Here is a 56,334-nt window from a genome sequence, read left to right as displayed (position 1 = left end):
CGGTCACAATGCTGATTGCCGTTTTAAGCACCAGATAGTGGGAGACGCTGTCGATGGCGCGTTGAATCGCCGCCATACCTTCAATGGGGCGACTCATCATTTGTTTGAGTTTGTTGGGCAGTTGCGGTACTTCCAGCAGCATAAAAACTACCGTCAGTAGCAGTAAAAATATCGATGACATAGCATTTGAAAGCTGCGCCAGTAAATTGGTCACCAGCGTCATTGCCGCATTCGGATCGATATATTTGACGATCTCGTCCACGGAAACGCCGATCCCTGCGCGTTGTAACCATGGTTCAAGATTTTTCAGTGGGATAACCAGTGAAGAGCGATATTGCGGTAGCGTTCGAGCAAGTTCATTTAAGGATGTACCTAAATACGCCAACAGCAGCACCATTAACATTACAATAATAACGATAAGCAATGACACCGCAATTACGCGCGGTATGCGAAGCTTGACCATCCGCTGCACCACGGGATTGAGCACAACGGCTATAAATAACGCCAGAATAAAGGGGACGATGATATCTGCGGCAAAGCGAATACCGCTCAGGATGATAACCAGCATGCCCAGCATAATGACTATTTTTAGACCGTTAAGCGTGATGATCGGTTTCGCCATGTGTATTCCCGCATTTTTCATTTTTGAATCTGCATAATAATGTGATTTGCGTCGAGCCGTTATAACAAAAATCAAACGGGGCAGGTAAAGAAGTGAAAAGACTTTGAGTTCGTCTTGAAGCTATGATACAAATCATCTGTGTTTAACTACCGAGGACAATTATCATCCGCGATGATGAGAAGCAACACTGCGGATAATTGTAATATTATGGACAATATGTTCAGGATGTTTTTGCGTTTACCTACACTTCTTCGTACCTCCTCCACTTTCTTGCTTGCGGGTGAGCAACACTGGCGCAACGCGCTTTAGTCCCTTCTTCTGCCTGAGCTGGCGCTGTGCGCTGAGCTAACTAATTTTTTTTTTTGGTTTACTGCATGCAGTAGGCCTAAAGGACAATATTCTCAAGCAGGAGAAGCATCATGTTTTACTGGATATTATTAGGTCTGGCCATCGCGGCTGAAATTACTGGTACGCTGTCAATGAAATGGGCAAGCGTTGGCCATGGTAATTCAGGCTTTATTTTAATGCTGGTAATGATCGCCTTATCATATATTTTTCTTAGTTTCGCTGTTAAAAAAATTGCCCTTGGTGTGGCCTATGCCTTGTGGGAAGGTATCGGTATTTTATTTATTACGCTGTTTAGTGTGTTGTTATTTGACGAAACCTTGTCCACGATGAAAGTGGCTGGACTGGTCTCGCTGGTATTAGGCATTGTGCTGATTAAGTCTGGTACTCGAAAACCTGCCAAAACGAGCAAAGAGGTGACCCATGCAGCAGTTTGAGTGGGTTCATGGTGCCTGGCTTGGCATGGCCATCGTGCTGGAAATAGTCGCTAACGTCTTTTTGAAATTTTCTGATGGATTTCGCCGCAAAATTTATGGCGTGTTGTCGCTGGCTGCCGTGTTAGCGGCCTTTAGCGCGCTGTCGCAGGCGGTAAAAGGTATTGACCTTTCTGTTGCCTACGCTTTGTGGGGCGGGTTTGGGATTGCCGCGACGTTAGCGGCTGGTTGGGTGTTGTTTGGTCAGCGCCTGAATAATAAAGGCTGGATCGGCGTGGCGCTGCTGCTGGCCGGAATGGTGATGATTAAACTTGCCTGATATCCGTGCTGCCCGTTAATGCGGGCAGCATATGTTACTCCTGCGCCAACTCTTCCAGCTTATCGCGAAAACCGGTCACGGATATGGCGCGATTATCGGCTCGCCAGCGATCTTTCGCCGCCGGAGCGGAGCTTTGTACGCCAATCAACTGCCAGCCTGAATCTGTCTTCAGCATCAACGGTGAACCGCTGTCGCCCGGGAGCGTGTCGCACTGGTGCGACAAGACGGTATTCTGCGCCCAGCCGGTCACCACACAATCCTGATGGGTGTACAAATCGTCCAGATGATCTTCCGGATAGCCCGACTGTGTGACTTTGCGATCGGCGGTTTTCAGCGCCGCGGTTAACGCCGCTTTATCACCTTCAAATAATGGTAGGGGCGTGATTCCGGAAGGCGGGTAACGCAGCACCACCAGACCAAAATCCCACGGGGCTGCTGATGGCGGCACAATCCAGCCATCGCCATCGGCTTTCAAACGCTTACCTAGTGAGGGATCAACCCGCCCTTCGATTCCATGGATTTCATAGCGCCAGACACCCTTTTTCGACACAAAGCGTAACGCGACGGCCTTATCCGGTTTGCCTTTCGGTGGAGCGAGCAAGCAGTGTCCGGCAGTCAGGGCCAGATGCGGTGAAATGAGCGTGGCGGTACACAGATTACCACTGGCGGTTTCCAGTTGTCCGATAGCGTCCCACGGTGATTGCGTTGGGTCCGTTACTTTCGTGCGATCGTCATGACCAAAAAACAGCGTTTTTATGCTTTCTGCTTCAGCGGTGGTCGTTGCTGGCTGATCCGCATGCGCAACAACAGGAAAAAAACAAATTGAGCCCAGTAATACAGCAATGGTTTTATGCATATCACACTCTGGTGGGGAATTATGATTATAAACAGCAAACCCTCAGTTAATACTATAGACGGGACGGCGAGAAAGTGGGAGTAAAATCAGATAACTACACTTAGGAAAGATAAAAATGCATGGCAATGAGGGCGCAAATTATCAGAGTAATAAGAATGAACTCAAAGCGGTAATGTGACACCATTTTACCCTCCGAAAGGCGGCGCTACATCAGGTTGATCTAGCGCCGTATGCTATGGCGTGGGGGACGCCATAGTGACTACAAATGCGTTATGCTGCAGGTTGAGCTGCTGGTTTAGCGGTGTCGTGTTTTACGGCTTTTTTGGTGTGTTTTTTAGCGGCCTGAGCTTTCTGCTCTGGTGCTTTTTGTTCTGCTGCTGGCTTGGTTGCTGCTTTTTTGGTGTGTTTTTTAGCAGCCTGAGCTTTCTGCTCTGGCGCTTTTTGTTCTACAGCCGGTTTAGTGGTGGATTTTTTAGCGTGTTTCTTGGCAGCCTGCGCTTTCTGCGGCGCTGCTTTGTGCTGTTTTTTATGATGCGTGGTTTTTGCCGGCGCTGCTTTGGTGGTTGCAGCAGCAGTCGGAGCGGTAGTAGCAGTTGTTTCAGCAGCAAAAGCAGCAGAAGACAGACCCATAGCAGCGGCAACAACCAGAGCTAATACTTTTTTCATTCTCATACCCTCGATTTGGTTTTTCATTCAACCCCACTGCGGGGCCGTTGAAATAACTATATCGCTGTAAACACAGGGCTTCCGTGAGTCATTGGTTTCGGCGTGTAACGATATGTACAATGACTCACGGTATGAGATTACAAATAGCGGGCTTCCAGATGAGAACGGAAATAACGGCTGCTGAGCGGCTCTCCGGTTGCCTGGGTAATAAGCTGTTCAGTAGTAAAGCGGCTGCCATGCTGCCAGATGTTCTGACGTAACCAGTCAAACAGGGCACCAAACTCACCTTGGGCAATAGACTGATTCAAATCAGGCAATGCGCGGTTAGCGGCACTGAACAACTGCGCTGCATACATGGCGCCTAAGGTATAGGAAGGGAAGTAGCCAAAGCCGCCGTCAGTCCAGTGAATATCCTGCATACAACCGTTACGGTAGTTTCCGATCGTTGACAGCCCCAGCCAGGCCTGCATTTTCTCGTTCCACAATGCCGGGATATCATCCACTTCAATATCGCCATTAATAAGCGCACGTTCGATTTCATAACGCAGGATCACGTGAGCGGGATAGCTTACCTCGTCGGCATCAACACGGATAAACCCGGGTTTGACCTGCTGGTTCCAGGCGATGAAATTGCTTTCTTCAAACGCTGCCTGATCGCCAAAGTGGCGCGTTACAGCCGGAATCAACCGCATCAGAAAGGCTTTACTGCGTCCCAGTTGCATCTCAAAGAACAGACTCTGGGACTCATGAATGGCGGTTGAGCGTGCCAGAGCAATAGGTTGCCCAGACCAGCTGCGTGGCAGGTTTTGCTCATAGCGCGCATGACCGGTTTCATGGATCACGCCAAACAGCGCGCTGAGTAATTCGTTTTCATCATAGCGGGTGGTAATGCGAACATCTTCTGGTACGCCGCCACAGAAAGGATGTGCACTGATATCCAGCCGACCAGCGGTAAAGTCGAAACCTAGCTGTGCCATTGTTTCAAGACCCAGCTCTCGCTGTACAGCTGTTGGGAAGGGACCTACCGGGGCGATGAGCGACTGCTGAGACTGCTTTGCCACCACCTTGTTTAACAGATCGGGCAGCCAGCTTTTAACGTCTGCGAAAAGGACATCCAACTGAGCGCTGGTCATTCCTGGTTCAAAGATGTCCAGTAGCGCGTCATACGGCGAACAACCTTTAGCTTCTGCGCGCAGTCGGGCTTCTTCGCGGCTGTACTTCACAACTTCTTTCAGGTTATCGGAAAATCCTTCCCAGTCATTAGCTGGTCGCTGGCTACGCCAGGCATGCTCACAGCGGCTTCCCGCAAGAGATTTTGCTTCTACCAACGATTCGGGCAACAAGGATGCCTGGTGATGCAATCGCGACATTTCGCGCAGGTTCGCCTGTTCTACATCGTTGAGAGCTTCCTGTTGCGCTGCGGCGATCCACATTGCCACTTTCGGATCGGTTAACAGTTGGTGCTCAAGCACGCTCAGCTCGGCCAGCGCTTCGCCTCGGGCTTTACTGCCTCCTGGCGGCATCATGGTAAACATGTCCCAACTGGCGATTGCCGAGAGGTGGGAGAAGCGAGAGAGCCGCTGGAACGTGCGGGTGAGCTGATGGTAATTATCATTGTTACTCATTTTTTGTTCTCGTTCTGTTTAGGTGTGGTTAAGAAGTTTACCGTGATTCACTCACTTTTCATAAACACACCTTTGTACCCAGTTTTCCGTAACAGCTTTTTATAGCGAAAAGCCAGCAGAACTACAAAACAGATGGCGTAGATAATAGGGAGTGGTGATAGCACTTTTACCGACCACAGATAATGCAGCGGTAGCAAAATGGCGGCCAGGTAGACGTAGTTGTGCAATGTTTGCCAGCGTTTGCCCATTTTACGCTGAGCGGCTTGTGTCGAGGTCAACGTCAACAGGAATAAGATAATCCAACCGGCCATACCCAGCATTAGCCATGGGCGTGAAACCAGTTCACGACCCAACAATTCCAGGTTTTGTATACCCAGTTCCAGCAGAGCATAGCTGGTTATATGCAGTGTGGCCCATGCAAAGCACCATAAACCTAACAACCGCCGGGTACGAAACAACAAAGGCTGCTTTGCATAGCGCGCAAGCGGCGATACCAGCAGGGTAGCCAGCAAAAACTTCAGCGCGGTAATGCCCGTAAAGTGCTGGATATCTTTTCCCGGGTCGGCACCCAACCCGCCATGCTGTGCGGCCCAGAAGAGCCATAGCAGGGGTATAAAACCGGCGAGATGCAGCAGCACTTTCAGACCGGTTATCTGTTTTGCAGTCAACCTCACTTAAAAATACTCCCGAAGATCCATGCCCTGATATAACGATGCCACCTCATCGGCATAACCATTAAAAGGTAACGTGGGCTGTCGCTGTACATCGAGAATGCCACCCGAACCGATAAAACGCTCAGTAGCCTGAGACCAGCGAGGGTGATCGACCTGCGGATTTACGTTGGCGTAAAATCCGTATTCATTCGGTGCTGACATATTCCAGGTCGTCGGTGGCTGTTCACGCGTCAGCTTGATACTGACTATCGATTTAATGCCCTTGAAGCCGTATTTCCAGGGTACGGTCAGGCGTATCGGCGCCCCGTTTTGCGGCGGCAATGCTTTGCCATATACTCCTACGGTGAGAAGTGTGAGCGGGTGCATAGCCTCATCCAACCGAAGACCTTCGACATAGGGATATTTCAACCCACCGCCAATAAAGCGGTCTTTCTGACCCGGCATTTCATCAGGGGCGTAGCGTGTTTCAAAAGCGACGTATTTGGCGTGACTGGTTGGCTCAACCAGTGCCAGTAATTTATGCAACGGAAAACCCACCCACGGCACAACCATCGACCAGGCCTCAACGCAACGCATCCGATAAATACATTCTTCTAATGGAAAGCGTGTGGTCAGCGCATCATGATCCAAGGTTAAAGGTTTGTTGACCTCACCGCTGATGGTTAACGTCCAGGGATCGGTTTTCAGGCTACCGGCATTGGCGGCAGGATCGGCTTTATCCAGACCAAATTCGTAGAAATTGTTGTAGCCCGTCACCTTGTCTTCTGGCGTCAGAGACAGGCTGTTTTGCCAGCGTTCGGGCTTTGTGAACTCAAGCGCTTTGCCTGCGGGGGCGGGTGGACGATCGTTGCCTTTAAACCAATCCAGCAAATTAGCCTGTGTAGGAGAGGACAGCGTGGCCGCAGCAGCACCTATCCCAAGTGCTTTGAGGATCTGTCGTCGTTGCATAAAAAATACTGACTCGGCTGTAACATCTGCTTCCCGAAGTGGACGTTTTTTTAGCATGACTTTTCCTTCTTATTTTCATATTAAGGAAAACAAGCGACGTTTCCCTGTTGATGTCTGACGTGTCTATAACGACATACTGCTCGCATGCGTATCCCTGGATCCTCACGAAAAGTTAAAAATTTTGTGATAACTTCCGCCCCTTGCCTGAGGTAAGCTTTCAGCACGACGAGAGGGGGATGACACTGATGGCAGGCGCGAAAAAGATATTTTTGGTGGAAGATGACAGCGATATTGCCTCACTTTTGCAGCTTAGCCTGAAGGATGAGGGTTACGAGATTGTTCATGAGGCAGACGGAGCTCGTGCGCTTGAACAACTGGAGAAACACGTCTGGGATGCCGTTATCCTCGATCTGATGCTGCCGGGTGTCGACGGGCTGGAGATTTGTCGTCGCATTCGCCAAATGAGTTTTTATTTGCCCGTCATTATCATCAGCGCCCGCACCAGTGAAACGCACCGTGTATTGGGGCTGGAAATGGGTGCCGATGATTATCTGGCCAAACCTTTCTCGGTGCTGGAGTTGATGGCCCGGGTAAAGGCATTGTTTCGTCGTCAGGAAGCGATGAGTCAGAACCTACGTATGGAGGCGGGGATTATCGCCGTTCATGGCGTAGAGATTGACCCATTAGCCCGGGAAGTCCGGCTGCATGGTAAATCCCTCGATTTAACGCCGCGCGAATTCGATCTGCTCTATTTTTTCGCCCGTCATCCAGGCGAGGTCTTTTCGCGTCAGGCGCTGTTAGATCAGGTGTGGGGCTACCAGCATGAAGGGTATGAGCATACGGTGAACAGTCATATTAATCGCCTGCGGACCAAAATTGAAAAGGATGCTGCCGAGCCGGAAATTATTCTCACGGTTTGGGGACGAGGCTATAAGCTTGCTGCGGTTAACGCGGAGCATCAGCCATGATTTATCGCCTGTCGCTGAGCCAGCGTCTGACCCTCGTCTTTACCGCCATTATGCTGATTTGTGCGGTTACCGTCAGCGCTGTCCAGATCCGCAGCAGTAAACAGTATGGCGACGCCATGGTGCAAAGGCTCTCGCTGGAGCTGGCGAGCAAGATTGTCAAAAGTGAGTCGCTTATTGATACCAGCGGGCAGATAAATCGCCAGACCTTAAAAGGATTATTTAATCACCTGATGACGCTCAACCCCAGCGTGGAGCTGTATCTGATTTCACCGTCAGGTGACATACTTGCTGATGCCGCACCGCCGGGGCATATCCAGCGGCAGAAAATTAGCGTACAGCCGATACAGGATTTCCTTAACTCAGATGCGTTGCCCGTCTATGGCAACGATCCGCGTAGCAGCCAGCAAAAGGTATTCAGCGCCGCGCCAGTTTTATATAACGGTGAGCTACATGGCTATTTGTACATTATTCTGCAGGGCGAAGATCTGAATATGCTGGCGAATACCGCCTGGCAAAAAACGCTTTGGAATACCGTGGCCTGGACGTTAATACTGGTTTTATTAGCCGGTGGAATTGCAGGTTTTCTGGTGTGGCGATGGGTGACGAATCCAGTAAAAAGGCTAACCGGACAGGTGGTAAAACTGGAGAAGGACAGCATTACCGTCATCAAACAATTGGCACAAAAAAATCCCGAACCGGCACCGGAGAATGAAATAGCGCTGCTGAACAATGCGTTTATCGAGTTGGCGCAGAAAATTGCCCAGCAGTGGGATTTATTAGCAGACAGCGATCGTCAGCGCAGAGAGTTTATTGCCAATATTTCGCACGATTTACGCACGCCGTTGACTTCACTGTTGGGGTATCTGGAAATGCTGTCGCTGAAAGCCGATACGATGACGCCGGAGGAAAACCGGCATTATCTTAGCATCGCGCTGCGCCAGGGGCATAAAGTTCGCCATCTGTCACAACAGCTGTTTGAGCTGGCAAGGCTGGAGCATGGCGGTATAAAACCGCAGCGTGAACGTTTTGCTATTGGTGAATTGATCCAGGATGTGGCACAGAAATTTGATCTCCCTGTTGCCACGCGTCATTTGCAGTTGCACCTTGACGTAACGGGGCCGTTACCGCTGGTGAATGCCGATTTATCGATGATAGAAAGAGTCGTGACGAATTTGCTGGATAACGCTATCCGTCATACGCCTGACGGAGGCGAAGTGCGGCTAAAAGTCTGGCGTGATGAAGACCGTTTATTCGCCGAAGTGCAGGACAGTGGGCCAGGGGTAGAAGACGCTGTGCGAGAAGTATTGTTTCAGCGCCCGACCGCGTTAATTCCCCGTGAGCAGCGGGCCGAGCGCGGCGGCCTGGGCTTACTGATCGTGCGTAGAATGCTCGAACTGCATGGAGGAGATATACATCTGGTTAACTCAACGGCAGGGGCCTGCTTCCGTTTCTCGTTGCCGTTGGCGGATTCTCCTCTGAGTAGTTGACGGTGAAGTTCCGGAGTAAAGAGGGTTTTGGCATTGTACTCATGGGCATTGCGTAAAAGTTGGTAGGTTGTCAGTGATAATGAGAATTTTTATCATGCATAGGTAATTCATCAACTTATCTTCGATGAGCGCAAGGAGATCGTATGTCACAGGATGCCGACAACCTGTATATCGCCAGGACTAAAGCAGTTGCTGGCTGCTTTTCAATGTTTTTACTGATGTTTGGCCTCACGTTTACCCCGTTGTTTTTCCCCGCGAGTCAGGACCTGCTTCCCAAAGGGTTACTTTTTCCGCTGCTGTTTGCGCTGGAATTTGTTGTGCTGGTTCCGCTGTATTATTTCTTCTTTAGAAAAAGAGAGGGACTGGGCAAAGGCATTTTCAACGCCAGGTGGTTTGCCATTTTGTTCGCGGCGCTGCTGTTTATTCAGCTTATCCTGCCATTGATTTTGGGTCTCAGACAAACTGAAGCGTGGGTGACCAGCCAAATATCCTTAAGTAGTTATGCGTTGTGGTTATCTACGTTGACCCTGATATTTATCGCGCCAGTTTATGAAGAAATTGTTTTTAGAGGCTGTTTATTCAACGCGTTCCAGTACTGGTTCAATAATAAAACCTGGCTGTCGTCAGTGGTGGTATCGGTCATTTTTGCCATCATGCATACGCAGTATGTGGATCTACGCACGTTGCTGATGTTGTTTCTTGTGTCGCAGGTGTTGATCCTGGCCAGACTGAAAAGCAACGGTCTGTTGATGCCAATTTTGCTGCATATAGTGATGAACGGGACGGTTGTTGCTCTGCAGATGGCGGCTCAGACGTTACAGTCAGGGTGATGAAGGTGATGCCCGGAACCCGGGCATCGTGGATTATACGTGCAGACGATGGTGCAAACGCGCACCGACCAGCAACGCCAACACCAGCATCAGGGCGATAAATCCGCCCACGCCGTTCCAGCCATAGCTGTGCCAGAACACACCGCCCAGCGTACCGGCAATACTGGATCCCAGATAATAGCTGAACAGATACAGGGAAGAAGCCTGGCCTTTAGCGCGTTTTGCTCGTGGTCCAATCCAACTGCTTGCTACGGAGTGCGCGGCAAAGAACCCGGCTGAAAAGAGCAGCATCCCGGCGAAGATCAGCCATAGCGATGTGAACAGGGTCATCAAAAGTCCAACCAGCATCACGCCTGTTGAAAAGAGCATTACTGGGCCACGACCATAACGAGTGGTCATAGAACCCGCCTTTGGCGAACTCCATGTCCCGGTCAGATACGCCACAGATAACAAACCTACAACCGCCTGGCTGAGCTCCCACGGGGAGAGCATCAGGCGGTAGCCGATATAATTAAACAGCGTGACAAACGATCCCATCAGTAAAAAACCTTCCGCAAACAGCAGCGGCAAACCTTTGTCGCGCCAGTGCAAACGGAAGTTGATAAACAACGTTTTCGGGCGCAGCGATGTGGGTCTGAAATGACGGGATTCCGGTAAGATTTTCCAGAACATCAGCGCAGAGGCAAGGGCAAAACAGCCGATCGCCGCCAGCGCGATACGCCAGTTAAAAAAGTCGGTAAACACGCCGCTGATCAAGCGACCACTCATTCCGCCAATTGAGTTACCGCTGATATACAGGCCCATTGAGAAGGCGACGAAACTGGGATGAATTTCTTCACTCAGATAGGTCATCCCTACCGCTGCGACGCCGCTCAGTGAAAGTCCTATCAGAGCACGCATGATTAAAATACCGTGCCAGCTGGTCATCATCGTTGAAAGCAGCGTACAACAAGAGGCGAGCAGCAGCGCGGTAACCATCACCGGCTTGCGGCCAATAGCATCTGAAAGTGGGCCGGTAAACAGTAACCCTATCGCCAGCATCGCCGTCGAGATGGAAAGCGAGATACTGCTGCTTGCGGGAGAAACCCCAAACTCGTGCGAGAGCACTGGCAGTATGGGTTGTACGCAATAGAGGAGGGCAAAAGTCGCCAGTCCGGCGGAAAACAGCGCCAGCGTGACGCGCATAAATGGGGATGTTCCGCGTTTGATAAATCCATCCGGCGGGGTAACTATCTGTTCATCAACATCGCTTGTTGGCGCGGTATCGACAGTTGTTGTACGGCTCACTTGAAATCCTTGCTCATTCAATTACGTCTACAGGACCAGCCTTAAGAGTATGAAAATCACAATATTCTGTCTAATATATTAATAATCTCAAATAATATTTTAAAAATATGAATATCGAACTGCGTCATTTACGTTACTTTGTGGCCGTTGCCGAAGAGTTGCATTTTGGTCGGGCGGCGGCGCGGTTAAACATTTCGCAACCGCCGCTAAGTCAGCAGATCCAGATCCTTGAACAGCAGGTTGGCGCCCGGTTACTTGCCCGAACTAACCGTAGCGTGGCACTGACCTCTGCCGGAAAGCAGTTTCTGGCGGACAGTCGGCAGATCCTCGGGCTGGTTAATGAAGCCGCCGCCAGGGCTGAGCGTTTGCATCTGGGAGAAGCAGGGGAATTACGTATCGGCTTTACGTCGTCCGCGCCGTTTATCAAAGCGGTTTCAGATACGTTATCTCTGTTTCGCCAAAGCTACCCGGCAGTGCATATGCAAACCCGTGAAATGAACACGCGTGAGCAAATTGCCCCGCTCAATGAAGGAACGCTGGATTTGGGACTTCTGCGTAATACGCAGCTTCCGGAAACGCTGGAGCGTGAAATCATTCTGCATGAACCACTGATGGCGATGATCCCACGCGCGCATCCGTTGGCGCAAAAACCCGTGGTCACGTTGGCCGAGCTGGCGAATGAGCCATTTGTCTTTTTTGACCCCCATGTGGGGACAGGGTTGTATGACGATATTCTGGGCCTGATGCGTCGCTATGGACTGAAGCCGACGATTGCACAGGAGGTTGGCGAGGCGATGACTATCATTGGGCTGGTGGCCGCAGGATTAGGGGTTTCTATACTTCCTGCTTCTTTTAAACGGGTGCAACTGTATGAAATGTGTTGGATCCCGATAGCGGAAGAAGATGCTGTCTCGGAAATGTGGTTAGTGTGGCCAAAGCATCATGAGCAAAGTCACGCCGCGCAACGCTTTCGCGAGCAGCTTCTGGCGGCCGTTAAGAGCGGTTAATTTAGTTTAAAAATGGGCGAAAATGTGCAGTAAATCACAAGGCTAAGTAAAAAGTTGACGGAAGCCATTGAAGTGCTTCACCATAGCCCGCAGATTATTTCGGAGCGCGAAAATAAAGGGAGTAAGTGGTGGTTGCTGATAGTCAGCCTGGGCATATCGATCAAATTAAGCAGACCAATGCGGGTGCGGTTTATCGCCTGATTGATCAGCTGGGTCCGGTATCGCGTATTGATCTCTCCCGCCTGGCACAATTGGCGCCTGCCAGCATTACCAAAATTGTCCGCGAAATGCTCGAAGCGCATCTGGTGCAAGAGCTGGAAATCAAGGAAGCGGGTAGCCGTGGTCGTCCGGCCGTTGGGCTGGTTGTCGAAACGGAGGCCTGGCACTACTTATCCATTCGTATCAGTCGTGGCGAGATTTTTCTGGCGCTACGCGATCTGAGCAGCAAGCTGGTGGTTGAAGATTGTCTGGAAATGGCGCTGGTCAGTGAAACGCCTCTGCTGGAACGCGTTATTACCCAGGTCGATCAGTTTTTCATCCGCCACCAGCAAAAGCTGGAGCGCTTAACCTCCATCGCCATCACCTTACCCGGTATTATCGATACTGAAAACGGTATCGTTCATCGCATGCCATTTTACGAAGATGTCAAAGAGATGCCGTTGGGCGAAGCGCTTGAGAACCATACCGGCGTGCCGGTGTATATTCAGCACGATATCAGCGCCTGGACGATGGCCGAGGCGCTTTTTGGCGCATCGCGCGGTGCGCGCGACGTCATTCAGGTGGTGATCGATCATAACGTGGGTGCAGGGGTGATCACTGACGGCCATTTGCTGCATGCAGGCAGCAGTAGCCTGGTGGAGATTGGTCATACGCAGGTCGATCCCTACGGTAAACGCTGCTATTGCGGCAACCATGGTTGTCTGGAAACAATCGCCAGCGTCGATAGCGTGCTCGAATTGGCGCAGGTGCGCCTGAAGCAGTCAATGAGTTCTTCTCTACATGGGCAACCGTTAACGGTAGACGCGCTGTGTCTGGCGGCCATGCAGGGTGATTTATTGGCGAAAGATATCATTAGCGGCGTTGGGACCCACGTCGGTCGAATTCTTGCCATCATGGTGAATTTGTTCAACCCGCAAAAGATATTGATTGGCTCTCCGCTCAGTAAAGCGGCAGATATCTTGTTCCCAACCATCGCTGACAGCATTCGCCAGCAGGCGCTTCCGGCTTACAGTCAGCATATAGTCGTTGAAAGTACGCAGTTTACCAATCAGGGGACGATGGCGGGTGCGGCACTCGTGAAGGACGCGATGTATAACGGTTCTTTGTTGATTCGTCTATTACAGGGTTAACATTTTTTAACTGTTGTACGAAAAATTGCGCTATCTCAAGCTGATCCTGGTCGTCATACCTTAGACTTTCTCCACTGTTTTATTTTCCTGACTTATATTTTCAAAGCATAACGGTGGAGTTAGTGATGCTGAAGCGTTTCTTTATTACAGGTACAGACACTTCTGTTGGGAAGACCGTGGTTTCCCGCGCATTACTACAAGCGTTAGCGTCAGGGGGTAAAAGCGTTGCGGGTTACAAACCTGTAGCCAAAGGCAGCAAAGAGACGCCTGAAGGTCTGCGCAACAAAGATGCACTGGTACTGCAAAGTGTGTCATCTATCGAGCTGCCCTATGAGGCGATTAACCCAATTGCGTTGAGCGAAGATGAAAGTAGCGTGGCGCATAGTGGTCCGGTCAATTACACCCTGTTATCCAACGGTCTCGCAAGCCTCAGCGAAAAAGTCGATCACGTTGTCGTGGAAGGCACCGGAGGCTGGCGGAGCTTGATGAACGATCTGCGTCCGTTATCGGAGTGGGTGGTGCAGGAACAACTGCCGGTGCTGATGGTAGTGGGTATCCAGGAAGGCTGTATTAATCATGCGATCCTCACCGCGCAGGCGATAGCCAGCGACGGACTGCCGTTGATTGGCTGGGTTGCGAATCGCATTAACCCGGGGCTGGCGCATTATGCGGAAATCATTGATGTGCTGGGTAAAAAATTACCTGCACCGCTGATCGGTGAACTGCCTTATCTGCCTCGTGCAGAGCAGCGTGAGTTGTCGCAGTACATCCGCCTGTCAATGCTCGGCAGCGTGCTGTCGGTAGATAGAGTCGTGGCGTAACGTACGCGAGAGCACCGACGCCAGGACACAGGCGATCAGTAATCCGGGGAGCAGGCGATACTCCCCGGTCATTTCACAAACCATCAACGTCGACATTATTGGTGCATGCGTGGTAGCCGCCAGCAGCGTGGCCATCCCCGTTAATCCCAGCAAAATGGCAATTTCATCCGAGCCCGGAAGCCATAATCCCCATACCTGACCCAGCAACATGCCCACCGACAAGCCGACAAACAGCGTTGGCGTAAACACGCCACCCGGGGCACCGGATCCACTGCTGGCAAGCACCGCCAGTAATTTGCAGATAAAAATCCCGCTAACCACGGCCAGCAGCGGTGGTGAAAGTAAATATGACTGCACCACGCTGTAGCCATTACCCCAGACCGTAGGCGTGAGCAATGAAAGCAGGCCAACGATCAACCCGCCAAGCGCCAGTTGCCACGGTGGCGAGAGTTTTAAGCGCAAAAATACATTATGGCTGGCGGTCATCAACCACATGAAGAGCGGTCCGCAGATGCCAGCAGCCAGACCGGTGCTGACAATCATAACGTATTCCAGAGCATGTAATTCCCGCGACAGGTGCACGGTATACAGCAGCGCATTGCTGTCGCTAAGCAGATTGGTGGTGAGTAATGCGACTACGGCGGACACCACTACCGGTCCCAGTGAGGCGAGGATCAGCGTGCCAAACAATACTTCGGCAATAAATAAACTGCCCGCCAGCGGGGCATGATAGGCTCCAGCCATACCTGCAGCGGCGCCGCAGGCAATCCATAACTTCCATTCTGTACGCGGGGTAAAGCGTTGAGCAAAGCAGGAGGCCGCCAGCGCCGCCAGTAAAATCATGGCACCTTCACGTCCGATGGCGCTCCCGCTGGCAACCACCAGTAACGATGCCAGCGATTTCACCAGGCTTGCACTGACGTCAAATTGTCCGTCGGTTTGCAGGGCTTCCATATAATCAGTGGGAGCCTGCGGACGTAAACGGTTAAATTTTTGCCAGCCCCACAGTAGTAATCCAGCCGCCAGACCGCCGAGTGCAGGTGTCAGCATACGCCTTAAGGGCGAAAGGTTTGTCGCTGCGTTGACCAGACTCCCTGTGTTGTTGCTCAGAAACAACCATTCGAGAAGTAGCATGGCATGACGAAATCCTGCGACGGCCAGCGCAGCAAGGACGCCAATCAACGCGGCGATCAGCAGGCGGCGGAACATGGCACGCAGGTCAGGGTAAGCATGTAAATGATGCATGAGTGGCCAGACTGGAAAATTCAGACGCTCTATTTTGCGGCTATTAGGTAACAGAAGCAAAAGCTCAGCGTGCGCAACAGGATGCACCACAGGCAGGACGCATCCTACCTGTGACGAAACTAACGGAACAAAGGCTTATCGGCTACCGGGATCAGTAACTGTGATTGCCACTGTGCCAGCGTCAGACGCGCCAGCTCACCCAGCGCCTGGTAGAACGGATGGTCGGCTTTTTCGATAAACACATTAAGGAAGCGCGATGACCATGGGAACAGATGCCAGGCCAGCAGTTGCTCGCACTCGGTGTGGCGTTCGTTCTCGGCAAGCCAGGCCGTCAGCAACAGCAGGGAACCAAAATGATCTTCTGGCTCATTTTGCTGCATGGCAAACTGGATGCCGTTGTCCCGCATCCACTGACGTAATGCCAGCGTGGAGTCGCCAAACAACACGTTTTCACGATCCAGCCAGACGGATCCCCATGGCGGAGAAGGGAGCGCATAAGGTCCAACAAACAGACGTTGCCAGGCCTGCGGGAGAGACTCATCGGCCTCAGCCTGAAACTGAGCGACTAACGGCGAAAGCGTTGTCTTTTCAAGCGGCCACTGCGCCTGCCAGCCATCGGTTCTTAACGCACTGACCAGTGCCGAAGCTTCCGCACTGTCTGGGGCATAGTAAAATAGCGCGCCGAGCACGCGCGCTGCGGTAGAAAAGTTGTCACGTTGTGAAAAATGGGTCATGCAAACAATCCTGAACAGTGCGGGTTGCCCCGCACCCGAAAGTTAACCTGCGACAGCCATTCCGACTGTCATATGTAAACCGTAAAACAAACCGCGGCCAATGATTTCACCGACAAGCACCAGAATTAACCCGAGCGCCAACCCACCAACGGACGGTCGTTTGCGACGGATCAACGGACATATCCAGCAACCCAGACCCGCAGCCAACAGCAGCACACGCCAGACCTGTAAACTGCCGTAGTCGGGAACCAGCGCGCTGGCGGATTGTACCGAACTGTGGATCTCGCCGAGTGACAGTCCCTGCAGCACAATAACGGCCACCGTAACCAGCAGAGCCAATACGCTGATACCGGCGAATCTGACGACGTTAAAAGAAACACCTGCAGAACGCAGCAGCAGAGCGGCAAATAGCGGTCCACTGAGCAGCATCGTCATGAAAAACGCCAGTGTAGTATAGCCGTTATACCAGGTTGGGACGGTGTCTATCTGGTAGACGTTGGTCATCGCAAAGACAAATACCAGGCCCAGCAACATGCTCAACAGCAGCCAGATTTTACCTAACGCTGCGGGCATTTTACCGAGAAACGCCACCAGCCACCACAGGCCACCGACGGCGAAAAACAGCGAACCGCTGGCGATTTCGTTACTTAGCGCCGATGCGCCAATTCTGTTCAGCGAGTTAAACGCGCGCAGCGGCGAACCTAAATGCATAACCGAGGCGAGAAAGGCGATGCCCATTACCAGCCAGAGAAAAAACATACTGCGAACGATACGTTGTTTTACCAGCTCGTCTTTAGCGGTCAGCCAGCCGTAACCACTGACGATCAGCGCCCCGGCTACGCACTGGCCCAGCACCGTGAACAGTACCAGCGGCCATTCATGCCATCCATTTCCCATTTTACACCTCCTTTGGATTAGCCAGAAAACCCGTGGTATCCCCGGTCGGGCGGCAATTGGCGTTTGGTTTGATCACAATATTTGGTTTGGTGAAGTGCGCACCCGGCAGCGGGGCGACGGCAGCCAGTTCACCATGTTTTTTGCGCAGTTCGTCGATGGGGCCAAAATCCAGCGCACGCAGCGGACAGGACTCGACGCAGATGGGCTTTTTGCCGTCTGCAACACGATCATGGCAGCCATCACACTTGGTCATATGTCCTTTTGCAGCATTGTACTGTGGCGCACCGTACGGACAGGCCATATGACAGTAGCGACAGCCAATGCATACGTCTTCATCGACCACCACAAAACCATCCTCACGCTTATGCATCGCACCACTTGGACAAACCTTGGTGCAGGCCGGATCCTCGCAGTGGTTACAGGAGATGGAGAGATAGTAGGCAAAAACGTTCTGGTGCCAGACGCCGTTGTCTTCCTGCCAGTCACCACCTGCGTATTCGTAAATCCGCCGGAAACTGACGTCAGGAGTGAGGTCTTTGTAGTCTTTGCAGGCCAGTTCGCAGGTTTTGCACCCGGTGCAACGACTGGAATCAATAAAAAATCCATACTGAGTTGTCATGGGTTAGTCCTTAAACCTTCTCGATTTCGACCAGATTAGTGTGCTGTGGGTTGCCTTTTGCCAGCGGTGAAGGGCGCTGTGTTGTCAGCGTATTGACGCAGGCGCCATGGTCAATTTTGTCGCCGGCCATATCAGCATCGTGCCATGCACCCTGGCCCATTGCGCTGACGCCAGGCAGGATCCGTGGCGTCACTTTGGCCGGAATACGTACTTCCCCGCGGTCGTTAAAGACCCGCACCATATCGCCATTTGCAATACCACGTTTTTGGGCATCGACGGGATTGATCCACACTTCCTGACGACAGGACGCCTGCAGAACATCGATATTGCCGTAGCTGGAGTGCGTACGGGATTTGTAATGGAAGCCAAACAACTGCAGCGGAAATGCGCTGCGTTTGGGATCGTCCCACCCTTCAAACGTGGAGGCGTAGACGGGAAGTGGGCTAATTACTTCATCCTTCTGCAACTCCCATGTGTTGGCAATTTTCGCCAGCCGGCTGGAGTAAATTTCAATCTTTCCAGACGGTGTTTTGAGCGGATTGGCCTGCGGATCGTCGCGGAATTTTTTATAAGCGACAAAATGCCCGTTAGGATCTTTGCGTTTATAGATCCCCATTTTTTTCAGTTCGTCATAAGAAGGGAGCGCGGGGTCCTTGGCCAGCATTTTTGCATACAGATACTGGAGCCACTGTTCCTGAGTACGGCCTTCCGTAAACCGTTGATAGATATCATTGCCAAGGCGTTTGGCGACTTCGCTCATTATCCAGTAGATCGGTTTGCGTTCGAACTTCGGTGACGTCGCGGGTTGAATAAAAATGAGGTATCCCATGTTGCCCGCATAGTCGTTAGGAATGATGTCTTCCTGTTCGACGGTCATTAGGTCCGGCAGCAGAATATCGGCATATTTCGCCGAGGAGGTCATGAAGTTTTCGATGACCACTATCATTTCGCATTTCGTATCATCCTGAAGGATCTCATGCGTTTTATTGATATCTGAGTGCTGATTAGTAATGGTGTTACCCGCGTAGTTCCAGATAAATTTAATCGGTACATCGAGCTTATCTTTACCGCGCACGCCATCGCGGGTTGCGGTCATTTCCGGACCCCGGGCGATGGCGTCGGTCCAGCTAAAGCAGGATATTTGGGTTTTGATGGGATTATCCGGCAGCGGCATGCGTTCAATCGTGATGGTGTAGGTTGATTCTCGTGCACCGCTATTGCCGCCGTTGATGCCAACGTTGCCAGTCAGGATTGGCAGCATTGCGATCGCGCGCGAAGTCAGTTCGCCGTTAGCCTGACGTTGTGGACCCCAACCCTGACAAATATACGCCGGTTTTGTACTACCGATTTCTCGTGCCAGTTTAATGATGCGCTCGGCCGGGATCCCTGTGACATGCGAGGCCCATTGGGGCGTTTTAGCGACACCGTCATCGCCATTGCCAAGTATATAGGCCTTGTAATGTCCGTTAGCGGGGGCGTCAGCGGGTAGGGTTTTCTCGTCATAACCGACGCAATATGTGTCAAGGAATGCCTGGTCGACGAGATCTTCGTTAATCAGGACCCAGGCGATTCCCGCCACCAGTGCGGCATCGGTTCCCGGACGGATAGGGATCCACTCATCTTCACGACCCGCAGCGGTATCGGTATAACGCGGGTCGATGACGATCATGCGGGCGTTAGAACGCTCCCGGGCCTGCTCAAGGAAGTATGTTATGCCACCGCCGCTCATGCGCGTTTCGGCAGGGTTATTGCCGAACATCACCACCAGCTTCGTGTTTTCAATGTCGGAGGTACTGTTGCCGTCATTTGAGCCGTAGGTGTAAGGCATTGCCGCCGCGATTTGTGCGGTACTGTATGTGCCGTAATGGCTCAGGAATCCGCCATAGCAGTTCATCAATCGAGCGACCAGCGAGGCATAAGGGGAGGAGCGAGTAATATTGCCGCCGACAATGCCAGAGGTGTAGTTGATGTACACGGCCTCATTACCGTATTTTTGTACGGTATTTTTTAAACTGGTGCTGATGGTATCCAGCGCTTCCTGCCAGGTTATGCGTTCGAATTTACCCTCACCGCGTTTGCCCACGCGCTTCATAGGATAATTGAGACGATCCGGATGATTGATCCGTCGACGGATTGAGCGTCCACGTAAACAGGCACGCACCTGGTGCTGACCATAAATATCGTCTCCGGTCGTATCAGACTCCACCCATACGACCTCGTCATCTTTGACGTGGAGTTGCAGGGCACAACGACTGCCGCAGTTCACGGAACAAGCGCCCCAAACCACTTTCTCTTCAGCCGGTTGTATCGCCTGTTGTACCGCAGCAGCTGCGGTGCGCATCCCAAAAGGTAACGATAACCCGCCAGCGGCAAGCGCCAACGAACCTATAGCCGAGGATTTCACTAACATCCTGCGGCTAATGCCTCCATATTGCTCAGTATCAGACATAACTCACTCCATTATAGTTATCGCTATATATTAATCTCTACAGCGAAATTAATAGCATGCTAATAATAGAGTGAGTTTACCCATTTATGAGTATGACATCTTAATGCATATCAAACTGGAGTAACCCTCCGCGTACGGAGGGTATGATTTATTGCGGTTCGGCGACGTGCCCGTCCTGTGCAGGCGAGCTGTTGGCAGGGGCGTTTCCACTGTTAGTCCGGGTGTAGAGAATTTTGTGCGTATCGTTTGCACAATGTCCTACCACCAGTGAATCAGGTTGATCGGCCTGATCGTTGGGGACAATGTTCAGCGTAAAACTGGACTCTGCGACGCCATTATTGATGATGCGCTGCTCGATATCGCTTTTCACGCGTTCACATGACGCAGGTGCGGCCAGAACCTGTGGGGATGCAACTGCCAGTAAGATCGCGGCAATTCCTGTTACGTATTTCATCATCAGCTCCTTTATGATCGACATAGACTAAGATTAGCATTTCTGGTGTAAATAACTGTATTTGCTAATATGATTGAGAATTATCTTCTTATCCCGGTGAAAAATGTGAAGAAACAGACCCTGTTAGGTTTCCTGTGTGTCGTGCTGGTCGGGTGTGATAACGCCAAAGGGCTGGTTTCCTTTACGCCGGAAATGGCCAGTTTTTCCAATGAGTTTGATTTCGATCCGCTGCGCGGGCCGGTGAAAGATTTCAGTCAAACGCTGCTCAACGACAAAGGTGAGGTCACCAAGCGCGTCGCTGGTACCCTGTCACAGGAAGGGTGTTTCGATACACTTGAACTGCACGATATCGAAAACAATACCGGTATGGCGCTGGTCCTGGATGCTAATTACTATCGGGATGCCGAAACGCTGGAAAAACGGATCCGTTTACAGGGCAAATGCCAACTGGCGGAACTGCCTGCTGCAGGTGTGGTGTGGGATACCGACGATAACGGTTTTGTCGTTTCCGCCACGGGGAAAGAGATGACGGTGCAGTATCGATATGATGCCGAAGGCTACCCGCTGGGCAAAACAACCGTCAGTAAGGACAGCACTTTGCAGGTTGATGCTAAACCGTCGGTTGACCCATTGAAGAAGTTAGATTACACCGCGGTGAGTCTGCTCAACAATCATCCGTTAGGCAATGTCAAACAAACGTGCAAATACGATGAATACGCAAATCCGATCAACTGCCAGCTTGTTATCGTTGATGAGAGCGTGAAGCCGGCAGTTGAACATCATTACTCGATTGAAAACACAATCGACTACTACTAGTCGTGTTTACTGAGCGGTAGGCGGCAGCAGATTAGGGCCTGCCGTTTTGTGCTCTGCCAGATACTGCTGCTGGAAGATACACATACGAATCGTGTTGCGGTATTGGCCGTTGATAAAGAACTCATGGATCAGCTCGCCTTCCACCATAAAACCGAGTTTACGGTAAATGTGGATAGCCTTTTCGTTCTCTTTATCGACGATCAGATACAGCTTATAGAGGTTGAGCACGGTAAAGCCATAGTCCATTGCCAGCTTTGCTGCCCGTGAGGCCAGACCCTTCCCCTGATATTCCGGCGAAATAATAATCTGGAATTCGGCCCGGCGGTGTACATGGTTAATTTCAACCAATTCCACCAGTCCGGCTTTTTCACCGTCGCACTCCACCACGAAGCGGCGTTCGCTTTGGTCGTGGATGTGTTTGTCATACAGGTCTGACAGCTCAACAAACGCTTCGTAAGGCTCTTCGAACCAGTAGCGCATTACGCTGGCATTATTATCAAGCTGATGGACGAATCGTAAATCTTCACGCTCCAGCGGGCGCAACTTAACACTGAGGGCGCTAGTCATATCGTATCCTTTCAATATCCTTCAAAGTGCAATGATTATGGGGCAACGGTGCGGCCAGTACGGCGGTCGAGGCAGCGCAGGGTGTTAGGTTCCCAGTACGCATTAATATTAGCGCTCTGCTCGCACTTATCACGGCTATCAAAGGCCGTATCGGCTTTGTCCCACTCTTTCTCTGCACGTTTATTGACTTTCTGGCGAAGCTGACGCGTATCGTTCCATTGTTCCTTTTCCATTGCGGCTTGTTGACGACTTTGCGCACTGTCTCCGGATTCAATGACCAGTTTACTGGTTTCAGCAAATACGGAAGAGGTGTACACAGCCGCAGCCAGCGTCAGCATAGCCGTCAGGCACAGGCGTTTGGTCAGTGTAATTTTCATGGTGAATTCCTTTTATGGGAAAGGGTAAAAACGATAAAACAGGGTTAAATTCTACACTATTCCAGTTTGCGGGCATACCCACCCGGTGGATATGGATACGCTAACGAGATTCTGTCGTATCATGGTTAAACCGAAGGTAACTGAATAACATCAATGCTTAAGACCACATTTCTTTTTTTCATCACCGCGTTATGCGAAATCATTGGCTGCTTTTTACCTTGGCTTTGGCTTAAGAGAGGAGCTACAGCCTGGTTGCTGATACCCGCCGGGGTGTCACTGGCTTTATTCGTCTGGTTGCTGACACTGCATCCGGCAGCCAGCGGGCGTGTATACGCAGCCTATGGCGGTGTTTACGTGGTGACCGCGCTGCTATGGCTACGTATTGTCGATGGTGTAAAACTCAGTTTATATGACTGGTCTGGCGCGCTGGTGGCGTTGTGCGGCATGCTGATCATTGTGGCTGGATGGGGGCGCGCATAGCGCCTTTTTTGTGATCAAACAGCGTTTTTTTGATCTTCATACTTGTATGGTAGTAGCTCAGTTGAGTAAATTTCCTGCATCACAAGAACAGATGTAGGGAATAAGAAATGAAGATTGTTGGGGCTGAAGTGTTTGTCACCTGTCCTGGGCGTAATTTTGTAACGTTGAAAATTACGACAGAAGATGGGATCACCGGGCTGGGAGATGCCACGTTAAATGGACGCGAGCTGTCCGTGGCGTCCTATCTGAAAGATCACGTGTGTCCGCAGCTTATTGGTCGCGATGCGCATCGTATTGAGGACATCTGGCAGTTTTTCTACAAAGGCGCTTACTGGCGTCGTGGTCCGGTCACCATGTCGGCGATTTCTGCGGTGGATATGGCTCTCTGGGATATCAAAGCGAAAGCGGCGAATATGCCGTTGTACCAGTTGCTCGGCGGTGCTTCTCGTGAAGGGGTTATGGTCTACTGCCACACCACAGGCCATACCGTTGATGACGTACTCGAAGATTATGCGCGTCATAAAGAAATGGGCTTTAAAGCGATTCGCGTACAGTGCGGCGTGCCGGGTATGAAAACCACTTACGGTATGTCTAAAGGCAAAGGACAGGCCTACGAACCCGCCACCAAAGGGCAATGGCCGGAAGAGCAGTTGTGGTCAACGGAGAAATACCTGGATTTCACACCAAAATTGTTTGCTGCCGTGCGTGACAAGTTTGGTTTTAACGAACATCTCCTGCACGACATGCACCACCGTCTGACGCCAATTGAAGCGGCCCGTTTTGGCAAAAGCATTGAACAGTACCGTTTGTTCTGGATGGAAGACCCAACGCCAGCTGAAAACCAGGAGTGCTTCCGCCTGATCCGCCAGCATACGGTCACGCCGATTGCGGTAGGGGAAGTGTTCAACAGCATCTGGGACTGTAAACAGCTTATTGAAGAACAACTGATCGACTATATCCGCACCACCATCACCCATGCGGGTGGTATCACCGGTATGCGCCGGATTGCCGATTTCGCGTCGCTGTATCAGGTTCGTACCGGTTCACATGGACCTTCCGATCTGTCGCCTGTGTGCATGGCCGCCGCGCTGCATTTTGATCTGTGGGTGCCGAACTTCGGCGTACAGGAATATATGGGCTATTCCGAGCAAATGCTGGAAGTGTTCCCACATAACTGGACCTTTGATAACGGCTATATGCACCCAGGAGACAAACCTGGTCTTGGGATCGAGTTTGACGAAAAACTGGCAGCGAAATATCCGTATGACCCGGCATATCTGCCCGTTGCTCGCCTGGAAGATGGCACGCTGTGGAACTGGTAAATATAAATTTTACGTACGAAAGATGTTGATTAACCCAATACCCTACAGAAGGTTAAACTTATGGTTAGTTCAGTCGATATTAAAAATAACGTAGATAATAAGCCTATTATTCGTCGAGTGGCTTCAGCATCCGCAATTGGTACTGCTGCTGAGTATTATGATTTTTTTGCATACGGGACTGCAGCTGTACTCTTTTTTGGTCATCTATTTTTCCCGAGTGACGATCCGTTAATAAGTACTCTCGCTGCTTTTGCAACCTATGCTGTTGGTTTCCTTGCAAGACCATTAGGAGGAATCGTCTTTGGGCATATTGGCGATAAGGTTGGGCGTAAAAAAGCACTGGTTATTACTATATTAATTGTTGGTTTGGGGACGTTCTGTATAGGGTTATTACCTACATATGAGAAAATAGGTGTCTGGGCTCCAGCTTTACTTATTTTTATTCGTGTATTACAGGGATTTGGCGTTGGAGGTGAGCAAGCTGGTGCAGTACTGATGACGGCTGAATATTCTGAACCCAAACATCGTGGATTTTTTTCCAGTTGGGTTCAAATCGGTGCGCCGGTTGGTTTCCTCCTGCCGTTAGCGCTCTTTGCGCTGTTAAATGCCACACTTTCTCCAGAGGCAATGATGGATTACGGGTGGCGTATACCGTTTCTGTTGAGTCTGTTGCTGGTTATTGTTGGACTGTTTATCCGCTTAAAAATTGATGAATCACCTGTCTTTGCTCAGATTAGGGAGACAAAAGCAGAAGAATCACGTCCATTAGTTGAAGTTATCCGCGATTTTCCTGGCATTGTTGCCAAGGGGGTCTGCGCGAAACTGATTGAAGCTTGCACATTTGCAATGTTCACAGTGATTGTTTTGGCTTACGGAAAGGCAAACAATCTTGATGCTAATATTTTGATGGAGACAATGATCGTTGCGGTCATAATAGAAATAATTGCAATACCGTTGATGGGGTCGCTATGCGATAAAATTGGACGTAAACCAGTCTATATTATCGGTGCGCTGCTGCAGGTCGTTATGATTATTCCTTTCTTTCTTGCGATTAATCAGGATAGTTTTTGGCTTACACAAATAGTAATGATCCTGGTACTGAGTGTTGGGCATAGTATGTGTTATGCACCTCAGGCTTCTTATTTTCCGGAGCTTTTCCCAACTCATATTCGCTGTAGCGGAATAGCTTTAATTTGGCAACTGGGGTCGCTAATAGGCAGTGGCATTCTTGGACTGGTAGCAGTAAAAATTCTGCAAGTAACAGGTGGACATTACTATGGACTTGCAACCTATGTGATTGTACTTGGAGTTATCTCAATTATTGGTTTGTTGATGATGCCGGAAACCGCTCCGCAAAGACTTAAGCGTGAATACCAGCAGTGGCAGAAACATTAATATCCTTTGGCGGCAGTATGCCGCCAAATTCACTGACTTTGGTATATAACTCAACAAATGATGTCATACCAATCATAAAAAGCTTAATGCAAATCAAAACATACAACCATACAGGCGTTACTCTGGAACAGTCCTGATTTCATTTATAAGTAGGCCATACCATGCAAAACAAGCTCTTAGCGGCTAAGGCTGCACTTCCTGACTACGATCGTACAAAACTGGTTACGCGTATTGTTCATCTGGGATTTGGCGCGTTTCATCGCGCACATCAAGGTGTTTACGCTGACATTCTGGCCGCCGATCACGGCAGTGACTGGGGCTACTGCGAAGTGAACCTGATTGGCGGCGAGCAGCAGATTTTCGATCTGAAACAGCAAGATAATCTGTATACCGTTGCAGAGATGTCTGCTGATGCCTGGACTGCGAGAGTCGTGGGCGTGGTGAAAAATGCATTGCATGCGCAGGTTGATGGTCTGGAAAGCGTACTGGCAGCGATGTGTGAACCGCAGGTCGCGATCGTTTCCCTGACCATCACCGAGAAAGGATACTGCCATTCTCCGGCGACCGGCCAACTGATGTTAGACAACCCGATGATTGCAGCCGATCTGCAAAACCCTAAACAGCCTAAAACTGCGCCGGGCGTGGTGGTTGAAGCCCTGGCGCGTCGCAAAGCTGCGGGTTTAGCCGCCTTTACCGTGATGTCCTGCGATAACATGCCAGAAAACGGTCATGTGATGCGCAATGTTGTCATTGCATATGCCCGAGCGGTAGATATGGAACTGGCCGCGTGGATCGAACAACATGTGACATTCCCATCAACAATGGTTGACCGCATTGTCCCTGCAGTTACGCAGGAGACGCTGGACAAAATTGAACATATCACCGGTGTACGCGACCCGGCAGGCGTGGCATGCGAACCGTTCCGCCAGTGGGTAATTGAAGATAACTTTGTTGCCGGCCGTCCTGAATGGGAAAAGGCCGGGGCGGAACTGGTAGCTGATGTCATTCCGTTTGAAGAGATGAAACTGCGTATGCTCAACGGCAGCCACTCTTTCCTTGCGTATCTTGGGTATCTGGCGGGATATCAACATATTAACGATTGCATGGGCGATGAAAACTATCGTCTTGCTGCACGTGCGCTGATGTTGCAGGAACAAGCACCTACGCTGAAAGTAAAAGGTGTTGACCTACAGCGCTACGCCGATCTGTTAATTGAACGCTACAGCAATCCGGCGCTGCGTCATCGTACCTGGCAGATCGCCATGGACGGTAGCCAAAAACTGCCGCAGCGTATGCTTGATTCCATTCGTTGGCACATTGTGCACGGTAGTGACTTTGCGCTGCTGGCACTGGGTGTCGCTGGTTGGATGCGTTACGTAGGTGGTGTGGATGAACAGGGCCAGGCGATTGAAATTAGCGATCCACTGTTGCCGGTGATCCAGAATGCGGTGCGTAGCAGCAGCGAAGGCGAAGAGCGCGTTCAGGCGCTACTGGCAATCGATGCTATTTTTGGCCGTGAACTGCCACAGGTTGAACTGTTCAACCGTCAGGTCACACAAGCGTATCTTACTTTACTGGCTGAAGGGGCGAAGGCGACGGTTGCGAAGTATGCAGCAAAACTGAAGTAACGAAGATTATGCTTTATGTCGCCATCTGGCTTGCAACGGCCAGATGGCGCTGTGTTTTCTGGCATTCACACCAATTAGTTCATGCCTAAACGAATCAGCTCGAGGGGGGCGTATTTGCCTTCACATCCTTCGATTTCCACTGTTTTCCCGCGGCGAATCTGCTCAGCGGTCAGGCCATCGGTATCTATTGCTGTAATGCGGCCTGTGAGTCCGGTGTCGCTGATCATGACGCGGCTGCCAGTGGTGATTGCGTTACGGTTACGATCGTATGTTTTCATGGTGTTTTCTCCTTTCCAACTTACCGTCAAAGCCCGTGGGCTTTTAGTCCCACGTAACGGGCGCAATATAAATACGCTTCTCGTTAATGATTTTTTTTGTTTTCGATCAAAATCACAGCTTTTTTTATGCAGTTATGCGGGAGAGGGGAAAACGCAGGAGAAACTCACCCCGGTGTGAGGTGAGCGTAGTATTAATCTTCGCTGAACCAGTCGCTATTTTCCTGACGAATAAGCTGAACGGACTCACCAATTTCCTGAAGATGGAGCATCATTGCGCGCTCGACCGCATCGCCGTCATGCTTCTCAAGGGCGGCAAAGATATCGTGATGCTGGCGTAGCAGCATTTCAGGCGGGGAAATATGATCCAGGCTCATATAACGAACGCGGTCAATTGTAGCCTTTATATTCTCAACGGTATCCCAGGCGAGTTGGCACTCGGCGATTAAAGCCAGTTTCTGATGAAACTCATCATCAAGCTGGAAGAAATCATTAATCTGTTTTCGGTCAATTGCGATGCGCTGCTGATGCAAATTCTGTTCAAGCTGATAGCACTGTTGATCGTTGATCAGCGATGCGGCGCGGCGTACCACGGCACATTCAATTGCCTGGCGAACAAAACAGCCGTTTTGCACCTGCGACAGCGAAATTTTATTCACGTAGCTGCCACGCTGCGGGCGGATCTGAATCAGACCGTTCTCAGCCAGTTTGATGAATGCTTCTCGTACCGGCTGGCGTGACACATTAAAGCGTACAGAAACCTCTTTCTCCGACAGCGGTGTACCGGGTGCGATCAGACAATGCACGATATCACGGCGAAGAATACGGTAAATCTGTTGATTTACTGGCTGTGTAGGGTTGAGCTGCGTTTCTACGGTCATTCATTCTTACTTTTTAGAGAGTTAACCCGGATATTTTATCACTTCTTTCTGGCTATCTATACCCGGCACAAGGCCGGGCAGAGAAATTAGCCCCGGTGGATACTCAGCCCGGCAAAAGACTGTGTGACAGGCATCATTTCAAGGGTGTTGATATTGACATGAGCCGGTAAAGAAGCCACCCACCATACCGCTTCTGTAACATCTTGCGGAGTCAGCGCCGTGGTATTTTCGTAGGCTTTTTCAGCTTTGGCGTCATCACCTTTAAAACGGACATTAGAGAACTCCGTACCGCCAACCAGACCCGGCTCGATGTCGGTAACGCGAATTGCAGTGCCGTGTAAATCAGTACGTAAATTCAGGCTAAACTGGCGAACAAACGCTTTGGTCGCACCGTAGACGTTACCGCCAGCGTATGGCCAGCTGCCCGCGGTAGAACCGATATTGATAATATGACCGCGGTTGCGTTCAACCATGCCTGGCAGAACGGCACGGGTCATATAAACCAGCCCCTTGTTGTTGGTGTCGATCATATTTTCCCAGTCTTCAATGCTGGCCTTGTGAGCAGGCTCAAGGCCCAGCGCCAGACCCGCGTTGTTGACCAGAACATCAATATTGCGCCATTCAGCAGGAAGGGCGTCCAGCATCTCTTCAATCGATGCACGATTACGTACGTCCAGTTGCGCGGTATAGAGGCGGTCACCCAATTCCTCTTTCAGTTCCTGCAGGCGCTCCTGGCGGCGTCCGGTGGCAATAACTTTATGCCCATTCTCAATAAAACGACGCGTAATGCACTCACCAAAACCTGCGGTTGCTCCGGTTACTAAAACGATCATCTCACTGTTCCTCAACGCTTTTTATGTCGTACTACCATAGCACGTCATTTCCGTTCAGAGCTATTCCTGCGTAACGCGATTGCGGTTGATTCCTGGGAAGTCTACTCTGGTAAACAAATCGTTTTCAGGAGTGAAAGATGTCGTTAACGAATCCTTTTTTACGTCACAGCACGTTGCCGTACCAGGCACCGCAGTTTGATCAGATAGAGGTGCAGCACTATCGCCCAGCGTTCGATGAAGGCGTGCGGCAAAAACGTGCAGAGATCGAGGCGATTGTGCAAAACCCGCAGGCCCCTGATTTTGCCAATACGTTGCTGGCGCTTGAACAAAGCGGCACGCTGCTCACACGTGTAACCAGCGTTTTCTTCGCGATGACGGCGGCGCACACCAACGATGAACTACAGCGCCTTGACGAAGAATTTTCCGCAGAACTGGCGAACCTTGCCAATGATATTTATCTCAATGGCGCGCTTTTTTCGCGCGTTGAAGCGGTCTGGCAACAGCGAGGTTCGCTGGGGCTGGATAGCGAATCATTACGCTTGCTGGAGGTCATCCACCAGCGTTTTGTATTAGCCGGCGCGCGTCTGAATGAGGTCGATAAAGCGAACCTTAAAGCGCTCAATACAGAGTCCGCCACGTTGACCAGCCAGTTTAATCAACGTCTGCTGGCGGCGAACAAGTCCGGTGCTCTGGTGGTGGATGATGCACGTTACCTGGACGGACTCAGCGCAGAGGAAATTGCTGTTGCCGCCGAAGCTGCAAAGGAGAAAGGGCTTGAAGCGCGTTGGGTTATCCCGCTATTGAACACGACTCAGCAACCGGCGCTTGCGGCGTTACGCGATCGCCAGACCCGTGAGAATCTGTTCAACCGCGCATGGACGAGAGCAGAAAACAATGACGCTAACGATACTCGGGCGATTATTCAGCGACTGGTCGAGATCCGGATGCAGCAGGCGAAACTACTCGGTTTTGCCAATTACGCCGCCTGGAAAATTGCCGATCAGATGGCAAAAACACCGGAAGCTGCACTCAATTTCATGCGGGCGATTGTTCCCGCTGCGCGAGCCAGGGCATTGGATGAACAGGCCGAAATCCAGAATGTTATCAATCACGAACAGGGGAAATTTAACGTCGAGGCCTGGGACTGGGCATTTTATGCCGAGCAGGTTCGTCGTGAGAAATATGCACTTGATGAGGCGCAGCTCAAACCTTACTTTGCCCTTGATACGGTGCTGAACGAGGGCGTTTTCTGGACAGCTAATCAACTCTTTGGCATAAAATTTATAGAACGGTTCGACATTCCTGTTTATCACCCGGATGTTCGGGTATGGGAAATATTCGATCACGATGGCGTAGGGCTGGCGTTATTTTACGGCGATTTCTTTGCCCGGGAATCGAAAAGCGGTGGTGCCTGGATGGGCAATTTTGTTGAGCAATCGCAACTCAATGAAACCCGGCCGGTTATTTACAACGTGTGTAATTATCAAAAACCGGCAAAAGGTCAGCCTGCATTATTATTGTGGGATGATGTTATTACGTTATTTCATGAGTTTGGGCACACGTTGCATGGCCTGTTCGCCACACAGCGCTATGCCACGCTTTCAGGGACCAACACTCCGCGTGATTTTGTTGAGTTTCCTTCTCAGATCAACGAACACTGGGCGAGTCATCCGCAGGTCTTTGCTCGTTTTGCTCGTCATGTTGATACCGGGGAGCAAATGCCGCAGGCGTTGCGGAATAAGATGCAGCGGGCCAGCCTGTTTAACAAAGGTTACGACATGACCGAACTGCTCAGTGCCGCATTGTTGGATATGCGTTGGCACAGTCTGGAAAAGAGCGCGTTATCTCTTTCGGTCGATCAATTTGAACAGCAGGCGCTGGCGGCTGAAGGTTTGGATCTCAAGGCTGTGCCGCCTCGTTATCGCAGCAGCTATTTTGCCCATATCTTCGGCGGCGGCTATGCCGCAGGGTATTACGCCTATTTGTGGACGCAAATGCTGGCCGATGACGGCTATCAGTGGTTTGTAGAGCAGGGCGGATTAACTCGCGAAAACGGGCAGAAATTCCGCGAAGCGATTTTGTCCCGCGGTAACGGTACTGATTTAACTGAACTTTATCGCCAATGGAGCGGGCGTGATCCAAAAATGGAGCCAATGCTGGAACATCGTGGTTTGAGCGTCTAAGAGATTATTAGCCAGAATATTGAGCCGGGCGTGATGCCCGGTTTTTTACTATTTTAAAAGATGGCAATTTTTAGGGTTTTATATGAAAGTTGACAATAATAGTTATCAACAAATGATGATGAAATATATTCAGGAATGCTAGTTTAATAATGATGATGCCTTTGGATGTTTGATAAGATTAGCGTTCATGTACGGGCAGGTTTCTCAGGTAATTGTTAATGAAAATAGGGGTTCTAATAGCTGTGCTTGTTATGTCCGGATGTGCAGATAGTACAATTGTGCAATCCAGCGTCACTCCGTTTACGCCACATGTTTCACGCTCAAATGCTGAAATCATCGCACGGTATAAGGAAGCGCGTGAATCCGGGTTTTCCCATGGTTCTGCGTATCAATATGCCAGAGGCGACAAAACCTACACATCCGATCAATTAGAGGTGATTGGGCTTAATGAAATGCTGAATGAACCGTTATTGGTTTGACCGCTTTAGTGACAACGCTATGCCACACCAGATGGTATAGCGTAATATCCTGTTAATTATGATTTATTAATTACTATTAAAAAATTTACATAAATTTTCTTTTTTATCGTTAAGATAATTCCATCAGAAACGCTCGAACAGGGAGGGAGAACGTGATGATGAGAAATATGAAGGAAATAGATGCAATTTTGATTGAGTTGAACAAGTCCATTGATGCCCACTACAAATGGTTAGTGACAATGTTCCGCTGCGTGGTGTCTTCAGATGTTACGCAGCCAGATATTATGGGTGAAAACTCGCATTTTGCTTGTCGATTTGGACAGTGGCTTAATAATCAATCACGGTACAATGAGGATGATTGTAGTTACGTAAGCAAGATAAGCGCCACCCACGAAAAGATGCATTTATCAGGCAAGAAATTGCTAATGGCTATCGTGGAGAATCGTAGCCATTCATGGCATTTCGACAGTTTCCAGGACGCGCTGCTGGCATTTACCTCATCTGTAATGGACTACAAAATATATTTATTGAGTATCCGCAGTAATATCGACGCATTAACAGGTTTACCTGGCAGAAGAATGCTCGATGAGTCTTTTGATCGGCAGTTGCTCGATGCCGAACCGCTTAATCTTTATATATTGTTGTTAGATATCGATCGTTTTAAATACGTTAACGATACCTACGGCCATTTGGTGGGTGACGTGGTATTGCGGGCTCTGGCATCAAATTTATTGTCATGGACGCGATATGATGAGGCGGCGTACCGCTACGGTGGAGAAGAGTTCATTATCATCATCAGAACAAAAACGGACGAGCAGGCATGCCAGGCGGGTTTGCGACTTTGTCGTCTGATTGGTCAGAAAAAAATTCCCTACACTGAGGGAGAGATCGGTATCACGGTGACGGCAGGCATAACCCGGGTTCAACAGGGTGAAACGCTGGATACCGCGCTTGGTCGGGCCGACAGGGCGATGTATCAGGGGAAACAGACCGGCAGGAATCGCTGCATGTTTATAGATGAAAATGAGCAAATTGCGTTGGTGGACACCAATGACGGAACCTCGTATCCCCTCAGTGCGTGAGTTTTCGAAAAACGCTTTGAGGTAGTTGCGTTTCGTTTAACTTTCATTGGGGTTGTCGGTGATAGGTTAGCTGACTATCCGTTATCTTCGCAGGGAATTGCCTGATAGCGTATAAAAGCAAAACACAAATCTATCCATGCAAGCATTTACCGCTGGTTTATCCGGCGGTTTTTTTTATCTGTAAATCAGGAAAAAGGCACAGCGAGTGCGATTCAGGTAAAAAAATGGCCCCTTGTGCAGTTACGCTACAAGGGGCCGGGTCGGTGCAGGAGTATCTCCGTTCATCAATCATCCCATCTGTGGCTAAAATACGCGGCCAGGAAACCGGAAAATAAAATAATTCCCAGAACAGCCATAAAAATATTCATATTACCCAGCATAGTAAATGCTCCTTTATCTGTGAGTTTCCTCTCTTACCTTAAGTTCACCTCGCTTATGACTATAGTAGCAATTCAATCTTAAACAAAGGCTGAACTGTGTGATTATTTCGACTGAAAAGTAAATTTTTGACATGATCACGTCGAATAAAATAAATAATAGTGACGAGACACATTTATCTGCGCACAAATAACCCTGTTTTTAAACCCTGAGACGCTGTTATGACGGTGTGCTGCTGATACAGATTGTTGCACGTTTATAATGCAGAGTTGTCTCATGGTGGTTCAATTTCTCGTTTGATTAATCCTTTTGGCGGGGAAATGTAATACTGATTTATGTGCGTTAGATGCTAATTTATTGATTTTATATGAGGTTTTAATATCTGGCATCGTTTTTGCCTTATCACTTCTGAACACCCTTAATTTGCACCGTTTTGTCTGCCCGGCTGCACCGGAGCTTTCAGCAAGTCTAATTTCAGGAGTGAAACTATGCAGCGTCGTACATTTTTAAAAGCTTTTGCACTTTCTGCCTCTGTTGTCGCAATGGGCGTGAGTTTTAGCGTTCAGGCAGCCGACACCATTAAGGTTGGCATCATGCATTCGTTATCCGGCACGATGGCTATATCCGAAACGCCGCTAAAAGATGTGGCGTTGATGACCATCGATGAAATAAATGCTCAGGGCGGTGTGTTGGGTAAAAAGCTGGAACCGGTGGTGGTTGACCCGGCCTCGAACTGGCCGTTATTTGCTGAAAAAGCAAGACAACTGCTGAGTCAGGACAAGGTGGCGGCAGTTTTCGGCTGCTGGACATCGGTTTCGCGTAAATCGGTTCTACCGGTATTTGAAGAGTTAAACGGTCTGCTGTTTTACCCGGTGCAATATGAAGGAGAGGAGATGTCGCCTAACGTCTTCTATACCGGCGCAGCCCCCAATCAGCAGGCGATCCCTGCGGTTGAGTATCTGATGAGTGAGGACGGCGGTAGCGCGAAACGCTTCTTCCTGCTGGGCACGGATTATGTTTATCCGCGCACGACCAACAAAATTTTACGCGCCTTTTTGCACTCAAAAGGGGTCGCCGATAAAGACATCGAAGAGGTGTACACCCCATTCGGACACAGCGATTACCAGACCATTGTCGCCAGCATTAAAAAATTCGCCGCAGGGGGAAAAACGGCGGTGGTATCAACCATCAATGGGGATTCTAACGTACCGTTCTATAAAGAGTTAGCGAATCAGGGGCTGAAAGCCACCGATGTACCGGTGGTGGCTTTTTCCGTGGGTGAGGAGGAGCTACGCGGTATTGATACCAAACCGCTGGTGGGCAACCTTGCCGCCTGGAACTACTTTGAGTCCGTCGATAATGCGGCCAACAAAAAGTTTGTCGCTGATTACCGGGCGTATGCCAAAGCGCACAAATTACCGAATGCTGATTCGGTGGTGACGAACGACCCAATGGAAGCCACATATGTTGGCCTGCATATGTGGGCGCAGGCGGTAGAAAAAGCCGGAACTACCGATGTGGATAAAGTTCGTGCAGCTATGGCGGGGCAATCCTTCGCTGCGCCATCAGGTTTTACCCTGACCATGGATGCGACCAACCATCACCTGCATAAACCCGTCATGATTGGCGAGATTGAAGGCAACGGCCAGTTTAACGTGGTGTGGCAAACCGATGAGCCGGTCCGCGCCCAGCCGTGGAGTCCGTACATCGCTGGTAATGATAAAAAATCTGAACAGCCTGTGAAAACCGCCAGCAACTGATCTAACGCCCTCCTGCGGGAGGGTAATGCTTTGGAGAACGCTCATGAAAGCTATGCGCTTTATTCGTGGTGTGTTGTTGCTGATGTGGTTTTTGCCGTGGATAGCCCAGGCCGCAGATGCTGATACCTTTACCGCCGCCAACCGTGCTCAGCAGGCCGCCTTGCTTGAACAATGGGCGGTGAATCCTGACGTTCAGCGCATCCCGCTGCTCAGCGCACTGCGAGATGAGAACCTGCTGACCGATAACACGAAAAATGCCTTCATCATGAACGGCTCGCACGTACAGCCGTTAGGAACAGCGATAGCCCCAAACGGCGAGCTAAAAAAAATTCGCCTGACTAACCGCCTGCGTAATCTGGTAGCCGGAGCGTTGGCTGTCCATCAGCTTTTAAGTGACAGTGTCATGGTAAGGGAGGAGGCAGCTCGTACATTACAGCGTGAGGCGCAGCCGGACATGCTGCCGTTTTTACAACAACGACTGGCTCAGGAGTCAGATGGTGATGTGAAATCCGCACTCGCTATTGTACTGGCAAATCTGCAATTGGGTAGCACCTCGCCGGAAGTCAGGCTTCAGGCAATCGAACTATTAGGGGCGTCAAATGATCCTGAAACTCAGGCGCGCCTGCAGCCATTCACCAGGGCTGAACATGAACCCAATGCCCGAGTGCGTGCTGCCGCTGACGAAAGTCTGAATTCCATCTCGCATCGCATGAAGGTTGGGGATCTTCTTGGGCAGGCTTTCATGGGACTGTCACTGGGTTCTATTTTGCTGCTTGCAGCATTGGGTCTGGCGATAACCTATGGATTACTCGGCGTCATCAATATGGCGCATGGCGAGATGTTGATGCTCGGGGCGTACTGTACCTGGATGGTGCAACAGTTGATGGGGCAGTTTTTCCCGCACGGGTTAGCCTGGTATCCGGTTATTGCACTTCCGGTCGCCTTTTTGCTGACTGCGGCAGTAGGAATGCTGCTCGAGCGTGGGGTGATACGCCATTTATATGGCCGTCCGCTTGAAACGCTACTGGCGACCTGGGGTATCAGCCTGATGCTCATCCAGTTGGTGCGTATGACTTTCGGCGCGCAAAACCTGGAAGTCGCCAATCCGGCATGGCTTTCCGGCGGCATTCAGGTTTATGCCAATCTGATATTGCCGTGGAACCGAATAGTGGTGCTTGGCTTTGCCATGCTGGTGCTGTTCTTCACCTGGCTGCTGTTGAATAAAACGCGCCTCGGGCTGCGCGTGCGTGCCGTGACGCAAAATCGCAATATGGCGGCCTGCTGCGGCGTACCTACCGGACGAGTCGATATGCTGGCCTTTGGCCTTGGTTCAGGAATTGCCGGACTGGGAGGTGTGGCGCTCTCGCAACTAGGTAATGTAGGGCCGGAGCTGGGGCAAAGCTACATTATCGATTCGTTTTTGGTGGTGGTACTGGGCGGCGTTGGACAGCTTGCCGGGAGCGTGGCTGCGGCATTTGGGCTGGGGATCTTCAATAAAATTCTGGAGCCTCAGGTGGGGGCGGTTCTCGGCAAAATCATAATCCTGGTGTTGATCATTCTGTTTATTCAGAAACGACCTCAGGGACTGTTCGCGCTGAAAGGGAGGGTTATTGACTGATGACGATGCCAATGACAATAACGCTGTCGCGTAAAGCGCCGCGTGCAACACGCGTGCTGGGTCTAAGTTTGCTGCTGGCGTTGATTATTCTGCCGTTTCTTGCACTGTTACCTGCGGAGCATCCGCTGGCCATATCGGTGTGGACGTTGACGCTGGCCGGGAAAATTCTCTGCTATGCCATTGTGGCCGTTGCGCTGGATCTGGTGTGGGGTTATGCCGGAATGCTCTCGCTGGGACACGGTATCTTCTTCGCGCTGGGGGGCTATGCGATGGGAATGTACCTGATGCGCCAGGCTTCCGGCGAAGGATTACCGGCCTTTATGTCGTTCCTGTCGTGGAGCGAGCTGCCCTGGTTTTGGTGGGGGACGCAACATTTTCTCTGGGCGATGCTGCTGGTTGTTCTGGTGCCGGGCCTGCTGGCGCTGGTATTTGGTTGGTTTGCCTTCCGTTCAAAAATCAAAGGTGTCTATTTCTCCATCATGACCCAGGCCCTGACTTTCGCAGGAATGCTGCTGTTTTTCCGCAATGAAACCGGCTTTGGTGGAAATAACGGTTTTACTGGTTTTACCACCATTCTGGGGTTTCCGGTGACCGCGACGTCCACCAGGATCGCGCTGTTTCTGGCGACGGTAATGCTGCTGGTGCTGGCAATATGGCTGGGACTTGCGCTGGCCCGCAGTAAGTTTGGTCGTATTCTGACCGCCGTGCGCGATGCCGAGAACCGTCTGATGTTCTGTGGTTACGATCCGAAAGGTTTCAAGTTACTGGTGTGGACGCTTTCCGCTGTACTGTGCGGCCTGGCCGGGGCGCTTTATGTCCCGCAGGTAGGGATTATCAACCCCAGCGAAATGTCGCCGACCAACTCGATTGAAGCGGCGATTTGGGTTGCTCTCGGCGGACGTGGAACCCTGATCGGCCCGGTATTTGGCGCTGTACTGGTGAACGGTGCTAAAAGCCTGTTTACCGTCATTATGCCGGAATACTGGCAGCTGTTTCTTGGCCTGATCTTTATTGGCGTTACGCTTTTTTTACCCCGTGGTGTGATTGGCCTGTTTCGCAAAGGAGACAAATAATGCAGCCGGATGAAGGACTTTTTACTCGCCAGATGCCGGGCGATCGGTTTCGCGAACAAACGGACCCGGTACTCCAACTGGAAAAAATTAACGTTAATTTCGACGGATTCCAGGCATTAACGGATCTCTCGCTCAATATTGGCGTCGGGGAGCTGCGCTGTATTATTGGCCCCAACGGCGCCGGGAAGACGACGTTAATGGATGTCATAACCGGTAAAACCAGACCGCAAAGTGGTCGTGCGATATACGATCAGTCGACCGATTTAACAACGCTGGATCCCATAGCCATCGCGCGTCAGGGGATTGGACGGAAATTTCAAAAGCCCACGGTATTTGAAGCATTAACGGTGGAAGAGAACCTGGAGCTGGCGCTGAAAAATGATAAATCTGTCTGGGGGGCTCTACGGGCACGACTCTCAGGCGAACAACGGGATCGTATTGATGAAGTACTGGCGCTGTTGCGGCTGGGTAATGAGCGGGCCCGCCGCGCCGGTCTGCTTTCGCATGGGCAAAAACAGTTTCTCGAAATTGGCATGCTGCTGGTACAGGAGCCGCATTTACTGCTACTGGATGAACCCGCGGCGGGGATGACGGATGCGGAAACGGAATACACGGCGGAGCTGTTTCGCCAGCTTGCCGGAAAGCACTCTCTGATGGTTGTTGAGCACGATATGGGATTTGTTGAAACCATTGCCGATCGCGTCACAGTATTACATCAGGGACGTGTCCTCGCTCAAGGGAGTCTTCGCGATGTGCAGGCCAACGAGCAGGTTATTGAAGTCTATCTCGGGCGTTAAGGAGTTCATATGCTGCAGGTGAAAGAACTGAATCAATATTATGGTGGCAGCCATATTCTGCGCGGGGTGAGCTTTGAAGCGCGTATCGGTGAGGTGACATGCCTGCTGGGGCGTAACGGCGTGGGGAAAACAACACTACTAAAGTGTCTGATGGGACTTATTCCGGCCCGTAGCGGAAGCGTGCTCTGGCAGGATAAAAATGTCACTCACTGGAAGCCGCATCAGCGGGTCAGGGCCGGTGTGGCGTATGTCCCACAGGGGCGTGATATTTTTCCGCGTTTGACGGTCGAAGAGAATCTGCTGCTCGGTCTTTCCCGTTTTTCAGCTCCGGAGGCCCGGCATGTGCCGGATGATATTTACGCGCTCTTTCCGGTTTTACAGGAGATGAAGCATCGGCGTGGCGGAGATTTGTCCGGCGGGCAACAGCAGCAACTGGCCATTGGACGAGCGCTGGCAAGTCGCCCACAGTTGTTGATTCTTGATGAGCCAACTGAAGGGATCCAGCCGTCGGTGATTAAAGAGATTGGTCAGGTGATTTCTCAACTGGCGCACCGGGGGGATATGGCTATATTGCTGGTGGAGCAATTCTACGATTTTGCGCAGCAGTTGGCCGACAAATACCTGCTCATGTCGCGGGGCAGCATTATTCAAAGCGGCGATGGTAAAAATATGGAGGCCGAGGGCGTTCGGGGACTGGTTGCAATCTGAGGTATGCGACAGAGCGGCTTCGGCTCTGTCGCTATACTCATCAGCAGACCACCGTCTGCCCCCAGGGCTTGGCGCGCATGCCTTTTATCATGAGCGCCCAGGCAAGAACGATCGCCACTATCAGCGCGACAAACAGCGACCATGGCGGCAATGTGGTTAAAATGACGCCGCTGACTAATGGGTTAACCGCTGCGCCAAGCCAGCCCAACGACTGGGCGGAAAAATAGCTGGCTTTCATGCCTGCTGGCGCGATGTTGTCGATAAGCATGTATTCACCCGGCGCGTAAATGACTTCGCCGATAGTGAAAAACGCAGCAGAAATTCCCCATAACAACAGACTGTTGCCGGAGAAAGCGAAACCGACCAGGCCAACGACAAAGAAGACTGTACCCACTGTCATCAACGGGCGGATATTCGTGGCGGTGAGCCTGCGGCCAAGTGCGTATTGCAGTGATACTACGATGGCGGCGTTAACGGGCAGGACGACTGCTACCACTTTCTCGGCAAAATCGCCATCCGCTACCACCATAACGTATTGCGAAATACAGGACGCAAAAGCACCGCCAACAAACGATGCCAGAAAGGCCGATAACGTAAACCAAAATAATGCCCGGTCGCGCAGGAGTACCGAAGGGGACCACACCGCGGCGTTTAAACCTTCTGATGGTGCTGTCGAACGTTTTACCCAGGTCTGGATAAACACCAGTGGCAATGCTGAACAGGCGGCAGCCAGCCAGAATGGCAGGTTAATGCTTTGCATCACCAGTAGAGTGCCCAGCGGTGGACCAACGGTCCAGCCAATATTCAGCACGGTATAGTTAAGCGAGAAAATTTTAGTCTTGTTGGTGGCTGACAGATTATCGGCAAACCAGGCCTTCAGCACCGTGGCGAAGACGGAGTAGGCACAGTTGATCAGGGCAAAGAGTAAAACCACTACCACCACGTTATGCACCAGCGGGATTGCAATAAAGCCAGAGGCAAAGCCACAAATTGCCAGCAGCATATAGCGTTTTTTATCGAACTTGTCGGCCAGAATACCAAAGCCAAGGCTGAACACCACGCCAATGGTCAGCGCGACCGTCATCGCATAGCCGATCAGGTCAACGCTCAGATGATACTGCCGACTGAGGTAAATCGTCATAAATGGCAGAGTGGCGCCACGGCCAATTGTTAATAATAATGATGACGCGAGTAACGCGAGAGTGGACCTTCTCAAGGAGATATTCATTTGCCTGCCCGACAATGCTGTTGTTATGTTTTTTTTAGATATAAGAAACAAATAGCATGCCAAAACTGTGATGTACACTCAATAAGTTGTCCGAAAATGCCTTGCGTGGCCTACCTGAAATAATGATCTGTTACGGCACAACGATTTCCGTTACTTTAACTTGTTTACAAAAATTTAATATTTGCAGGGGCGGTGGTATGTCGCGTAAAGACGGGTTGTTAGCGTTACTGGTTGTCGTGGTTTGGGGACTGAACTTTGTCGTTATTAAAGTGGGTCTGCACAATATGCCACCGCTAATGTTGGCGGGATTACGTTTTTTACTGGTGGCGTTTCCGGCAATACTCTTTGTTGCCAGGCCGAAAATCCCACTTTCGTTATTGCTCGGCTATGGCCTGACCATCAGTTTTGGGCAGTTCGCATTTCTCTTTAGCGCTATCAAATTCGGCATGCCTGCAGGGTTAGCTTCTCTGGTATTGCAGGCTCAGGCGTTTTTTACCATTGTTCTGGGCGCATTTGCTTTCGGTGAGCGCCTGCAGGGTAAACAATTGGTTGGGATTGCGCTGGCGGTATTTGGCGTGCTGGTGCTGATTGAGGCCAGTCTGAATGGTCAGCATGTTGGCATGCTCGGTTTTATGCTGACGCTGGCGGCGGCGCTAAGCTGGGCCTGCGGCAATATCTTTAACAAAAAAATCATGCAGCATACATCGCGTCCGGCCGTTATGTCGTTGGTGGTATGGAGCGCGTTAATTCCCATTGTTCCGTTCTTCCTGGCATCATGGCTTCTGGATGGTCCAACGCAAATGACCCACAGTCTGGTGGAGATAGATATGACCACCATTCTTTCACTGGTTTATCTGGCGTTTGTGGCGACCATTGTGGGTTACGGTATCTGGGGTTCGTTACTCGGACGCTATGAAACCTGGCGTGTCGCGCCGTTGTCGCTGCTGGTGCCGGTCGTTGGACTGGCGAGTGCGGTCGTGCTGCTGGATGAAACGCTGACCGGATTGCAACTGCTCGGTGCGCTACTGATCATGGCAGGGTTGTATATCAATGTGTTTGGCTTTCGGTTGCGTAAGGTTGCATCGGTGAGGGGCTAAAAAAGCCCCGCAGTGGAGTAATGCTCGTCAGTTAAGCATGTATGGTGAACATGTGATTATTGCTCATGGTTCCGTTCACCTCAGCGGTGTCATTTCTCTGAAGCGTAGATACCCGTGAACGTGCAAGGGAGACTCACCGCCGTCTCCCTTGCATCCCAGGCTCCCGGCGGGAAAATCGTCGCTGCGCGAGTTATTCGTCTTATGTCGTCTGCCTGTCGGGTCGGGGCCGAGCCTGCGTCCCTGCGGGCCGTCCCCTCTGTCCGCATCCCTGCGGACAGACCCGGTCAGCCGTCAACACTCATCGATTTTCAGCCGGACCGGGGTCATCGCTTCAACGCACTGACTTCCAGTTATATCCGTATTGCTGTTCAGAGATATTCAAATAAAAGCGTAGGTGGTGAGGTGTGGACTGGTCCGGCTGAAAATTGCCGACGTGTTTCCGTAAGGCCGGGAGAGCCAGCATGGATGCTGGCTCAGGGCGCGCTTTGCAAGGACGCTTCCTCGCGCCCGGCCCGGTAGCCTGGAGGAATAAGCGGAGGGTATTGCGCAGCAACAATTTTCCTGCCGGGAGCCGGGATTGTAAAGGGCGTGGCGGAGAACGCCCTTTACACGTTCACAGGAGTCAGTGTTTTAGAGAAGCAATGCACATGAGGTGAACGGAACTCTTTCTCCTAGATAGCATGTTATTTACCTCCGCCAGCACAGGTTGATGCTTACTGAAACTGAGGCGCTAACTGACAGGCATTACCGCAGTGGCGGGGCAATATAATTACAGGTTGCGCATATTGTAATAAGGCACACCTAATTCGTCGGACTTGTCGCTGCCTGCACCCATATGATTAAAATCGAACGGGGACTGATCGTGCGCAGGGGGCATAATCATCGCGTCGCGACTGTTCTGGGTGGCAGGTTGCGCGGTCTGTTCCGCCATGCTCTGGCCCGAAACAACAAACATCAGGGCCAGCATTGCATAAGACAGAAGTTTCATGATTTCCTCGATTACGTCGTTAACTGGCGATTAGCAATTACATTGATTGAGTGGAAGCAAATAGCGTGATTCGCCGTGCATATTCGTCATACGGTACTTATGCGGCGGAACATCAAAATAGTTTTTGAATGTCCGGGTCAGCGTCTGCTGAGACTCAAAACCGTAACGCTCTGCCAGATAAAGAATGGGCTCGTTACTCTCTTTTAATTTTTGCGCTATTTCAGTCATTTTACGGCTGCGAATGTATTGACCCAGTGAATGGCCGGTTTCTTTTTTAAACATCCGTTGCAGGTGCCATTTGGAGTAACCTGAACGCTCAGACACTTTTTCCAGCGAGAGCGGCGATTCAAGGTTATTTTCGATCCAGTCCAAAATGCTATGAATAGTGATTGTGTCAGTATTGCGTCTGGACATCGTCATACCTCTTTCTGTTTACGGCAGGATTCTCTTAAGCAAGTGCTCAAGTGTGGCTACTTCATCCGCCGTTAAGTTTTTTGTTAATTCCTGGTGCAGGTCTTGCCCTACTAATTGATGACACTGCTCGCAAATTGCTGCGCCATGCTCAGTGAGTTTCACCAGCACGCCACGCTTGTCATGTGGATTCGGAAGCCTTTCGATCCAGCCTTTACAGGCCAGTCTGTCCAGCATCCGCGTCAGGGCGCCAAGGTCGACAGACAGCACTTTTTTCAATTCGACAGGGGTGATGCACACCGCGCAACGGATGGAGCAGAGCACCTTGAACTGCGATGCCGTGATATCCAGCGGTGACAGATAGTCGTTTAGCAAACGATCTTTTTTCTGATTAACCATATAGATCAAACGACCCAGTGGGATGATTTCGTTAAACAGATCACTGGTGTTTTTCACAATGGTTGCCCTGGCAAGTAGTTAGTCACGGCTGATATTATTGCTTAGGCAAATATAAGTCAAATGAATGAGTCAGCAAATGCCACGTTTTGTTAAATCATCAGACTCAACATCCGATGAGTGAAATTTTAACGATCTGATAATTATGGTTTATACGCGTGGATGAAAAATGAATCCTTACATCGCGAAAATGGCTTATCTCGCGGATTTCACCGTATACTTGCCGTTGACGATTAACGCACAGGAAAGATGACATTATGATGGACTTGTTTAAAGCGATAGGACTTGGGCTGGTAGTCCTGTTACCGTTGGCAAACCCGTTAACCACCGTAGCGTTGTTCCTTGGCCTTGCCGGCAATATGAACAGCGCAGAGCGTAACCGTCAGTCACTCATGGCTTCCGTTTACGTGTTTGCCATCATGATGGTGGCGTACTATGCCGGGCAACTTGTGATGAATACCTTCGGGATTTCGATTCCCGGGCTACGTATTGCGGGTGGGTTAATCGTTGCGTTTATCGGCTTTCGGATGCTGTTTCCGCAGCAGAAGGCGCATGATTCTCCGGAAGCGAGAAGCAAGTCAGAAGAGCTGGAAGACGAGCCGACTGCCAATATCGCCTTTGTACCGTTGGCTATGCCAAGCACTGCCGGTCCGGGGACGATTGCGATGATCATCAGTTCCGCGTCAACCGTGCGTCATGGTTCCGAATTTCCGGACTGGGTGATCATGGTCGCACCGCCGATTATTTTTGCGGTTGTTGGGATTATCCTGTGGGGCTGTTTGCGCAGTTCCGGGGGGATCATGCGCCTCGTCGGCAAAGGTGGTATCGAAGCGATTTCTCGTTTGATGGGCTTCTTACTGGTGTGTATGGGCGTGCAGTTTATTATTAACGGCGTGCTGGAAATTATTAAAACCTACGCTTAGAACGCTGTGCCCGGTAATCGTTAATGTCTACCGGGCACATTTTTCACGAATGCTGAGGCTGTTCTTCCAACGATACCGGCCATTTACGAAAGATAATCACCGACCATATCAACGCGGCAACGGCAGGCACTGCGCCGACGTAACCAATTGTAGACATCGACCAGTGTAAACTCACCTGATTGCCTACCAGCGCACCAGCGCCAATACCGATATTAAAGATACCTGAGAATAGTGCCATTGCGACGTCAGTCGCATCCGGAGCAAGCGCCAGCACTTTCACCTGCATTCCCAGACCTATCAGCATGATTGCGACGCCCCAGAAAATACTCAGGACAGCAAGGTGCATTTCGCTGTCAGCAGCCGGAAGTAACAGCACCAGGCATACCGTCAACAGGGCAATGGCACTGCTAATCAGCACGGATGCATGCAGATTCCCCAGCTTACCGAAAATGACGCTACCGACAATTCCCGCGCCACCCAGAACCAGCAACAGCACGGTAGCAAAGTTTGCGCTCAGACCCGCGACGGTCTGCACAAACGGCTCGATATAGCTGTAGGCCGTGTAATGTGCGGTGACCACAATCACCGTCAGTAGATACAGACTCATCAATGCCGGACGATGAAATAACACCGGCAGGCTTTTTAAAGAGCCGGAGTGCTCACTGGGTAGTTTGGGCAGGAGCTTAATCAGGCAAAGCAGGGTAACTAACGCCCCCATACCGATGGCGAAGAAGGTCGTGCGCCAGCCAAAATACTGACCGACGATACGTCCGATTGGCAGGCCAAGCACCATCGCCAGCGCGGTGCCGGTGGCAATCAGGCTGAGAGCCTGTGCACGTTTACCGGCAGGGGCCAGGCGGATCGCCAGCGATGCGGTAATCGACCAGAAAATAGCGTGCGCAAAAGCAATACCAATACGGCTAATTACCAGCACGGTAAAATTCCATGCCAGGAAAGAGAGCACATGGCTGGCGATAAACACAACAAACAGACAGATCAGCAGTTTTCGGCGCTCCACCTGACTGGTAAGTAACATAAAAGGGAGCGACATCAGGGCGACAACCCAGGCGTAGATCGTCAGCATGATCCCGACCTGAGCGGTCTGCATATTGAAACTTTGTGCGATGTCGGACAGCAAGCCGACAGGAACAAACTCGGTGGTATTGAAAATAAAACCGGCAATGGCAAGCGTAACTACCCGTAGCCACGCGACCTTGCGGGAAACAGTGTCTGTTGTCATATCAAATAAGAGGATTAGCTGCGAAAAGGTAAGGCCACGATCTTAAAACGTTTGCTGGCGAAAATACAATCATTTTGTGATGTGGATCTCATTTCATTGGCAGGGCGCCACAATGTGCTGCCGAACATTCCTCGGATTTTTAAGTATTTCAATAATAATGAAATTCCGGGCGTATGACTTCACCCGGATTTACAGGTATTCATGTTCTTTGAGGATTGCCAGTTACTCCGTGCTCTGTGATAACTGAGGGTTCAACACCTCAATAAACGCTTCCAGCTGACGTGTCATTGCACCTCTGCGCCAGACCAGCCATGTATTCAGCCAGCGCCAGTTCTCGCTTAGCGGCCAGGCGTTGACCTGATGATGCCCAGGCATGCTCTCCAGCATCGAACGCGGGATCAGTGCGATACCCGCGCCGGCAATGACGCAGGCCAGCATGCCGTGATATGACTCCATTTCATGAATGGTGCCGGGCATGGCGCGATCGGCATGAAACCAGCTTTCAAAATGGCGGCGATAGGAACAGTTGGCACGAAAGGCGTAAATACTGCAACCGTTGACGTCGCTGGCCCGCTGAATGGGGGGATGGCCGTGCGGCGTCACGATCATCATCTCTTCACGGTAGACCGGCATTCCTTCAAGTCCCGGATGGGTAATTGGGCCATCGACAAAGGCCGCGTTCAATGTACCGTCGAGTACGCCGTCCAGCATTGTGCCTGAAGGACCTGTCGCCAGCGCGAACTGAATTTTGGGGTAACGCTGGTTATATTCAGCCAGCGTGGCGGGGATGCGTACTGCTGCTGTACTTTCAAGCGAGCCGAGAGAGAAGAGTCCTTGCGGCTCATCCCCGGCGACGACCATCCTGGCTTCCTCAACCAGTGCCAGGATCCGCTGGCTGTAGCGCAAAAAGTTGTGCCCGGATGGGGAAAGCCGCAGGCGCTGGTTTTCACGAATAAACAGATCAACGCCCAGGTCGGCTTCAAGCTGACGTATACGGGTGGTGAGATTGGATGGCACGCGATGCACCTTCGCGGCGGCCTGCGTAATACTGCCAGTCTCCGCGACGGCATTGAACATTTCCAGCTGCGTCAGATCCATAATCTTCTCTATTCGTGAATGGTATGGTTAATATTATTCATTTTTCAGAAAGAGTAAATATGCTCATGATATAACCATACCCTGCGATAAAGAGAGGCACTTATGACTATCACAGCAGCAACACATGCGATTTCCATTGACCCTGCCAGCGGTGAAAGGCTGACGGCGACGCCGTGGGCCAGCGCGGAAGAGATTGATCATGCGCTGAACCTTGCCGCGAATGGCTATAGCGAATGGAAACATACTTCCGTTGAGCACCGTGCGCAAACGCTGCGCCAGATCGGGCAAGCTCTGCGCCATCGTGCGGAAGAGATGGCGGAGTGTATCTCATGTGAAATGGGTAAACCCATTAAGCAGGCGCGTGCTGAAGTCGCCAAGTCAGCTGCATTGTGTGACTGGTACGCCGAGCATGGACCGGCGATGCTCAATCCGGAACCTACGCTGGTGGAGAATAACCAGGCAGTGATTGAATATCGTCCGCTAGGAACCATTCTGGCGATCATGCCGTGGAACTTCCCGCTCTGGCAGGTAATGCGAGGTGCCGTCCCGATTCTGTTGGCCGGAAATGGTTACCTGTTAAAGCATGCGCCTAACGTAACCGGCTGTGCTGCAATTATTGCGCAGGTTTTCGCTGATGCGGGTGTACCTGCGGGGGTTTACGGTTGGGTGAATGCCGATAACACCGGGGTCAGTCAGATGATCAATGACCCGCGTATTACGGCGGTAACGGTGACAGGCAGTGTACGTGCTGGGGCGGCGATTGGCGCTCAGGCTGGGGCCGCTCTGAAAAAATGTGTGCTTGAACTGGGCGGCTCCGATCCGTTTATTGTCCTCAATGATGCTGACCTCGATCTGGCCGTTAAGGCGGCGGTCGCTGGGCGTTATCAGAACACCGGGCAGGTTTGTGCGGCAGCCAAGCGCTTTATTATCGAAGAAGGGATTGCGGCAGAGTTTACTTCACGCTTTGTGGCCGCTGCGAGCGCGCTCAAAATGGGGGATCCGCTGAACGAAGAAAACGATCTGGGGCCGATGGCGCGATTTGATCTGCGTGATGAGCTGCACCAGCAGGTAGAAGCCACCCTTTCCGAAGGGGCACGGTTACTTCTCGGCGGGGAAAAAATTGCGGGTCAGGGCAATTACTATGCCGTGACGGTACTGGGCGATGTCACTCCAGAGATGACGGCGTTCCGCCAGGAGCTGTTTGGTCCGGTTGCGGCAATTACCGTGGCGAAGAATGCTGAACATGCCTTAGCGCTGGCGAATGACAGTGATTTCGGCTTATCCGCCACGGTGTTTACTGCGGATGAAGCGCTGGCGCAGAAGATGGCGTCACGCCTGGAGTGTGGTGGCGTATTTATCAATGGTTACAGCGCCAGCGATGCCCGCGTTGCGTTTGGTGGTGTGAAGAAAAGTGGCTTTGGCCGCGAACTTTCTCACTTTGGCCTGCATGAGTTTTGTAACGTGCAGACCGTCTGGAAAAACCGCCTTTGATGGTGTGGGTGCCTCCGCTGGGGGCACCTGTCTTATTTCTGCAATTTTTCTGTCATTTACTCTCCGTACACTCGCAGCTAACGCTTTGATACAGAAGAGTAATATGAACATAACGCAAATTTTCCATCGTCTAATACCCCGTCAGTTCGGTCTTTTAACCGGCATTTTTTGCATTATTGCGCTGTTCTCTGTTTTGCAGGTCGTGTCCTCCTTGATGCTCTCGGCCTCAGTCAGCGACGCACAGCATAATGAAGGGCGTAATCAACTCGCGCTTTTGCAGCAGGCAAAGGTCGATGAAGCGCGGGTGGCGTTATTATCTGCCAGCGATTTACTTAACCGTGCGGGAATTTATTTTATGCAGGATGCCGCCACCGGTTCGGACGGGAGTTGGCGTCCGTTAATGGAAGAGGCGTATCGGGCGCTGGCGCAGTCAAAAAGTGCATGGGATGCCTGGCGGGATATGAAGCCGCAGTCGGATCCGGATCTAACTGAGAGCTATCAGCGTTTTTATAGCGGTATTCAGGAGCAGGCGGATGGGCTGATGCAGTCAGGTTCCATTGATGCGTTTTTTGCCGTACCCGTGCAGGCCTTTCAGACAGACTTTAACGGTAATTACGCGCGCTTTCAGCAGGACAGTGGGCGACATGCGGAAGCTGGGCGTCAGCAGCTGTTGACCAGTCTTGAGCGTTTACAGAATCTATTTTTGTTTATTCCTCTGGTGCTTGTGATTATCGCCTTTCTGGTCTGGCGTAGTATGTTCCGTTGGGTGATTATGCCGCTGCGACGGCTGATCGATCATATCGATATTTTAGCGGCGGGGGATCTTTCTCGCCCGGCCCCGCAGGTGAGTCAGTTTAATCGGGAAGTGACGCAATTAAGTTCGCGTATTGCTGCAATGCAGCAGGGGCTCTGCGCGCTGGTACGGCAGGTGAATGATGCCACCACCGCAATGGTAGGAAATATCAACGAACTTGCGCAGAACAATAAACAGCTATACCAGCAGTCGGCAAAACAAAGTGAAGAGTTGAGCACTGTGACATCGCATATTTCGGTTCTGGAAACGCATGTTGAGGATAACAGTGGCTTTGCTGAACTGGCGAATCAACGCGCAGTGCAGGCGCGTGATATTGCGGCAGGTGGAGACAGAATGATGGCGACGGTAAATGCGTCAATGCAGGCGATTGTGACTCGCTCGTCTGAAATGCGAGGGATTACAACGCTTATCGACAACATTGCATTTCAGACAAATATCCTGGCTCTTAACGCGGCAATCGAGGCAGCACATGCCGGGGAGCAAGGGCGCGGGTTTGCCGTAGTTGCGAAAGAAGTTGGGCTGCTGGCGCGAAAAAGTGGTCAGTCTACGCAAAACATTCAGACACTGATTAAACACTCGTTACAGGGCATTGAAGAGGGCTTTCACGCGGTTAACGGACTGGATAAGAATTTGCAGCAGGTTATCGCACTGGTGGAAAACCTCGGCGCGTTACTGAACGATATTTCGACTGCAACGTTAAATCAGGGGAACAGTATTCACCAGTTAACCCGTCAGCTTCATGTCCTGAACGGCGAAGCCCGACAAACCAGTGATCTGGTGAATGCTGCATCTGATTCTTCCTTACAGCTTCACCATGAATCTAACCAGCTTATGCAGGCAGTGGCCAGATTCCGCCTTCCGGCCTGACGCTGCGTATTCAGCTCTGTTATACTCGCAGGCCTTTCATACCTGCGAGCAAGGAGCATGTTGTGGCCAGGGCCATGGACAATTCAATTTTAGAGACCATTGTGCAGCAGGTTCGTCCGCTGATTGGTCAGGGTAAAGTCGCTGATTACATTCCGGCATTAGCCTCCGTCGACGGTTCAAAACTGGGTATTGCTATCTGTACCGTTGATGGGCAGCACTATCAGGCGGGAGATGCGCAAGAACGTTTTTCTATTCAGTCGATTTCAAAGGTGCTTAGTCTGGTCGTGGCGATGCGTCACTATCAGGAAGAGGAGATCTGGCAGCGCGTCGGCAAAGATCCTTCCGGTCATCCTTTTAACTCCCTGGTGCAGCTGGAAATGGAGCAGGGTATCCCTCGCAATCCCTTTATTAATGCCGGGGCGCTGGTGGTTTGCGATATGCTGCAAGGGCGTCTAAGCGCACCGCGTCAACGGATGCTGGAAGTGGTGCGGGCATTAAGCGGCGTTTCGGATATCGCCTATGATGCGACGGTCGCGCGATCGGAGTTTGAGCACTCGGCGCGTAACGCCGCTATTGCCTGGTTGATGAAATCCTTCGGCAATTTTCACCATGACGTGCCCACCGTTTTGCAGAACTATTTTCACTACTGCGCGCTGAAAATGAGCTGTGTGGAACTAGCGCGGACTTTTGTCTTTTTGGCAAATCAAGGGCATGCCTTTCATCTTGCTGAGCCTGTGGTCACTCCTATGCAGGCCCGGCAGATCAATGCGCTGATGGCGACCAGCGGCATGTATCAGAACGCAGGGGAATTTGCCTGGCGGGTCGGGCTTCCGGCGAAATCAGGTGTGGGTGGCGGCATCGTGGCGATCGTGCCACACGAGATGGCGATTGCTGTCTGGAGTCCGGAACTGGATCCGGCGGGAAATTCACTGGCCGGTATCGCCGTGCTGGAGCAATTAACACAACAGCTGGGGCGCTCGGTTTACTGATGAAAACGCTCGATCCTCTTTTTGCCCGGCTGGCGAAATCAACGTTTCGCTCGCGGTTTCGTCTTGGTCAGAAAGAAAGGCAGTATTGTCTGGATAAAGGGGCGCCAGTTATCGAGCAACATGCTGCGGATTTTATAGCTAAACGACTGGCACCTGCGTTTCCCGCCAATGATGGAAAACAGACTCCTATGCGTGGTCACCCGGTATTTATTGCTCAACATGCTACGGCGACGTGCTGTCGAGGGTGTCTGGCGAAATGGCATGATATACCTCAGGGTGTAGCGCTAAACGATGAACAGCAACGTTACGTTGTCACGGTTATTTACCACTGGTTAGTGCTCCAAATGAACAAGCCATAGATAACATTATCCTATGATATGCCCCCTTGTGTTGTGTAATTGTTAAAAGCAGTATGAAGGGGTCAATCTAAGGAGAAACCATGGCTTCCGGCAAACCCTGCTTTGTGCTGAGCGCGGCACAGATTCTGTCGAGAATCGACGAGCTCAGCGATGTTCTTGAACAGTGCGTCAATGACGGCGCCTCCATCAGTTTTATGCTGCCCTTTAATCGCGAAAAATCAGAGCCTTTCTGGATGAAGGTCGCGCAAAGTGTTTCTCGCGGTGAACGGATCGTTCTTGGTACGCAGAATGCGCAGGGGGTGCTTGTCGGTACCGTCCAACTCATTATCGATCAACCCGAAAATCAACCTCATCGTGCTGATGTCGCCAAACTGCTGGTTCACCCTTCAGCGCGACGCGGTGGCCTGGCCCGTGAATTGATGAATGAACTGGAAAGTTGCGCGCGTCAACAAGGTAAAACGCTGCTGGTGCTTGATACGGCGACGGGCAGTGGTGCGGAGTTGTTCTACCACAATTGTGGGTGGAAAAAGGTAGGGGTGATACCTGACTATGCCCAAATGCCCGATGGGATGCTGACCGGAACCACACTTTTCTATAAAACGCTCTAATTTGTCGCCGGGGATTGATCAAAACAGGGTTTCAATGTATTAAAGTTTGCTAACCTATTGGACCAATTCAATCAGGTTGTATGACTAATCATAAAGGGAACCCATTGTGCAAACACTAAATCGTCGCGATTTCCCCGGTGCTCAGTATCCTGAACGCATTATTCAGTTTGGTGAAGGAAACTTCCTGCGCGCCTTTGTAGACTGGCAGGTAGATCTGCTCAACGAGCATACCGATCTGAACGCTGGTGTGGTCATTGTTCGTCCTATCGAAAGTTCCTTCCCGCCATCGCTGAGTACGCAGGATGGCCTCTATACCACTATCATTCGTGGTTTGAATGAGAAGGGCGAGGCCGTCAGTGATGCCCGTCTAATTCGTTCAGTTAACCGTGAAATCAGCGTCTATAGCGAATACGATGAGTTCCTGAAGCTGGCGCATAATCCTGATATGCGTTTTGTGTTCTCTAACACCACGGAAGCAGGTATCAGTTACCACGCGGGCGATAAGTTTGACGACGCGCCAGCGGTTAGTTATCCGGCTAAACTGACGCGTCTGCTGTTCGAACGCTTCAGCTATTTTAACGGCGCATTGGATAAAGGCTGGATTATCATCCCTTGCGAACTGATTGATTATAACGGTGATGCGCTGCGTGAACTGGTTCTGCGCTACGCTCAGGAATGGGCGCTGCCGGAAGCGTTTATTCAGTGGCTGGATCAGGCCAATGCATTTTGCTCCACGCTGGTGGACCGTATTGTTACCGGCTATCCGCGTGATGAGGTAGCTAAGCTCGAAGCTGAACTGGGCTATCATGATGCTTTCCTCGATACCGCAGAACATTTCTATCTGTTTGTCATTCAGGGGCCGAAGTCATTAGCCGCAGAACTACGTCTGGATAAGTATCCGCTGAATGTCCTGATCGTGGATGACATCAAACCGTACAAAGAGCGCAAAGTGGCGATTCTCAACGGTGCTCACACCGCGCTGGTCCCTGTTGCCTGGCAGGCAGGGTTGGACACCGTGGGCGAGGCGATGAATGACGCTGAGATTTGTGCTTTCGTGGAGAAAGCGATCTATGAAGAGATCATTCCGGTACTGGATTTACCACGTGATGAGTTAGCTTCTTTCGCCAGTGCGGTAACCGGTCGATTCTGCAACCCGTATATAAAACATCAGTTGCTGTCGATTGCCCTGAATGGCATGACCAAATTCCGCACCCGTATATTGCCGCAACTGCTGGCAGGGCAACAGGCCAGCGGTAAGCTGCCGGCGCGTTTGACGTTTGCACTTGCCGCGTTAATTGCTTTTTATCGTGGAGAGCGCAACGGTGAGTCTTATCCGGTTCAGGATGATGCGCACTGGATAGAGCGTTTTCAACAGCTGTGGTCCCAGCATCGCGATCGCCAGATAAGTACCGAAGCGTTGGTCAAATCTGTACTGGGTGTCAAAGAACACTGGGAACAAGATCTGACGCAGGTTTCTGGACTGGTGGAACAGGTCTCTGCCGATCTGGATACCATTCTGGCAAAAGGTATGCGTGAAGCCGTTAAGCCACTGTGCTAAGACGACTACCGACAACCCGGCTCAGGCCGGGTTTTTTCTGGATATACATTAGTTACAACATACTGTGTGGTTTATATCATAAACCCGGTCTGTGACTTAGGTGCAGCTTCATTTTAAGCAGAACAACAGTTGTTGGGATAATGTTGCGATTAACTTGCAACATTGATCGCTATCGCGTCTAATGTGACGGATTTCACATTTTACCGAAGATAACCATGATCGTTCGTCCCCAACAACACTGGCTGCGCCTGATATTCGTCTGGCATGGTTCAGTATTATCTAAAATATTCTCACGGTTGCTGCTGAACTTCCTGCTCTCCATCGCCGTTATCATCATGTTGCCCTGGTATACGATGTTGGGTATCAAATTTACCCTGGCACCGTTCAGTATTCTGGGCGTGGCGATTGCTATCTTTTTAGGTTTTCGCAATAACGCCTGCTATTCACGTTATGTCGAAGCCAGACACCTGTGGGGACAGTTGATGATTGCTTCCCGATCACTACTTCGTGAGGTGAAAACCACCTTACCGGATGACGCTGAACTGGGGCAGTTTGTTCGTCTGCAAATCGCATTTGCCCACTGTTTACGCATGACATTACGTCGAAACCCACAGGCAGAGCCGTTGGCGAAATATCTCAGCGAGAAAGATCTGCAGACGGTATTTGCCGCACAATCGCCAGCAAACCGCATTTTGTTGCTGATGGGGGAGTGGTTGGCCATACGCAGACGTGATGGACAGCTGTCCGATATATTATTTCATAGTTTAAACAACAGATTAAATGATATGTCGGCAGTACTGGCAGGTTGTGAGCGAATCGCGAATACACCCGTTCCGTTTGCTTATACTTTGATCCTTCATCGCACTGTTTATCTGTTTTGTATCATGCTGCCATTCGCGTTGGTGGTGGATCTTCACTACATGACGCCGTTTATTTCAGTGCTTATTTCCTATACTTTTATCTCACTCGATGCGCTTGCGGAAGAGCTTGAAGATCCGTTTGGTACTGAGAACAATGATCTGCCGCTGGATGCGATTTGCAATGCAATCGAAATCGATTTACTGCAAATGAACGATGAAACCAATGTGCCAGCAAAACATATGCCGGATAAACATTACCAACTAACTTAGTTTCGTTCTGTTTCCCACCATGCTGGCCGCATATCAGAAAACGAATGAAACTCCGGCGCCAGATCTTCATCATTAGGATCGTCAAAAGCGCCGGCTAAAAGCGCAATGACCGGAGCGTCATCGATGGCGCCCACGGAACTACCGCACTGAGGGCAAAAAGCCCGGCTGGTAGTTTCAGATGAGCGCCAGGTTGTCGGTTTTCCGGCTTTTCCCGTCCATTCTACATTTTCTGCATCAAACTCAATCCAGACGACAGTCGGGGCCCCCGTATGTTTCCGGCATATATCGCATGAGCAGGTATGGGAATTATTAGGACTGCTGGCAGTGAAGCGGATCGAGCCACACAGACACCCACCGATGTAGACTTTAGACATAACAACCCCCGTCAGAAACATGTGGCAAGACACTAGCAGATGCCTGACATAGCCACTAGATCCTTATGATAAAAAGGCGAGGGCGCGCATACTCGGTAGCCCTGTCCTGTGATCTGTCTGATGATAAACGTTTAACTATTGCGTCTGGCAACAATAAACAACCGCGGAAATGCCAGCAAAATATTGCCGTTTTCCTGCAACGGATATTGATCCTGAAGCAGTTCATGGTAGCGAGCCAGGTAATGACGCTGCTCGCTTTCGCTCAAATCCTGCAACCAGGGGCGTAGTCCCGTTGAGCTTACCCAGTCGATAATCGCCTGATGCGAATCCATAATGTGATAATACGTTGTACGCCAGATATCCACATCACAACCCGCTTCGGTTAAAATATCATAGTAGGCGTGAACGCCAGGAAGCGGAGCACGCCCCCGGTCGGGGTAATCTTGTTCATAAGCCACTTCGCGCATCAGTACATGCGTGGGCTCCAGCCAGTTATCCGGCATTTGCACGGCCAGAACGCCGTTGTGACTCAGCTGTGAGACCAAATGTGGGAATAATTCATAGTGATCGGGCACCCACTGTAACGACGCATTTGCATAAAGCAGATCCACGGGATGCTCGGGCTTAAACTGGCTAATATCCGCTTCGATAAAATGGCAGTCAGGTAATGCGTTGCGTGCTTCATTCAGCATAGCAGGTGAAGAATCGACACCTGTTGTCTTTGCCGTGGGCCAGCGCTGATGCAGCAATGCCGTACTGTTTCCCGGACCACAACCAAGATCAACAACTGAGCGGACATTTTCTAACGCCACACGGCTGAGTAATTCTGCTGCGGGTCTTGAACGTTCAGTTGCATATTGCAGATAAAGCGAAGGGTTCCAGTCGGCCATGTATAAATCTCCAGTATGAGAGGAAAAGTCGGAAAAGGACGGTATAAGACCTTGCCGATGAGCCACTTATTTTAGAAGATTATATGAAAATGAATGATAAGGGCAGGAATATGCTGGAAACATCAAGGTTGATATTACGACAGTGGGAGGCTAAAGACCGAGCCCCTTTTGCTGCACTCAATACCGATTCTGACGTGATGCGTTTTTTCCCCGCGCCGCTACAGAAAGCTGAAAGCGATAACCTGGCCGATAGATTTAGTGAAGGTATTGCAGAACGCGGCTGGGGATTTTGGGCCGTAGAGCTAAAAGAAACACACCAGTTTGTGGGCTGTGTGGGGTTGCATCCACAACCTGATAAATTTCATTTTTCACCCTGTACCGAAATTGGCTGGCGCCTTGCTAAAGCATACTGGCACCAGGGTCTGGCGTTAGAAGCCGCGCAAGCGAGTCTTGCATTTGCTTTTGACGTACTGGCGCTAAATGAAGTCGTTTCATTTACTTCTGTGCTGAATAAACCGTCAGAGA

The 56,334-nt window shown here is 50.9% G+C and carries 60 protein-coding genes (2 of these 60 only partly in view); 32 read left to right on the top strand and 28 right to left on the bottom strand.

The features are described from left to right. Positions 1–622, bottom strand: partial view of an AI-2E family transporter gene (locus OGX96_RS18275; RefSeq protein WP_286583830.1) — the 5' portion only. It extends 413 nt beyond the left edge of the window; only the first 622 of its 1,035 coding nucleotides appear in the window; its start codon is at positions 620–622; its stop codon lies beyond the left edge, outside the window. A gap of 138 nt (positions 623–760) precedes the next feature. On the opposite strand from OGX96_RS18275, the gene OGX96_RS22735 reads away from it, so the two are divergent. From OGX96_RS22735 to mdtI, 3 genes are all read left to right on the top strand, one after another. Beyond that, positions 761–931, top strand: coding sequence for a protein YdgV (locus OGX96_RS22735; protein ID WP_087050578.1), 171 nt, complete (start codon positions 761–763; stop codon positions 929–931). Positions 932–1,038: 107 nt separating this feature from the next. Then, positions 1,039–1,404, top strand: coding sequence for a multidrug/spermidine efflux SMR transporter subunit MdtJ (gene mdtJ, locus OGX96_RS18270; protein WP_162623449.1), 366 nt, complete (start codon positions 1,039–1,041; stop codon positions 1,402–1,404). Then, a complete protein-coding gene (gene mdtI, locus OGX96_RS18265; protein ID WP_003832870.1) occupies positions 1,391–1,720 on the top strand; it encodes a multidrug/spermidine efflux SMR transporter subunit MdtI in 330 nt (109 codons plus the stop codon). Before mdtJ ends, mdtI begins: the two co-directional genes overlap by 14 nt. 34 nt (positions 1,721–1,754) lie before the next feature. On the opposite strand, the gene OGX96_RS18260 is transcribed toward mdtI, so the two are convergent. The 6 genes from OGX96_RS18260 to msrP form a co-directional block, all read right to left on the bottom strand. Beyond that, complete coding sequence (locus OGX96_RS18260; RefSeq protein WP_008784714.1) at positions 1,755–2,576, bottom strand: trypsin-like serine peptidase; 822 nt, start codon at positions 2,574–2,576, stop codon at positions 1,755–1,757. 100 nt (positions 2,577–2,676) lie between these two features. Then, the gene (ydgU, locus tag OGX96_RS22730) at positions 2,677–2,760 is read right to left on the bottom strand and encodes a small membrane protein YdgU (RefSeq protein WP_049259791.1); all 84 of its coding nucleotides are present in this window, start codon (positions 2,758–2,760) and stop codon (positions 2,677–2,679) included. A gap of 86 nt (positions 2,761–2,846) precedes the next feature. Then, positions 2,847–3,242 (bottom strand): acid resistance repetitive basic protein Asr, encoded by a 396-nt coding sequence (gene asr / locus OGX96_RS18255; RefSeq protein ID WP_048214236.1) that lies wholly within the window; start codon positions 3,240–3,242, stop codon positions 2,847–2,849. A gap of 137 nt (positions 3,243–3,379) precedes the next feature. After that, positions 3,380–4,867: a carboxypeptidase M32 gene (locus OGX96_RS18250; protein WP_125363467.1), complete on the bottom strand. Its 1,488-nt coding sequence runs from the start codon at positions 4,865–4,867 to the stop codon at positions 3,380–3,382. A 47-nt stretch (positions 4,868–4,914) separates the two neighbouring features. Further along, positions 4,915–5,541 (bottom strand): protein-methionine-sulfoxide reductase heme-binding subunit MsrQ, encoded by a 627-nt coding sequence (gene msrQ / locus OGX96_RS18245; protein WP_128611551.1) that lies wholly within the window; start codon positions 5,539–5,541, stop codon positions 4,915–4,917. Further along, the gene (gene msrP / locus OGX96_RS18240; RefSeq protein WP_286583827.1) at positions 5,542–6,546 is read right to left on the bottom strand and encodes a protein-methionine-sulfoxide reductase catalytic subunit MsrP; all 1,005 of its coding nucleotides are present in this window, start codon (positions 6,544–6,546) and stop codon (positions 5,542–5,544) included. A gap of 188 nt (positions 6,547–6,734) precedes the next feature. Between msrP and OGX96_RS18235 the strand changes: the two genes are divergently transcribed. The 3 genes from OGX96_RS18235 (at position 6,735) to OGX96_RS18225 (ending at position 9,774) form a co-directional block, all read left to right on the top strand. Further along, positions 6,735–7,457: a winged helix-turn-helix domain-containing protein gene (locus OGX96_RS18235; protein WP_286584221.1), complete on the top strand. Its 723-nt coding sequence runs from the start codon at positions 6,735–6,737 to the stop codon at positions 7,455–7,457. Continuing rightward, positions 7,454–8,944: a sensor histidine kinase gene (locus tag OGX96_RS18230; protein ID WP_286583825.1), complete on the top strand. Its 1,491-nt coding sequence runs from the start codon at positions 7,454–7,456 to the stop codon at positions 8,942–8,944. The genes OGX96_RS18235 and OGX96_RS18230 overlap by 4 nt, the downstream gene beginning before the upstream one ends. A gap of 143 nt (positions 8,945–9,087) precedes the next feature. After that, positions 9,088–9,774: a CPBP family intramembrane glutamic endopeptidase gene (locus tag OGX96_RS18225; RefSeq protein WP_286583823.1), complete on the top strand. Its 687-nt coding sequence runs from the start codon at positions 9,088–9,090 to the stop codon at positions 9,772–9,774. A gap of 33 nt (positions 9,775–9,807) precedes the next feature. On the opposite strand, the gene ynfM is transcribed toward OGX96_RS18225, so the two are convergent. Then, a complete protein-coding gene (ynfM, locus tag OGX96_RS18220; RefSeq protein ID WP_003832886.1) occupies positions 9,808–11,061 on the bottom strand; it encodes a multidrug efflux MFS transporter YnfM/SxtP(Kp) in 1,254 nt (417 codons plus the stop codon). A gap of 107 nt (positions 11,062–11,168) precedes the next feature. Here ynfM and ynfL point away from each other — a divergent pair, with 107 nt between their 5' ends. The 3 genes from ynfL (at position 11,169) to bioD (ending at position 14,238) form a co-directional block, all read left to right on the top strand. After that, a complete protein-coding gene (gene ynfL / locus OGX96_RS18215; RefSeq protein ID WP_286583821.1) occupies positions 11,169–12,068 on the top strand; it encodes a multidrug efflux transcriptional activator YnfL/SxtR(Kp) in 900 nt (299 codons plus the stop codon). Positions 12,069–12,196: 128 nt separating this feature from the next. Further along, positions 12,197–13,417: a sugar metabolism global transcriptional regulator Mlc gene (gene mlc, locus OGX96_RS18210; protein ID WP_204191717.1), complete on the top strand. Its 1,221-nt coding sequence runs from the start codon at positions 12,197–12,199 to the stop codon at positions 13,415–13,417. Positions 13,418–13,542: 125 nt separating this feature from the next. Beyond that, positions 13,543–14,238, top strand: a complete 696-nt coding sequence (gene bioD, locus OGX96_RS18205; RefSeq protein WP_020996409.1) for a dethiobiotin synthase — start codon at positions 13,543–13,545, stop codon at positions 14,236–14,238. On the opposite strand, the gene clcB is transcribed toward bioD, so the two are convergent. The 6 genes from clcB to OGX96_RS18175 all read right to left on the bottom strand — a co-directional run bounded on the left by clcB (position 14,194) and on the right by OGX96_RS18175 (position 20,639). Next, positions 14,194–15,483, bottom strand: coding sequence for a voltage-gated ClC-type chloride channel ClcB (gene clcB, locus OGX96_RS18200; RefSeq protein WP_008784724.1), 1,290 nt, complete (start codon positions 15,481–15,483; stop codon positions 14,194–14,196). The genes bioD and clcB overlap by 45 nt on opposite strands. Positions 15,484–15,602: 119 nt before the next feature. Then, on the bottom strand, positions 15,603–16,217 hold the full coding sequence (gene dmsD, locus OGX96_RS18195; protein ID WP_008784725.1) for a Tat proofreading chaperone DmsD: 615 nt from the start codon (positions 16,215–16,217) through the stop codon (positions 15,603–15,605). Positions 16,218–16,259: 42 nt separating this feature from the next. Beyond that, a complete protein-coding gene (locus OGX96_RS18190) occupies positions 16,260–17,114 on the bottom strand; it encodes a dimethyl sulfoxide reductase anchor subunit family protein (protein WP_286583816.1) in 855 nt (284 codons plus the stop codon). A 1-nt stretch (position 17,115) separates the two neighbouring features. Then, entirely contained in the window at positions 17,116–17,733 is a 618-nt protein-coding gene (dmsB, locus tag OGX96_RS18185) for a dimethylsulfoxide reductase iron-sulfur subunit DmsB (protein ID WP_008784727.1), read from the bottom strand. 10 nt (positions 17,734–17,743) lie between these two features. Then, a complete protein-coding gene (gene ynfE / locus OGX96_RS18180; RefSeq protein ID WP_071446475.1) occupies positions 17,744–20,182 on the bottom strand; it encodes a selenate/tellurate reductase subunit YnfE in 2,439 nt (812 codons plus the stop codon). Positions 20,183–20,330: 148 nt separating this feature from the next. After that, positions 20,331–20,639, bottom strand: a complete 309-nt coding sequence (locus tag OGX96_RS18175; RefSeq protein ID WP_008784729.1) for a DUF1161 domain-containing protein — start codon at positions 20,637–20,639, stop codon at positions 20,331–20,333. Positions 20,640–20,741: 102 nt separating this feature from the next. Between OGX96_RS18175 and OGX96_RS18170 the strand changes: the two genes are divergently transcribed. Next, on the top strand, positions 20,742–21,452 hold the full coding sequence (locus OGX96_RS18170; RefSeq protein WP_286583814.1) for a YnfC family lipoprotein: 711 nt from the start codon (positions 20,742–20,744) through the stop codon (positions 21,450–21,452). 6 nt (positions 21,453–21,458) lie between these two features. On the opposite strand, the gene speG is transcribed toward OGX96_RS18170, so the two are convergent. Both speG and OGX96_RS18160 read right to left on the bottom strand, forming a co-directional pair. Then, positions 21,459–22,019, bottom strand: coding sequence for a spermidine N1-acetyltransferase (gene speG / locus OGX96_RS18165; RefSeq protein WP_008784731.1), 561 nt, complete (start codon positions 22,017–22,019; stop codon positions 21,459–21,461). A gap of 35 nt (positions 22,020–22,054) precedes the next feature. Further along, complete coding sequence (locus OGX96_RS18160) at positions 22,055–22,396, bottom strand: DUF1283 family protein (RefSeq protein WP_286583812.1); 342 nt, start codon at positions 22,394–22,396, stop codon at positions 22,055–22,057. A gap of 153 nt (positions 22,397–22,549) precedes the next feature. On the opposite strand from OGX96_RS18160, the gene OGX96_RS18155 reads away from it, so the two are divergent. The 4 genes from OGX96_RS18155 to OGX96_RS18140 all read left to right on the top strand — a co-directional run bounded on the left by OGX96_RS18155 (position 22,550) and on the right by OGX96_RS18140 (position 27,221). Further along, positions 22,550–22,876, top strand: coding sequence for a YnfA family protein (locus OGX96_RS18155; protein ID WP_008784733.1), 327 nt, complete (start codon positions 22,550–22,552; stop codon positions 22,874–22,876). A 107-nt stretch (positions 22,877–22,983) separates the two neighbouring features. Next, positions 22,984–24,198: a starvation-sensing protein RspA gene (gene rspA / locus OGX96_RS18150; RefSeq protein ID WP_043016367.1), complete on the top strand. Its 1,215-nt coding sequence runs from the start codon at positions 22,984–22,986 to the stop codon at positions 24,196–24,198. Between the two features lie 60 nt (positions 24,199–24,258). After that, a complete protein-coding gene (locus tag OGX96_RS18145) occupies positions 24,259–25,593 on the top strand; it encodes an MFS transporter (RefSeq protein ID WP_008784734.1) in 1,335 nt (444 codons plus the stop codon). Positions 25,594–25,754: 161 nt separating this feature from the next. Beyond that, complete coding sequence (locus tag OGX96_RS18140) at positions 25,755–27,221, top strand: mannitol dehydrogenase family protein (protein WP_125363459.1); 1,467 nt, start codon at positions 25,755–25,757, stop codon at positions 27,219–27,221. Between the two features lie 74 nt (positions 27,222–27,295). Here the strand turns inward: OGX96_RS18140 and ydfZ are convergent, their stop codons facing one another. The 3 genes from ydfZ to ydfG form a co-directional block, all read right to left on the bottom strand. Next, positions 27,296–27,499: a putative selenium delivery protein YdfZ gene (ydfZ, locus tag OGX96_RS18135; RefSeq protein ID WP_003032393.1), complete on the bottom strand. Its 204-nt coding sequence runs from the start codon at positions 27,497–27,499 to the stop codon at positions 27,296–27,298. A 191-nt stretch (positions 27,500–27,690) separates the two neighbouring features. After that, positions 27,691–28,377 carry a GntR family transcriptional regulator gene (locus OGX96_RS18130; protein ID WP_003032396.1) on the bottom strand — a complete coding sequence of 229 codons (687 nt, stop codon included), beginning with the start codon at positions 28,375–28,377 and terminating at the stop codon, positions 27,691–27,693. A gap of 86 nt (positions 28,378–28,463) precedes the next feature. Next, on the bottom strand, positions 28,464–29,210 hold the full coding sequence (ydfG, locus tag OGX96_RS18125; RefSeq protein WP_125363458.1) for a bifunctional NADP-dependent 3-hydroxy acid dehydrogenase/3-hydroxypropionate dehydrogenase YdfG: 747 nt from the start codon (positions 29,208–29,210) through the stop codon (positions 28,464–28,466). 137 nt (positions 29,211–29,347) lie between these two features. Between ydfG and dcp the strand changes: the two genes are divergently transcribed. From dcp to OGX96_RS18110, 3 genes are all read left to right on the top strand, one after another. Then, complete coding sequence (dcp, locus tag OGX96_RS18120) at positions 29,348–31,393, top strand: peptidyl-dipeptidase Dcp (protein ID WP_286583809.1); 2,046 nt, start codon at positions 29,348–29,350, stop codon at positions 31,391–31,393. Positions 31,394–31,611: 218 nt separating this feature from the next. Continuing rightward, on the top strand, positions 31,612–31,872 hold the full coding sequence (locus OGX96_RS18115; protein ID WP_020996405.1) for a hypothetical protein: 261 nt from the start codon (positions 31,612–31,614) through the stop codon (positions 31,870–31,872). 155 nt (positions 31,873–32,027) lie between these two features. Next, on the top strand, positions 32,028–32,954 hold the full coding sequence (locus OGX96_RS18110; protein WP_286583807.1) for a diguanylate cyclase: 927 nt from the start codon (positions 32,028–32,030) through the stop codon (positions 32,952–32,954). 284 nt (positions 32,955–33,238) lie between these two features. On the opposite strand, the gene mgtS is transcribed toward OGX96_RS18110, so the two are convergent. Further along, positions 33,239–33,334, bottom strand: a complete 96-nt coding sequence (gene mgtS / locus OGX96_RS18105) for a protein MgtS (protein ID WP_003032406.1) — start codon at positions 33,332–33,334, stop codon at positions 33,239–33,241. Between the two features lie 486 nt (positions 33,335–33,820). Between mgtS and urtA the strand changes: the two genes are divergently transcribed. Genes urtA through urtE form a run of 5 tightly spaced genes read left to right on the top strand, consistent with a single transcriptional unit; the run spans position 33,821 to position 39,288 of the window. Next, positions 33,821–35,092: an urea ABC transporter substrate-binding protein gene (gene urtA / locus OGX96_RS18100; protein ID WP_003832925.1), complete on the top strand. Its 1,272-nt coding sequence runs from the start codon at positions 33,821–33,823 to the stop codon at positions 35,090–35,092. A gap of 43 nt (positions 35,093–35,135) precedes the next feature. Continuing rightward, positions 35,136–36,710: an urea ABC transporter permease subunit UrtB gene (urtB, locus tag OGX96_RS18095; protein WP_286583805.1), complete on the top strand. Its 1,575-nt coding sequence runs from the start codon at positions 35,136–35,138 to the stop codon at positions 36,708–36,710. After that, complete coding sequence (urtC, locus tag OGX96_RS18090; RefSeq protein WP_286583803.1) at positions 36,710–37,783, top strand: urea ABC transporter permease subunit UrtC; 1,074 nt, start codon at positions 36,710–36,712, stop codon at positions 37,781–37,783. The genes urtB and urtC overlap by 1 nt, the downstream gene beginning before the upstream one ends. Then, positions 37,783–38,580 (top strand): urea ABC transporter ATP-binding protein UrtD, encoded by a 798-nt coding sequence (urtD, locus tag OGX96_RS18085; protein WP_008784743.1) that lies wholly within the window; start codon positions 37,783–37,785, stop codon positions 38,578–38,580. The genes urtC and urtD overlap by 1 nt, the downstream gene beginning before the upstream one ends. 9 nt (positions 38,581–38,589) lie before the next feature. Beyond that, positions 38,590–39,288, top strand: coding sequence for an urea ABC transporter ATP-binding subunit UrtE (urtE, locus tag OGX96_RS18080; protein ID WP_048214207.1), 699 nt, complete (start codon positions 38,590–38,592; stop codon positions 39,286–39,288). A 40-nt stretch (positions 39,289–39,328) separates the two neighbouring features. On the opposite strand, the gene ydeE is transcribed toward urtE, so the two are convergent. After that, entirely contained in the window at positions 39,329–40,516 is a 1,188-nt protein-coding gene (ydeE, locus tag OGX96_RS18075) for an efflux MFS transporter YdeE (RefSeq protein WP_032943415.1), read from the bottom strand. A 197-nt stretch (positions 40,517–40,713) separates the two neighbouring features. Here ydeE and eamA point away from each other — a divergent pair, with 197 nt between their 5' ends. Continuing rightward, positions 40,714–41,613, top strand: coding sequence for an O-acetylserine/cysteine exporter (gene eamA, locus OGX96_RS18070; RefSeq protein WP_100272486.1), 900 nt, complete (start codon positions 40,714–40,716; stop codon positions 41,611–41,613). A gap of 769 nt (positions 41,614–42,382) precedes the next feature. Here the strand turns inward: eamA and marB are convergent. Genes marB through marR form a run of 3 tightly spaced genes read right to left on the bottom strand, consistent with a single transcriptional unit; the run spans position 42,383 to position 43,468 of the window. Then, entirely contained in the window at positions 42,383–42,601 is a 219-nt protein-coding gene (marB, locus tag OGX96_RS18065) for a multiple antibiotic resistance protein MarB (protein WP_048226519.1), read from the bottom strand. A gap of 30 nt (positions 42,602–42,631) precedes the next feature. Next, entirely contained in the window at positions 42,632–43,015 is a 384-nt protein-coding gene (gene marA, locus OGX96_RS18060) for an MDR efflux pump AcrAB transcriptional activator MarA (RefSeq protein ID WP_003032424.1), read from the bottom strand. Between the two features lie 18 nt (positions 43,016–43,033). Continuing rightward, positions 43,034–43,468 (bottom strand): multiple antibiotic resistance transcriptional regulator MarR, encoded by a 435-nt coding sequence (marR, locus tag OGX96_RS18055; RefSeq protein ID WP_003832935.1) that lies wholly within the window; start codon positions 43,466–43,468, stop codon positions 43,034–43,036. A gap of 257 nt (positions 43,469–43,725) precedes the next feature. Here marR and OGX96_RS18050 point away from each other — a divergent pair, with 257 nt between their 5' ends. Continuing rightward, positions 43,726–44,391 (top strand): MarC family NAAT transporter, encoded by a 666-nt coding sequence (locus OGX96_RS18050; protein WP_003832936.1) that lies wholly within the window; start codon positions 43,726–43,728, stop codon positions 44,389–44,391. Positions 44,392–44,434: 43 nt separating this feature from the next. On the opposite strand, the gene OGX96_RS18045 is transcribed toward OGX96_RS18050, so the two are convergent. Continuing rightward, positions 44,435–45,631, bottom strand: coding sequence for a sugar transporter (locus tag OGX96_RS18045; protein WP_032943422.1), 1,197 nt, complete (start codon positions 45,629–45,631; stop codon positions 44,435–44,437). 222 nt (positions 45,632–45,853) lie between these two features. Continuing rightward, positions 45,854–46,729: a putrescine utilization regulator PtrR gene (gene ptrR, locus OGX96_RS18040; protein WP_198802175.1), complete on the bottom strand. Its 876-nt coding sequence runs from the start codon at positions 46,727–46,729 to the stop codon at positions 45,854–45,856. A gap of 102 nt (positions 46,730–46,831) precedes the next feature. On the opposite strand from ptrR, the gene sad reads away from it, so the two are divergent. From sad to OGX96_RS18005, 7 genes are all read left to right on the top strand, one after another. Continuing rightward, on the top strand, positions 46,832–48,220 hold the full coding sequence (gene sad / locus OGX96_RS18035; protein ID WP_198802177.1) for a succinate-semialdehyde dehydrogenase: 1,389 nt from the start codon (positions 46,832–46,834) through the stop codon (positions 48,218–48,220). A gap of 103 nt (positions 48,221–48,323) precedes the next feature. Further along, on the top strand, positions 48,324–49,901 hold the full coding sequence (locus tag OGX96_RS18030) for a methyl-accepting chemotaxis protein (protein ID WP_198802179.1): 1,578 nt from the start codon (positions 48,324–48,326) through the stop codon (positions 49,899–49,901). A gap of 62 nt (positions 49,902–49,963) precedes the next feature. Then, on the top strand, positions 49,964–50,890 hold the full coding sequence (gene glsB / locus OGX96_RS18025; protein WP_003832944.1) for a glutaminase B: 927 nt from the start codon (positions 49,964–49,966) through the stop codon (positions 50,888–50,890). Beyond that, positions 50,890–51,249 carry a DUF4186 domain-containing protein gene (locus tag OGX96_RS18020; protein WP_008784753.1) on the top strand — a complete coding sequence of 120 codons (360 nt, stop codon included), beginning with the start codon at positions 50,890–50,892 and terminating at the stop codon, positions 51,247–51,249. The genes glsB and OGX96_RS18020 overlap by 1 nt, the downstream gene beginning before the upstream one ends. A gap of 80 nt (positions 51,250–51,329) precedes the next feature. Beyond that, positions 51,330–51,857: a GNAT family N-acetyltransferase gene (locus tag OGX96_RS18015; RefSeq protein WP_198802181.1), complete on the top strand. Its 528-nt coding sequence runs from the start codon at positions 51,330–51,332 to the stop codon at positions 51,855–51,857. A gap of 106 nt (positions 51,858–51,963) precedes the next feature. After that, positions 51,964–53,415, top strand: a complete 1,452-nt coding sequence (locus OGX96_RS18010) for a tagaturonate reductase (protein ID WP_008784755.1) — start codon at positions 51,964–51,966, stop codon at positions 53,413–53,415. 215 nt (positions 53,416–53,630) lie between these two features. Continuing rightward, entirely contained in the window at positions 53,631–54,545 is a 915-nt protein-coding gene (locus OGX96_RS18005; protein ID WP_048235395.1) for a bestrophin family protein, read from the top strand. Here OGX96_RS18005 and OGX96_RS18000 read toward each other — a convergent pair. Both OGX96_RS18000 and tam read right to left on the bottom strand, forming a co-directional pair. Next, the gene (locus OGX96_RS18000; RefSeq protein WP_003832953.1) at positions 54,542–54,919 is read right to left on the bottom strand and encodes a GFA family protein; all 378 of its coding nucleotides are present in this window, start codon (positions 54,917–54,919) and stop codon (positions 54,542–54,544) included. The genes OGX96_RS18005 and OGX96_RS18000 overlap by 4 nt on opposite strands. A 131-nt stretch (positions 54,920–55,050) precedes the next feature. After that, complete coding sequence (tam, locus tag OGX96_RS17995) at positions 55,051–55,809, bottom strand: trans-aconitate 2-methyltransferase (RefSeq protein ID WP_057067518.1); 759 nt, start codon at positions 55,807–55,809, stop codon at positions 55,051–55,053. 110 nt (positions 55,810–55,919) lie between these two features. Between tam and OGX96_RS17990 the strand changes: the two genes are divergently transcribed. Beyond that, on the top strand, positions 55,920–56,334 hold the 5' portion of the coding sequence (locus OGX96_RS17990; RefSeq protein WP_286584220.1) for a GNAT family N-acetyltransferase. Its footprint extends 107 nt past the window's final position; 415 of the gene's 522 nt are visible here — the first part of the coding sequence; the start codon lies at positions 55,920–55,922; the stop codon falls past the right edge of the window.

Origin of the sequence: Citrobacter sp. Cpo100 (assembly GCF_030332595.1) — a bacterium.
GTDB lineage: Bacteria > Pseudomonadota > Gammaproteobacteria > Enterobacterales > Enterobacteriaceae > Citrobacter > Citrobacter portucalensis.
Note: the sequence above shows the minus strand (reverse complement) of the source record. Positions and strands in the feature narration are given on the sequence as shown.

Bases quoted from the DNA above. Each gene is read 5' to 3' on its own strand.
- mdtI (WP_003832870.1), top strand. From the start codon at position 1,391: ATGCAGCAGTTTGAGTGGGTTCATGGTGCCTGGCTTGGCATGGCCATC.
- OGX96_RS18260 (WP_008784714.1), bottom strand. From the start codon at position 2,576: ATGCATAAAACCATTGCTGTATTACTGGGCTCAATTTGTTTTTTTCCT.
- ydgU (WP_049259791.1), bottom strand. From the start codon at position 2,760: ATGGTGTCACATTACCGCTTTGAGTTCATTCTTATTACTCTGATAATT.
- asr (WP_048214236.1), bottom strand. From the start codon at position 3,242: ATGAAAAAAGTATTAGCTCTGGTTGTTGCCGCTGCTATGGGTCTGTCT.
- OGX96_RS18250 (WP_125363467.1), bottom strand. From the start codon at position 4,867: ATGAGTAACAATGATAATTACCATCAGCTCACCCGCACGTTCCAGCGG.
- msrP (WP_286583827.1), bottom strand. From the start codon at position 6,546: ATGCTAAAAAAACGTCCACTTCGGGAAGCAGATGTTACAGCCGAGTCA.
- OGX96_RS18235 (WP_286584221.1), top strand. From the start codon at position 6,735: ATGGCAGGCGCGAAAAAGATATTTTTGGTGGAAGATGACAGCGATATT.
- OGX96_RS18230 (WP_286583825.1), top strand. From the start codon at position 7,454: ATGATTTATCGCCTGTCGCTGAGCCAGCGTCTGACCCTCGTCTTTACC.
- OGX96_RS18225 (WP_286583823.1), top strand. From the start codon at position 9,088: ATGTCACAGGATGCCGACAACCTGTATATCGCCAGGACTAAAGCAGTT.
- ynfL (WP_286583821.1), top strand. From the start codon at position 11,169: ATGAATATCGAACTGCGTCATTTACGTTACTTTGTGGCCGTTGCCGAA.
- bioD (WP_020996409.1), top strand. From the start codon at position 13,543: ATGCTGAAGCGTTTCTTTATTACAGGTACAGACACTTCTGTTGGGAAG.
- clcB (WP_008784724.1), bottom strand. From the start codon at position 15,483: ATGCATCATTTACATGCTTACCCTGACCTGCGTGCCATGTTCCGCCGC.
- dmsD (WP_008784725.1), bottom strand. From the start codon at position 16,217: ATGACCCATTTTTCACAACGTGACAACTTTTCTACCGCAGCGCGCGTG.
- OGX96_RS18190 (WP_286583816.1), bottom strand. From the start codon at position 17,114: ATGGGAAATGGATGGCATGAATGGCCGCTGGTACTGTTCACGGTGCTG.
- dmsB (WP_008784727.1), bottom strand. From the start codon at position 17,733: ATGACAACTCAGTATGGATTTTTTATTGATTCCAGTCGTTGCACCGGG.
- ynfE (WP_071446475.1), bottom strand. From the start codon at position 20,182: ATGTCTGATACTGAGCAATATGGAGGCATTAGCCGCAGGATGTTAGTG.
- OGX96_RS18175 (WP_008784729.1), bottom strand. From the start codon at position 20,639: ATGATGAAATACGTAACAGGAATTGCCGCGATCTTACTGGCAGTTGCA.
- speG (WP_008784731.1), bottom strand. From the start codon at position 22,019: ATGACTAGCGCCCTCAGTGTTAAGTTGCGCCCGCTGGAGCGTGAAGAT.
- OGX96_RS18160 (WP_286583812.1), bottom strand. From the start codon at position 22,396: ATGAAAATTACACTGACCAAACGCCTGTGCCTGACGGCTATGCTGACG.
- OGX96_RS18155 (WP_008784733.1), top strand. From the start codon at position 22,550: ATGCTTAAGACCACATTTCTTTTTTTCATCACCGCGTTATGCGAAATC.
- rspA (WP_043016367.1), top strand. From the start codon at position 22,984: ATGAAGATTGTTGGGGCTGAAGTGTTTGTCACCTGTCCTGGGCGTAAT.
- OGX96_RS18145 (WP_008784734.1), top strand. From the start codon at position 24,259: ATGGTTAGTTCAGTCGATATTAAAAATAACGTAGATAATAAGCCTATT.
- OGX96_RS18140 (WP_125363459.1), top strand. From the start codon at position 25,755: ATGCAAAACAAGCTCTTAGCGGCTAAGGCTGCACTTCCTGACTACGAT.
- ydfZ (WP_003032393.1), bottom strand. From the start codon at position 27,499: ATGAAAACATACGATCGTAACCGTAACGCAATCACCACTGGCAGCCGC.
- OGX96_RS18130 (WP_003032396.1), bottom strand. From the start codon at position 28,377: ATGACCGTAGAAACGCAGCTCAACCCTACACAGCCAGTAAATCAACAG.
- ydfG (WP_125363458.1), bottom strand. From the start codon at position 29,210: ATGATCGTTTTAGTAACCGGAGCAACCGCAGGTTTTGGTGAGTGCATT.
- dcp (WP_286583809.1), top strand. From the start codon at position 29,348: ATGTCGTTAACGAATCCTTTTTTACGTCACAGCACGTTGCCGTACCAG.
- OGX96_RS18115 (WP_020996405.1), top strand. From the start codon at position 31,612: ATGAAAATAGGGGTTCTAATAGCTGTGCTTGTTATGTCCGGATGTGCA.
- OGX96_RS18110 (WP_286583807.1), top strand. From the start codon at position 32,028: ATGATGAGAAATATGAAGGAAATAGATGCAATTTTGATTGAGTTGAAC.
- mgtS (WP_003032406.1), bottom strand. From the start codon at position 33,334: ATGCTGGGTAATATGAATATTTTTATGGCTGTTCTGGGAATTATTTTA.
- urtA (WP_003832925.1), top strand. From the start codon at position 33,821: ATGCAGCGTCGTACATTTTTAAAAGCTTTTGCACTTTCTGCCTCTGTT.
- urtB (WP_286583805.1), top strand. From the start codon at position 35,136: ATGAAAGCTATGCGCTTTATTCGTGGTGTGTTGTTGCTGATGTGGTTT.
- urtC (WP_286583803.1), top strand. From the start codon at position 36,710: ATGACGATGCCAATGACAATAACGCTGTCGCGTAAAGCGCCGCGTGCA.
- urtD (WP_008784743.1), top strand. From the start codon at position 37,783: ATGCAGCCGGATGAAGGACTTTTTACTCGCCAGATGCCGGGCGATCGG.
- urtE (WP_048214207.1), top strand. From the start codon at position 38,590: ATGCTGCAGGTGAAAGAACTGAATCAATATTATGGTGGCAGCCATATT.
- ydeE (WP_032943415.1), bottom strand. From the start codon at position 40,516: ATGAATATCTCCTTGAGAAGGTCCACTCTCGCGTTACTCGCGTCATCA.
- eamA (WP_100272486.1), top strand. From the start codon at position 40,714: ATGTCGCGTAAAGACGGGTTGTTAGCGTTACTGGTTGTCGTGGTTTGG.
- marB (WP_048226519.1), bottom strand. From the start codon at position 42,601: ATGAAACTTCTGTCTTATGCAATGCTGGCCCTGATGTTTGTTGTTTCG.
- marA (WP_003032424.1), bottom strand. From the start codon at position 43,015: ATGTCCAGACGCAATACTGACACAATCACTATTCATAGCATTTTGGAC.
- OGX96_RS18050 (WP_003832936.1), top strand. From the start codon at position 43,726: ATGATGGACTTGTTTAAAGCGATAGGACTTGGGCTGGTAGTCCTGTTA.
- OGX96_RS18045 (WP_032943422.1), bottom strand. From the start codon at position 45,631: ATGACAACAGACACTGTTTCCCGCAAGGTCGCGTGGCTACGGGTAGTT.
- ptrR (WP_198802175.1), bottom strand. From the start codon at position 46,729: ATGGATCTGACGCAGCTGGAAATGTTCAATGCCGTCGCGGAGACTGGC.
- sad (WP_198802177.1), top strand. From the start codon at position 46,832: ATGACTATCACAGCAGCAACACATGCGATTTCCATTGACCCTGCCAGC.
- OGX96_RS18030 (WP_198802179.1), top strand. From the start codon at position 48,324: ATGAACATAACGCAAATTTTCCATCGTCTAATACCCCGTCAGTTCGGT.
- OGX96_RS18020 (WP_008784753.1), top strand. From the start codon at position 50,890: ATGAAAACGCTCGATCCTCTTTTTGCCCGGCTGGCGAAATCAACGTTT.
- OGX96_RS18015 (WP_198802181.1), top strand. From the start codon at position 51,330: ATGGCTTCCGGCAAACCCTGCTTTGTGCTGAGCGCGGCACAGATTCTG.
- OGX96_RS18005 (WP_048235395.1), top strand. From the start codon at position 53,631: ATGATCGTTCGTCCCCAACAACACTGGCTGCGCCTGATATTCGTCTGG.
- OGX96_RS18000 (WP_003832953.1), bottom strand. From the start codon at position 54,919: ATGTCTAAAGTCTACATCGGTGGGTGTCTGTGTGGCTCGATCCGCTTC.
- tam (WP_057067518.1), bottom strand. From the start codon at position 55,809: ATGGCCGACTGGAACCCTTCGCTTTATCTGCAATATGCAACTGAACGT.